This window comes from Gardnerella swidsinskii, from assembly GCF_023277705.1.
In the GTDB taxonomy this organism is placed as follows: Bacteria; Actinomycetota; Actinomycetes; order Actinomycetales; family Bifidobacteriaceae; genus Bifidobacterium; species Bifidobacterium swidsinskii.
In genome coordinates, this window is the sequence record NZ_CP083176.1 from 1,038,086 (window position 1) to 1,095,756 (window position 57,671).

The window sequence follows — 57,671 nt, forward strand, 5'->3', positions numbered from 1 at the left end:
GGCAGTCAAAAACCAAGTGCAGTGACTGTGAGCTAATACAGGAACAGTAAGAGTTAAGCGCATAGGCGGCAACTTAGGGGAGTGATTTACTCCAACAACAATGCGATCGCGATTATTAACCTGCGGTAATCCTGGGAAAAGTGAAGCCATATGCGCATCCGGCCCCATACCGAGAATTGCTAAATCAAACACTGGCTCTTTGCCAAGTATGCTCACAATTTCTTCCTCATAGTTGCGCGCTGCAGCATCTAAAATAGCGTCATTTTCAGCGTCGCTGGCTGCTGCAATTTCCTCCGCATTACGCTCATCTGCAGGCATTTCGTGAATATGAGATTCTGCCAAAGCTTTGTTAGAAGTAAGTAAGTTAAGAAACATTTCGCGAGCCTTGCGTGCATTGCGATCCTCGCTATCATAAGCTACGAAACGCTCATCTGCCCACCAAATATGCACTAAATTCCAATTAATTGCTGGTAAAAGTGGATTGCTAGCAAGCATTTGGAACATGCGTATTGAATCTGTACCACCAGTAAGAAGTAAATGGAATGGTTTATTGAGATTTTGCACATCATTCTGTGATTCCATAATAAGAGTCACCAAGCGTTGGGCTGCAACAGCTGCAAGCACATCGCGATTATCGTATCCGTAAATACTTGCGTTATGCGCAAAAGTAACTTCATTATTTGTCATAGTTGTTCCTTTTATGCCATTGAAAATGTTTCACGAATTGTTTCACGTAATGATTCACGCATTTTCTGCAGGATTATCTCGCACCAACTGCGCGTAAATTTCGTCAGGATCAATGCGTCGCAATTCTTCGCTTAAGCAATCATCCAGAGTGCGAATAGGAAGCGCAATAGGTTGTGCAGCCTGTCCAGGCAGACTAATCAAAGCTTGATCTCCGCCAGCAGGGCGAGTGAGTGACAATGTGCCATCCTCGCGTTCTAAAGTTACGGAAGTAATAGCTTGAGCTTCAGGATTTTCAACTATTTCTACAGGAACATGCAAGCTACTCTTAAGCCAAGCTGCCAGTAAGTGCAAAGATACGTAATGAGTAGGACCCACAATCTTCGCGCTAAGAATAGGCAAATGTGGAGGTTGATCGAGCATAGAAGCAAGTAACGCGCGCCAAGGAGTTAAACGCGTCCAAGACAAATCTGCATCTTGCGGAGACCAGTTTTTGCGCAAGTTTTGCACAGTTTTAAGAGTATCGTCTGCTCGCTGTGCGTCAGTAATTCTGCTACTTGCCATAGCTCCAAGCAAATCGTGAGCAGGATCTTCAGGAGCGTTTGTTGGCCACCATGCAACAATCGGCGCATCTGGCACGAGTAGTGGAATAACAAGCGTATCCGGATGACGAACTAAACCGTTGTGCGGATACAAAATAATAATTTCACCAGCTCCAGCATCTGCGCCAAAACGCACTTGAGCATCAAGATTTGGCACAACTTCACCGCGCTCAGCAGCGTGTTCGCTAGACCAATCTCGAACCATTGCAATAACTCGGCAAGGATGCTCGCGACTAGCTGCGTTTGCTGCATCAAGTGCATGCTCTAATTCTTTAAGAGTTGTATCAATAAGCAAAGTGAGCACTCGACCAGTAGCGGATTCGCCGCGCTCTTCGTGCAATTCGTCGATTTTTGCTGCAATTTTGCTTGTATTGGTATCAGGAAGGTTGATAATCATGGCAATCTCCAATGGCGATTATCTCGAGCAAGCATAGCATCAGCTTCTGCTGGACCCCACGTTCCAGCGCGATACGGTTGCGGTTGTGTGCCAAGCGAACTCCAGAATTCCTCAATAGGGTCAAGAATTTTCCAACTTAAATCTACTTCTTGCGTAGTTGGGAATAGCGGTGGTTCGCCAAGAAGTACGTCAAGAATTAATCGCTCGTAAGCTTCAGGGGAACTTTCAGTAAAAGAGCGTCCGTAACTAAAGTCCATAGAAACGTCTCGAACTTCCATAGCTGTGCCGCCAGGAACTTTTGCGCCGAAACGCATAGTAACGCCCTCATCCGGCTGAACTCGAATCACAATAGCGTTACTGCCAAGTTCGCGCACAGCAGTAGACTCAAACGGCAAATGCGGAGCGCGCTTAAAAATAACAGCAATTTCCGTAACGCGCTTGCCTAAACGTTTTCCGGTTCGCAAGTAGAACGGAACTCCAGCCCAACGGCGAGTATCAACGTCAAGTCGCACTGCAGCGTACGTTTCAGTAGTGCTTTGAGGATCAATGCCTTGTTCTTCCAAGTATCCAACAGCTTTGTAAGAGCCCTGCCATCCTGCTGCATACTGTCCTCGAGCAGTGTTGGCAGCCAAGTCTTGAGGTAGTCGGATTGCAGATAATACTTTTGTTTTTTCAGCAGTCAAATCGCTAGCGCGGAAGCTTACAGGCTCTTCCATAGCAGTAAGAGCCATAAGTTGAAGCAAATGGTTCTGAATCACGTCACGAGCAGCACCGATTCCGTCGTAGTATCCGGCTCTTCCGCCAATGCCAATATCTTCAGCCATCGTAATTTGCACGTGATCGACGTAATTTGCGTTCCAGATCGGCTCGTACATTGCGTTAGCAAAGCGGAAAGCCAGCAAGTTTTGCACAGTTTCCTTGCCTAAATAATGGTCAATTCGGAATACAGAATTAGGATCAAAAACTTCAGAAACGACGCGATCCAATTCTCGTGCGCTTGCTAAATCGTGGCCAAAAGGTTTTTCAATAATTACGCGTCGCCAAGCATGCTCAGAAGAGTGCGAAAGACCTGATGCTGCAAGCTGTTGGGCAACAACTGGGAAGCTGGAAGGCGGAATAGACATGTAAAAAGCGTGATTTCCGCGAGTACCTCTGTCTCGATCAAGTTCGTTCACTGTTTTGCTTAAACGCTCAAACGCGGACGCATCGTCAAAGGTGCCGCGTACGAAACGTATGCCTTTAGCGAGATTAATCCAAGTTGACTCACGAAATGGCGTTCTGCAATGCTGCTCAATATTTTCGCGCACAAAGTTTACGAAATGTTCATCCGTCCAATCGCGTCTCGCAAAACCAGTTAAACCAAATCCTGGAGGCAAAAGCCCGCGATTAGCTAAATCATATACTGCTGGCATAAGTTTTTTGCGTGCTAAATCGCCAGTAATGCCAAAAATTACTAGGCTGCACGGACCCGCAATGCGAGCTAAACGCAAATCACGCGGATCGCGCAGAGGATTCGTCCAAGTAGATACGCTTTCCCCAGCGTCTTGCGAATCACGTAGTGTCCTCAACTCAGTCATAGATACTATCGTAATATTTCGTAGCTATTTTCACCACGCAAAACGCAATTTATTATGCTTAATAACAGTATTAAAAAGTTTTAGCGCGTTATAACTCTAATTTTCAGCCGCCGCATACAGCTAAACGAATCATCTTCGCGTATTGTGGACCGCCGATTGGAGTTAAGTGAACTCCATCGTCAGTCAAATATTCCGAGTGACCATTACTCAAACCATGCCAGTCTATAATGCCAACATTATGATGAGTTGCTGCGAACTTGCGTAAGCTATCGTTCGTTGCATCCTGCCAAGGTTGCGGAACTCGTGTGGTAACGAAATAAACAGGTCTACCTTTTGCGACATCAACCATGTGTTGAAGCACGCTATCGTCATGAGGAGGACCGTTGGTTCCAAGAGCGAAAATCACCACATCTCCAGCGTGTTTTACCGAAATATCTTTCTCGTATTCATCAGCTCCGTGGAAAATTTGTCTACTCACTTTTCCATCTATATAAGCGTTAGGCATAACTTGCATCAAATATGGTTTAGCGCCTTCAGTAATAGAATCTCCAACCATAGTTAAGTTTACGGAACAAGTATTGCGTCGTTTGTCGATCCGCGTATGAGTAGTAACAAGATTTCGTGGAACTTTTTCCGCAATAGGGAAGAGAATGCGATACTTCGATGGTGTAGGTGGAAGAGACTGTTTTACTACATTCTTTTGCACACCTTTTGGAACTGCTTTTTCTTTTGTTTCTTGCTTAGAATTAGTTTTGTCAAAAGCAGTAGGTTTTTTATTTGACGATGAAGATTGCTCTACTTGTGCTGTCAATTCTGGGCGAAGCTGCATTGACCTATGCTTAGCTATATCTTGCCAATTTACTGGCAAGATAATTAACGACACAATAATTATGCAGCACAAAGTTAGTGAGACAGAGCGAATAAGCTTAAATAATTGTTGATCTTGTATTGGCTTTTCAAATAATTGATACAAGCATTCTGCAAGTGCAACTATTACTAGTGCTTGCAAGACTTGCTCTCCTGTAGATACAGCAGTTGTTCTATTTGCTGGGTTGAATAATTCAAGAACAGGGAAGTGAACTAAATAAATTGCAAAAGAGCGTCTGCCGATATAAGCGAGCGGAGCCCATGCAAATATTCTCGAGCAAATATTATCAGTTTGCGTGCAAGACCACAGTATTAGTGTGCAAGCGGCTGCTGTTATTGTGTATCCGCCAAAAACAAATACTGAAGATGTGCCTTCTGCATACACGAAGCAGTAGCACAACACAATTGTTGCCAATAGTCCAATGCAAGATCTCTGCCATGCATGAAGTGGATTATAAAAAACAGTTTTTGGCTTATTGAATGCGTTATTTGGAAGTTCTTGTATATCTGGAGCTACGCTATTATCTGATAAATCAATTTGTAATCCTTCGCGCAAGTCAGCAGGTATTCCATCTTCAGCAAATACTTTTTCGTTATTTGCGTAGGCTTTATCTGATTTTTTCGTTAGTGCTGAATTATCTACACTACTATCTGCATTACTATCTAACTTAACTGATGAAGCTAAGCTGACCGATATGTTCTTTTTGCCCATCAGCAAATGTAATGCATGAATAAGCCACGCGTGGAATGAATGTTTGGCAAACCAAGCACCGTACATTGCTAGCATTGCACCCATTAAGAATTCTGATGCTCTCGTATCTAGAGAATAGTAGACGCGAGCTGGAGTTGTGTAATTGTTAAATAAGTAGGCAAAAGTAAAAGTAAGAATAGAAGAAAGTATGGCTAAGCCTGCTGTGATATACATGCGTATTAGCTTGCTACGCACGAATTTAATAAGTGCAGCAAGGATAATAGGCCATATAACAAAAGCCTGCATTAAAAGTCCGAGATACCAAAGATGTTTGATAGGAGAAGGTAGTCCGGACTGTTCAAAATATGAAAGCTTACGAGCAACATACATTATATTGCTAAAGAATCCGGAGCCTGAAAGAGCATCCGCTTGTAACTTTGGTAGTAGACTTGGCGAAAAAAGCCACATAATTGGTGCTGTTATAGCGATAATTCCAAGTGTTGGCGGCCAAATTCTTTTTACGCGCTTTAGTAAATACTCCCAGTAATGCCTGATTCCTTGAGTATTTTTATTATTATCTTCGATATTTTTTGCATTTTTTGCGTTTTCATCTGCGTTTAAATAGCGCAGAACTGATCTCGTGCAAAAATATCCTGCCAATACCAAAAACAGTGTTACTCCAAGGAATCCTCCCATAAGAAGGCTTGGACGCATATGAAAGCATACAATACCAATAATTGCTAGAGCTCTTAAACCGTCTATTGCTTTATTTCGCTTCGAAACAGTATTTGTAGGTAAAGTAGATGATTGTTTATTTTCAGCTTTTGCGCTATTAATAGTTTTTTCTACGGTATTATTTGCGTTTGCTGAAAGATTAGTTGAGGTCGTTTTACTAGCATTTTTTTCTGCAGGAACCTTCTTTGTTTTGAAGGATTGACCTGCTTGTGAAGCAGTGGAAGTGTTCACGCATCTCTTTTTTGTCATCTTGCCTACGCTTCGGTAACCATACTGGTATGTATGCAACATATCGTGTGTAAAACGTAGCAATAGTAACTGTGTATTGAGACACTTTTATAGCTTAAAGCGTGTCTTGTTGCTATGCCTAGGATGTGTTAGAAATATGTGATTTTATGCTACTTCTGTAAGTGATACAAAACGTTTATTATTTAACGAAATTTGTTAACAAAATTTTGTTTTATATGCTCTATTGCTGTCGTTCGTCGGTGCGCGCTAAAGTGAGATAGAACAGTTATATGAATTGTTATTAAAGTTATCAAAGGAGCCAATATGGCAGAAACTTTTAACGTTGTGGTAGAGATTCCACGCGGTTCTAAGAACAAGTATGAAGTGGATCACGAAACTGGTCGCGTATTCTTGGATCGCACCCTTTTCACAGCTATGGGTTATCCAGATGATTACGGTTATATTGATGGCACTTTGGGCGAAGATGGCGATCCACTCGACGCTCTTGTTATGATTCCAAATTCTGTGTTCCCAGGATGCGTTGTTGAGTGCCGCGCTGTTGGCTTGTATCACATGGTTGACGAAGCCGGTGGAGACGACAAGGTTTTGTGTGTTCCAGCGGACGTTCGTTTCGACGACATCAAGGATATCGATGACGTGAACGAGTATCACAAGGCTGAAATCAAGCACTTCTTCGAGCAGTACAAGGCTTTGGAACCAGGTAAGGAAGTTCTTCCTGGTGACTTCTGGGCTGGCGTTGAGCAGGCTGAGAAGGAGATCGTTGCAGCTCGCAAGCGCTTGGAAGAAAGCGAAAAATAAGTTTCGCTTTTAATGAGTAAAACAATAAAAATTAAAAGTTAATAAATAAAACGTCGAAGACACATACTGTGTTTTCGACGTTTTTATGTAAGTGCGTGCTGCTTTCAGAAGTAAATTAAAACGTAACGTTGCATACGCTTTTAATAATTTTAAGCAGCTACTAGCATTCCAAGGCCTGCAATATACACGAGTATCCCTGAAAGCATTATTGGCAATATAGAAATAGCGATATCGTGTGAAACTATTCCAGTTTCGTATTCTTCATAATTGTTGCGAACCCATAAATATGAAAGTCCTGATAGCGCGATTAGCATAAATATGCACAGTACTATAACGAGTATTCCACCGTCTAAATTGCGAAGCGATGGCATAAAGCTAATAATTGACGGCAAAAATAGCCAACCCGGAAGTGCTGCACAAGCAATACTTGCAGTAAGCGTGTGCGAAAGATTTCGTACTAAATTTGTGCGATTCTCGCGCAGCATTTGCCTCAAGAATGTTACAAATGTTGCTGCTACAAGAATTAGAGCAAAAGATACAGCCCAGCGTTCGTAAGGGTGAATTGCAGCAATGAACTTACTCATTGACACAGTTTCGTTATCAATAATGACGCTTTTTGGTAGCCATCCCTTTAATACTCCGGTTGCAAACCATGTAGAAGCAATTCCTGCGCATAATGCAATAGCTCGGTCAATTACATTTCCGTGCAGTGGCCACAACGCTATAAATGTAAGCATTATGATAAGGCATAATATAAGTGTTATTTTTGCTGTTGCGATTGGCAATATTGCTGCAATTGCGAGAAGTACTACAACAAAAATTTGGCTTACAAACATCGCTAATGCGTTCATGCTAGGTATACGGGTATGTTTTTGAACATTTACGCAAGAATTATCATTTTTCTGCATCTTGTCATTGCAGATACGTGTTTCATTGCTCATACACACTCCCTAGTGCCGTAATTTTATATTTATAAAGCGTAATATGTCCGTAAAACATTAACAAATTACTTTGTTTATTTACTAATGTAGCCTATAACCTGCACTGCGCTTTATTGTGTTGATATTTTTTATCTTTGGAAAATGCAAGTGTTGCGCTTATCGCTATTTTTCGCAGTATGGTTTACAATTCCTGTAAAGGCTGAATTTGCTACTACATCAATTGTTTGTTGGAGGCATCATATGACTGATATCACATTGATGACTTCGTGTGCTTCTCCCTCTTCAGTTTTACCTTCACTTACTTTGTTATCTCATAAAGTGCGTTTACTTTCTTTGGATACGTCAAGTTTGGCAAAACTGCCCGCACAAACCATTCTTTTGCTTGATGCGCGTGAGGATTTAGCTCTCGCTAAATCAATGTGTTCTTCTCTGCGTGTTGCAAATATTACGGTTCCTGTCATATTAGTTATAACTGAGGGTGGTTTTACTGTAATAAATCCTTCGTGGAACATTTCTGATGTTGTGCTGACTAATGCTTCTCCTGCAGAAGTAGAAGGTCGTTTGCGTTTGGCTTCTTTGCAACACGGATCTTCTGATGATTTATTTGTGCATTCGCAAGGCTCTGAAATTGATGATTCTTTCAATTCAGACAATGGAACTATGCGTTCTGGAGATCTCGTTGTAGATATGCGTAGCTACACAGTGAGTTTGCATGGTCATCCTGTTGATTTAGCTTATAAAGAATTTGAATTGTTGAAATACTTTGTGCAGCATCCGCGCAGGGTGTTTACTCGCACTCATTTGTTGCAAGAAGTATGGGGCTACGACTACTACGGTGGCACTCGTACTGTAGATGTCCATATTCGTAGGCTCCGTGCAAAACTTGGTGTTGAATATGAACATTTGATTGGCACAGTGCGTAATGTTGGCTATCGCTTCGATCCTTCGGAATCAGATGAGAATAGCGAGATTTCCGAAAGCAGCATTGAAGATGATTCTGAAAATGATGCAGATAAGCAGTCTGCGCAATAATGATTTATCAAAGTTCTAATATGCGAGAATCAAAACAAGCGAAATTAGCTCGTATTTATGCAGAGTACGATTTATTGTGCAAAGAAATACCGGAACCTAAGTGTGCATTAAATTTCAAAAATCCATTTGAGCTACTAATTGCTACTGTATTAAGCGCGCAAACTACAGATAAGCGTGTGAATATCGTGACGCCTGAACTCTTTTCTATTTTCCCCAACGCGAGTTCTTTAGCTGCTGCTCCTGTATCTCAAGTTGAGTCAATTATTTACCCTCTCGGATTTTATAGAGTAAAAGCACAGAACATTATTTCATTATCTGCATGTTTGCTTAATAATTTTTCTGGTATAGTGCCATCAAATATGGAAGCTTTAATATCGTTGCCAGGTGTTGGTCGTAAAACTGCCAATGTCGTTCTTGGCAACGCATTTGGATTACCGGGGTTTCCTGTAGATACTCACGTAATACGTGTTACAGGTCGTCTTGGTTGGCGTAAGGTTCAGAATCGTCCAAATCCTGTTGCTATTGAGCGCGAAATAACTGCTTATTTTGCTCCTAAAGAGTGGACTAATCTCTCTCATAGACTTATTTTGCATGGCAGAAAAATTTGCACTGCTCGGAACCCAAAATGTGTTTCATGCCCTTTAAATACAACATGTCCGTCGGCAATTATTTAAAGCGTGTTGTTCCCAATTCAGATATTGATATAGACTGTAGGTTATGTCAAGAACAGGCAAATATGCGTGTCACGCTTCCAGGTCATATCATACTCGTACTAGTGCAGACTGGATACCATGGGTTGTGTTTGTGGTTGTGTCTGTAATAATGAGCGGCATTTTGTGGTGTGGATGGCAAATGTACCAGGGTCATTCGCCTTTTGCTGCAATAATGCATCCAGCTAGTAACTCAGTGCTAAAAGTTGGTCTACGTACTGCTCCTGAATCTCTTGATATTAGAAACGACGACAGTGACGCTTTACAGCAAGCTTTAATTGGTAATGTTTACGAAACTCTTGTTAAACGTGGCGATTATAATAGTTTGCAACCAGGTCTCGCGAAGTCATGGGATATTTCGAAAGACGGCTTAACATATCGTTTTAATTTGCGTCAAGGTGTGCATTTCTCTAACGGTAGTGAGATGACTTCAAATTCCGTATTACAATCTTTGAAACAAGGCATCACAAATAATTATCCTGGTTATAGTGCACTTACAAATATTAAAACTGTTAATAATCCGGATGATTACACTTTAGTAATTACACTTAATAATCCAGATGCTTTACTTCTACGTCGTCTTGCTGGACGTGTTGGCATTGTCTATGACACAAAATCGATGATCGACTATGCAAGTGCTGCTCTTGGCACAGGTCCTTTCACTGTAAGTGACTACAATAAAGGCAATTCTTTAGTATTACTTCGCAACGATAAATATTGGGGAACCCCTGCTTCTTGTGCAAGTATTACTTTGCAATATTTCAATAGCGATACTGCTCTAGCTGAGGCAATGGAAAAGGGCAATATTCAAATGGCAGTTCCGCTTGAAGGTAACGAAAATAAGCGTCTTGCTGCTGTTGCTAATACGCAAATGGTAGAGGGTCAGAGCACAAGAGTGCGATTTATTGCAATAAATACAACAGTTTCGTCGATTTTCTGCGATGAGCAGGCTCGTAAAGCTGCGAGATACGCTTTGAATGCGCAAACTGTACTTGCAGCTGATGGCAATGGTGGTGTTCCAGTAGGAGGACCTATTGACCCTCTTTCAACTGGTTATGAAGATTTAAATGGATTGTATCCTTATAATCCAGGCAAAGCTGCTCCTTTGTTCCATTACTTTAGCGCAAGCTATTTAGGAACTATTAATTTTCTTGTTCCACAGGGCGAAGGTGGAGTTGGGGGCGAGCTTTCAAAACAGATTAGTTCCGTGAGCGGTTTTAAGGTCAATCTTGAAGAAGTTGATCAACAAACTATGCGTAAGCGTATTAGTGAAGGTAAGTATGATCTTGCGCTTACTACGAGCAATCGTACTTTAGATGAAGGCATGTTTGCAGAAAGCGGTTCTCCGTTCGTTTTGCAAGACGCGCGTGCTCAACAAGCTTGGACCGATGCGGTTCATTCTAAGAATGCAAACGAATATGAGGCAAATGCTCGTGCATATGCGCGCGAAGTAAGCAATAATGCTGCAGCTCACTGGTTATATGCTCGAAAGAGCATTATGGCTGTAAAGTCTAATGTAAGCGGCTATACGAAAAATATGACGGATCAGCTTCTGCCATTGCAGAGCATAGTGGTGAAATAGAAAAGCGTAAGATTTGCGTTGTCGCGCTGAGTTTCTAATATTCAGTTCATGAGTGAACAGGATAATAACGCAGTAAAACACGCACATTTAACACCATTGCCTAACAAGGTTGGTGTTGATGGTCTTGAAGACAAGTGGCGTAGTAATTGGGACGAAGCTAAGACTTACGCATTCCATAATTCTCGCGACCGTAAGGCCGTATATTCTATCGATACTCCACCTCCAACCGTTAGTGGTCACTTGCACGTAGGTCACGTATTCTCTTACACGCATACGGATGTCATTGCGCGATATAAGCGCATGCAAGGCTTTGACGTGTTCTACCCAATGGGTTGGGACGATAACGGCTTGCCAACAGAGCGCCGAGTACAAAATTATTACGGCGTTAGAGTGGATACTTCGTTGAAGTATGACCCTGATTTTAAGCCGCCTTTTGAAGGTACTGAAGGTAAGAAGATTGAGGCAAAAGATCAGGTTCCTGTAAGCCGACAGAACTTTATTGAACTTTGCGAACGCTTAACTTCTCAGGACGAGAAGCTTTTTGAAGCTTTGTGGCGTAGGCTTGGTCTTTCTGTGGACTGGTCGCAAACTTACCACACTATTGGTGAGCAGCCTCGCCGAGTTGCACAAAAAGCATTCTTGCGCAATCTTGCTCGCGGAGAAGCGTATCAGAAAGATGCTCCAGGCTTGTGGGACGTTACATTCCAGACTGCTGTTGCTCAGGCTGAGCTTGAATCGCGCGAATATCCTGGTTTCTACCATAAGATTGCGTTCCGTTTTGAAGATGGTACGCCAATCTACATTGAAACTACGCGCCCAGAATTGCTTGCTGCGTGCACTTCTTTGATTGCAAATCCAGAAGATGAGCGTTATAAGAAGTACTTTGGTCAGGAAGTTTATTCTCCACTGTTTAAAGTGAAAGTTCCAATTTTGGCGCATTCTGCTGCTCAAATGGACAAGGGCGCTGGCATTGCAATGTGCTGCACTTTCGGTGATGTAACCGACGTTGAGTGGTGGCGTGACTTGAATCTTCCAACTCGACCAATTATTCAGCGCAACGGCCGCATCGTTATGACCACTCCTGATTGGATTACGGACGAGTCCGGCCGCGAAATGTTCGAGAAAATTGCTGGTAAAACCACGTTCTCTGCTCGTAAGGAAGTTGTTGAAGCTTTACAAGCAGCTGGAGATATGGAAGGCGAACCAAAGCCAACAAAGCGTATGACGAACTTCTACGAAAAGGGCGATAAGCCTTTGGAAATCGTCACTTCTCGCCAGTGGTACTTAAAGAACGGCGGTACGGACGAAAAGCTGAATGCTGAGCTTATTGAGCGCGGCAAGGAACTTAACTTCCACCCAGACTTTATGCGCGTGCGCTATGAGAATTGGGTTCACGGCTTGAATGGTGACTGGCTTATTTCTCGCCAGCGCTTCTTCGGCGTTCCATTCCCACTTTGGTACCCAGTAAATGAAAATGGGGAAGTGGATTACGAGCATCCTTTGACTCCTAGCGAAGACCGTTTGCCAATCGACCCAACTATCGATGTGCCAGAAGGATTCGACGAATCTCAGCGTAACCAGCCAAACGGCTTTACTGCTGAGCAAGACATTATGGACACTTGGGCAACATCTTCCTTAACTCCGCAAATTGTGACCCGTTGGGAAGAGCCAGGTGAGGAAAATCAAGCTTTGTTTAAGTCTACTTTCCCAATGGATTTGCGTCCACAAGGCCAGGATATTATTCGTACTTGGCTGTTTAGTACTGTTGATCGTGCGCATCTTGAAAACGGCTGCTTGCCTTGGAAGCATGCTGCGCTTTCTGGTTGGATTCTTGATCCTGACCATAAGAAGATGTCTAAATCTAAGGGCAATGTGGTTGTGCCAAATAAACCAATCGAAGAGTTTGGCGCGGATGCTGTGCGCTACTGGGCAACTTCTGCAAAACTTGGCTTGGATGCAACTTACGACGAAGGTCAAATGAAGATTGGTCGACGTTTAGCGATTAAGCTTTTGAATGCTACGAAGTTTGCGCTCGCAATTGGTCGCGAAGATGATGAGCATCAGGTTCTTGAGTCTGCTAGCGCGGATTGGGATTTTGCAGACGTTACGGAAGTTTTGGATCGCTCTGTTATGGCAAAGCTTGCATCCGTTATTCGTACTGCGACTGATGCGCTTGAATCTTACGAGCATTCTAAGGCTTTGGAAGCAATCGAAACATTCTTCTGGGAGTTCTGTGACGATTACATTGAGCTTGCAAAGAATCGTGCTTACGGTACTGCAGAATCCACTGGACGCACTCCAAGTGAAGCTGCTGTGAAGTCTGCTCGCACAACTCTTGGTCTTGCACTCGATGCTTTGGCTCGCTTGCTTGCTCCTTACTTGCCTTACGCTACTGAAGAAGTGTGGAGCTGGATGCATGACGGCGAAGGATCCGTGCATCGTGCTAGCTGGCCATGCGCTAAGGCGTATGAGTCTGCTGCAAACGGAGTTTCTGCAGACACTTTGGCTTACGCGGGTGAAGCTTTGGCTACTTTGCGCAAGATTAAGTCTGAAGCAAAAGTTTCTATGAAGACTCCTATTTTGCAAGTAACTTTGAACGTTGCAGAAAACGCTTACAAGGCTGTTGAGGAGACTTTGGATGACGTTGCTGAAGCTGGTCGCGTTACTGGAGAAGTAAAACTTAACGCTGTTAAGGCTGCAGTTGCTGGAGATTCTTCTGCTTCTGCTTCTGAATCTGAATCTGCTTCTGATTCTGCAGAATCTGATGCAGCTAACGTAAACGTTTCAGTTGCTCAAAGCGAACTCGGCGAAGCTCCTGCAAAAAAGAAGTAGTTGCAAGTAATCGAAAATAATGAATCGCAAAACAAAAGCGCTGGAAGTCAATCTTCGACTCCAGCGCTTTTTGTGTATTTAAGAACTAAGCATAATCACTTATTATAAATCCTGCTGCGATGGTCAATATCCACAACAAAAACGGTCAGTACATTATTTTCAATTGCACAAATTATTCTGTAATCCCTTACTCTATATCTCCAAAATCCCGAATAGTTGCCAGTTAGTGCCTTGCCTCTGATTCGAGGATTGTCGAGATTGCTAATTTCGCGAAGCTCCTTAACGATTTGCTTGGCAATCGTTTTGTCAATTTTCCCTAGCTGTTTTTCAGCTCTTTTAGATAAATTAATCTTCCAAATCAAGGCGCTTCACCACGTCGTCGAGTGGGGATGTTTCTAATTCTCCACGTTTGTATGCTTCAATATCTGCCATTAGACCATATTCATGTTCAAGTTCATCAATTTGAGCTTCTAGTGCTTGATTCATGTAAAATGAACGGGTGCGGTGAGTGGTTTTAGCGAGCTGATCATAACGATCTAAAACGTTAGAGGGTACTCTTAATCCTGTAATTGTTGCGACCATTTTTAATCTCCAATGTAAAACATGTAAAACATATATTACCTTACACTCAGAATAATGCAATCCAATGGGTTGTAATCGCGAAGCATCGCGCGGTAACGCTAGACTGTAAACCATGAATCCAGAAAGCTTAAGTGAATTAATTGAAAAAATTGCTAAAGATTTAGTAGCAAGCGGTAAAGCTGGCAATCTAACAGAAGATTTGATTCCTGCTGCCGAAAAACTTGCAGTTATGAGGCCAAAAGATCGCGCACACGGCGATTGGGCTACGAATGTTGCTATGCAACTCGCTAAAAAAGCTGGTATGAAGCCTCGCGATTTAGCTGAACTTTTTGCCGAGCGTTTGCAAGAAGCAGAAGGTATTGCGTCTGTAGAAGTTGCAGGTCCTGGCTTTATTAACATAACGCTTGATTCTGCTTCTGCGGCGGCGGTCGTAGACGAAGTCTTAAAGCAGGGTGCGGCTTTTGGCAAGAATACGCATTTGAGCGGCAAAACTTTGAATCTTGAGTTTGTATCCGCAAACCCAACTGGTCCAATCCACATTGGTGGAACTCGCTGGGCTGCAGTTGGTGATTCCATGGCTCGAGTTTTGGAAGCGAACGGCGCAAAAGTTGTGCGTGAATACTACTTCAACGATCATGGCGAGCAAATCAACCGTTTTGCAAAGTCTTTAGTTGCTGCAGCTCACGGCGAAGAAACGCCTGCAGATGGTTACAAAGGTGCGTATATTAACGAAATTGCGGACGCTGTTATAAAAGAAGCGCAAGCAGACGGCGTTGATGTTCTTTCCTTACCTCGAATTGATCTTGGAAAAGACGAGGAAGGATTGCCTCTTGGCGAAGGCGATTCCGAGCAGCGCGAAGAGTTCCGCAAGCGCGCAGTTCCAATGATGTTTGCGGAAATTCGTAAGTCTATGCGCGATTTTCGTGTTAGTTTCGACGTGTGGTTCCACGAAAACAGCCTGTACGAGGATGGCGAAGTTGAGCGCGCTATTGCAGACTTGCGTGAGCGTGGAGATATTTTCGAAAAAGACGGCGCAACTTGGTTTGAATCCACTAAGCATGGCGACGACAAGGATCGCGTAATTATTAAGTCCGACGGAAACTACGCTTACTTTGCTGCTGATATTGCGTACTATCGCAACAAGCGTCACCGCGAGCAGAATCCTGCAGACGTAGCAATCTACATGCTCGGCGCGGATCATCACGGATATATTGGCCGAATGATGGCAATGTGCGCGGCTTTTGGAGACAAGCCAGGCGAAAACATGCAGATTCTTATTGGTCAGCTTGTAAACGTTATGAAAGATGGTAAGCCTGTGCGCATGAGCAAGCGTGCTGGAAACGTTATTACGATTGACGATTTAGTTGATGCAATTGGCGTTGACGCTTCGCGCTACTCGCTTGCTCGCACCGACTACAACACAAGCGTTGATATTGATTTGGATTTGCTTGCTTCTCACAGCAACGATAATCCTGTGTACTACGTGCAATACGCTCACGCACGCAGCTGCAATGTGGCTCGCAATGCGGCTGACGCTGGAATTACGCAAGATGGCGCTGATTTAAGCTTGCTTAATACCGAGGCTGACGGCGAAGTGTTGGCTGCTTTGGCTCAATGGCCTGCTGCTTTGGCTCAAGCTGGCGATTTGCGCGCTCCTCACAGAGTTGCGCATTACCTTGAGGATTTGGCAGCAAGTTACCACAAGTGGTACAACCTTGAGCGTGTTGTACCAATGGAGTTAACTGACCCTGAAAATCGTTTGCCAGAAGCCGAGCGTGAAGCTCAGCGCATTGCAAAGTGCCCAGAGCCAGCTCGTGCTGCAGCTCGCTTAAAGCTTAACGCTGCTGTGCGCACAGTTATTGCAACTGGTCTTGATTTGCTTGGAGTTTCTGCTCCAGAAAAGATGTGATTTTGCTTATTTTATATAAGATTTAGAGCAAAGCTATAGAGCATTTTTGATTACATAGGACGTTGGTAGCTTGCCAGCGTCCTTTTTTATTTTTTATTAGAGACACGCACGAATTATAAGTTTCTATCGATTAAGTACATGCAATTTATTAATATACCCTCTAATATTATTTTTGCTTTAAATCCACAAAATTACAAAGTAAGAGATTTAGCTGAATAGTATGTAAATACAAATTTATCCTTATGGGAGGTGTAAGCATGAGCGTCACAACACAAAGTGTCAGCACAGATAGTGCCCCGAAAAAAAGGAACTTGACCATTATTGAGTCAGCGTACGTGGCGGTCATGTTGTTTGGTATGTTCTTTGGCGCAGGAAACCTGATTTTCCCTGTGTTCCTTGGAGCTAATGCAGGAACTAATTTCGTGCCTGCAACAATTGGCTTTATTGTTACTGGCGTTGGTTTGCCATTGCTTGGTGTTACGGCTCTTGCAATGAGTCGTGCAAACGGTCTTTTTGAACTTTCTAGTAAGCCGAGCAGAAAATACGGCATGTTCTTTACTTGTGTGCTGTATTTAACAATCGGACCATTCTTTGCAATTCCTCGTTGCGCAACAACTTCGTACACTGTTGGTTTGGAGCGCGTTATTCCACAAGACGGAAACGGTCAATTGTATTTGTTCTTGTTCTCTGTGGTTTTCTTCGCGTTAGCATTCTTCTTTGCTATGAAGCCTAGCGGAATACTTACATGGGTTGGTAAAGTTCTTACGCCGATATTCCTGGTTTTCTTAGGTATTCTGGTATTTACTGCACTGTTTTCTCCTGTAAGCGGCGCTTCTGCGGATGCTGCTCCTATAGGGAAGTATGTTAATGAATCATTCTTTACAGGATTCTTAGATGGCTACAATACAATGGATGCTTTAGCTAGCTTGGCTTTTGGCATTATAGTTGTTAGTACTATTCGATCCTTTGGCGTAAAAGACCCTAAAGATGTGGCAGTGAATACTGTGCGATCTGGATTCTTTAGCTGCTTGCTTATGGCGTTGATTTACGTCGCAATTGTTGTTGTCGGTGTGCGTAGCCGTGCACTGTTTAAGCCTGCTGAAAACGGTGGCGTAACTTTGGCGCAAGTTGCACGCTACCATCTTGGAAACGTTGGTTTGCTTGTTCTTGCTGCAACTGTTACTCTTGCATGCTTAAAGACGGCAGTTGGTTTAATTGTAAGCTGCTCGGAAACCTTCTCTAAGTTATTCCCTAAGGGTCCTAGCTATCGCGTTTGGTCTGTGTTGATTACGCTTGTTTCGTTTGGCCTTGCAAACTTTGGTTTGAGCACAATCATCGAATATGCAGTTCCAGTATTGATGTTCTTGTATCCACTGTCAATCGTATTGATTCTTTTGGCTTTGTGCGGTCGACTTTTTGGAAATTCCAAAGTCGTGTACGCTTGGACGCTTGGTTTTACTGGTGTTGCAGCGGTATATGATTTTTTGAATAGTTTGCCACAAGCTTTACGCAGTGCATTGCATATGAACGATATGTTGGTGGTTGTTCAAAACTGGCTACCGTTCTCAGAATTTGGCATGGCGTGGGTTTGCCCTGCTGTTGTTGGATTTGTTGTTGGTTATGTCCGCATGGTTTTATTTGAAAACAAGGACATGGAAGAGGTGGCTCGTCTAGCTGCTGGTCCAGATCTTGAAGGCAGTGTTGCTAGCGACGATTATTATTCTTCAAGCGATGCTGAGTTTAACGAGCCTGCTGACTTCGCTGTATCCGCTAAGTCTACTGTTGACGAACCTAATTTTAGTGAGCAATCCTAAAGTTTTGTAGCGTCGCGTAGACGTCATAATAATCGCCATATTTTGATGCGTATTTTACGTAACAAGATATGGCGATTTTATGCGACTTGCTAATTGAGGCTTGCGACTTGCGCCTAGAAGTTGCCGCCGTTCCAACCCCAGTCAGTAGTTGCAGTGTAACGAATATAAGTGCGATCCTGTGGAATCCCAAGCTCTCGCTCTAAAGCTGCCATAATCTGCTCAGTTAACTTTTCCCAAGCAGACCCTGGCACGCTGGAACCAAACACGTTCACCTCAACGTAAGCTGCAGGCTTAGTATTGTCTCCTGCAAAATAAATCGGCATATTGTCCTCGAATGGGCACATGAGCCAATGCTCGCTTTTTCCTGGAACTGCGCTAATTGCTTTGCCATAAGCAGCTTTTAATGCGTCGCGCTGGGCAGGTGTTGTGCTTACAGAAACATGAGTATGAATAACTGGCATAATCGCTCCTTTGCTAAATTTGGTAAGCTTTATTACGTAACAATTATATGTTATTTGTTAGCAGCCGCGTGTTTAATGGATATTATGAAAAAGCTTATTGAACAGGTTGTAAAGTTTGGAATTGTTGGCATTATTGCCCTTATTATTGACGTTGCGTTACTCAATTTATTAATGCTTGCGCACTTAAATAATGTGGTTGCGGGTACGATTTCTTTCGTAATCTCACTTATCTTCAACTATATTGCCAGTATGAAATACGTCTTTAAACATCGTGAAGATATGGCAAAGTGGATGGAGCTTCTGATTTTTGTTATTTCCGCAGTTATAGGTTTGCTTATAAACGATTTGATTATTTGGGCTAGTACGTTAGGAATGGTTGAAAGCTTACGCGGATCTGCAGTATACGTTTTGCGCACAAATATAGGAAAACTTGTAGCTACTGTTGTTGTTGCTGTGTGGAATTTTGTTATACGAAAGTGGCTGCTCGATGATACTAAATCTCAACAGCCTGGGTATGTTGCGCAAGAAGATACGAGTTTTGCTCACCGCTTGGGAATGTGGTCGCTTAATCATACAAAAAACCGCAAGTAATTGGTTTAATCTTTTAAACAGAAAGTAGAACGCAATGCCAGCTACGACAATTCATTTTGTGCGTCATGGAGAAGTTGATAATCCAAATCACGTGTTGTATGAGCGTCTTCCTGGATTTCATCTTTCGGCTCGCGGAGTGAGGATGGCGCAAGCTACAGCAAAATATATTGCCACTGTTCCGCAAATGCGCGGAATTACTGCAATTTATTCGTCTCCTCTTGAGCGGACTCGTGAAACAGCGCGTGAAATCGAAAATGCTTTGCGCAATATTGCAGATTCTGCCTATGTAAAAGCGCACTGTGATGAAGATTCTGCGCAATCTCAAGAAAGCGACATTATTTTAGATAAACGCTTAATTGAAGCTGGAAATAATTTCCGCGGAAAACGCATAGGCTACGGTGAAGGCGCGCTGTGGAAAAACGACAATTGGAAGCTTGTTGCGAATTTGTGGAAGCCAAGTTGGGGAGAAAGCTACCGCAGTATTGCTACTCGCGTTGGTGATTTTGTGCGCGAGCAGGTTCGTAAGCATCCTGGTGAGCAAATCGTTGCAGTTACTCATGAGTCGCCAATCTGGTCTTATAGACACCTACTGGAAACCGGTCACGCTGAACATAATATGCTTCTTCGTCACACGGCTTTAGCTTCGATTACTTCTATTACTTACGATTGTGAGACTTTGCGTGTGCTTTCAATTACGTATGTTGATCCTGCTGGGCGAGTGAAGTAAGTAACATATAATGCGAAGGAGCATTGAAATGGTTAATTCTGTTGATTCTGTCAAAGATTCTGAAGATATTAAAAATAATGAAAAAAGTATGCTAATGCTGAATGATGCAGCGCAATCTGCCGCAAAACTAACAGAATTATGGCCATTGACGGAAGCGCGACACTTAGATAACGACGCAAAATATGCGGAAAATCTTGAGGTGCGCTCAATGCGAGCAATAGCACGAATACTCACGAATCTTGACGTTACCGTTCCGGATGCTGAATTTGTGTATGAAGGCGCGGATGAAATTCCTGGACGTCCGCAAGAAATAGTAGACGCGCTACTTGCTGCCGCCGATGCTTACGACAATATGGATTCATGCTATGAGCCTAACTATGATGAACCAGAAGAAGAAATACTAGAAAATAGTAATAATATAAATTCTATTTTTAGTAAGATTGCATCTCATTCTGCCGAAGATTCTAATGCAATAAATGCAGCAGCCGATACGTTAAATGTTGAAGGTAATTGGAGTATTAACAATATCGACTTTGCAATTAATTATGCGAAACAAATGGTTTCTTGTTATGAAAATAAATCATTGGAAACGCAAAAAATTATTGTAGTTTTAAGCTTATTAACAAATCTAATTAAAAAAACTAACGAGATTTGCGAAACTTTACCAATCTTCTTATATATTAACGAAATATGTGAGTGTGCTGGTTTGCCGCGAATGATGTTCAAGGATGCTCAATGGCGTGAGATTGTTGATTGTGTGCGCAATTCTAGTGATAAGTGTAATTGTGATATAAGTGCGTTGGTCAATTTTATTTCGCCGCTGCTTATTTCAGAGTGGGAAAAGCATCGTGAAGACGTGCTGTGGGATCCTGAAGTTGCGAAGAAGCTCGCAAAAGAAGAGGATGATAGAAAGTCCCGCGAGGCTCTTGCTGCGAAGTTTGCGCACGTTGAGGGTAATAAAGAATCTACGCAGGCGCTTGATTAGTTTTTAGGTTGACTTATGTTTGATGCGAATGCTGCACGTCCGTAACGCGCGGCACAATGGAACCTATGACTGATATCGAGGAAACTCAAGAAGTTGCTAATAATGCAACAAAATCCGCAAAGCCTGAACTTCCAAAGAATGTTCGCGTGCGTTTTTGCCCTTCGCCAACCGGTACACCTCACGTAGGTATGGTTCGTACCGCGCTATTTAACTGGGCGGAGGCTCGCCATACTCACGGCAAATTGCTGTTCCGTATTGAAGATACCGATAATGAGCGCGATAGTGAGGAAAGCTACCAGCAGATTATTGAGGCTCTTCGTTGGCTCAATATTGATTGGGACGAGGGCATTGATGTTGGTGGAGGTAACGGACCGTATCGCCAGTCCCAGCGCATGGAAATTTATAAAGACGTAGCACAAAAGCTTTTTGAAGCAGGATACGCTTATGAATCCTTCTCTACTCCTGAAGAAATTAAGGAGCGTAATATTGCTGCTGGTCGTCCTGCTGAATTTGGTTACGATGGCTACGATCGCAATCTTACGGAAGAACAGAAGCAAGCTTTCCGCGACGAAGGTCGCAAACCTGCACTTCGCTTGAAGATGCCAAATGAAGACATTACTTTTAACGATTTAATTCGTGGCGAAATCACCTTTAAAGCTGGATCTGTTCCAGATTATGTGATTGTGCGCCCGAATGGCGATCCACTTTATACGCTTACAAACCCTGTTGACGATGCGTTAATGGATGTGAACGTTGTTTTGCGCGGTGAAGATATTCTTAGCTCCACGCCTCGTCAGATTGTGCTTTACCGTTACCTTATGGAGATGGGCATTGCTAAGGAAACTCCACTTTACGGCCATATGCCTTACGTTATGGGCGAAGGTAAGAAGAAGCTTTCCAAGAGAGACCCTGAGTCCAACTTGTTCTTGCATAGAGATAACGGATTTATTCCAGAAGGCTTACTGAACTACTTGGCTTTGCTTGGCTGGTCGATCGCTCCTGATCGTGACGTGTTCACTATGGACGAAATGATTGAAAAGTTCGATGTGCGAGACGTTAAGGCAAATCCTGCACACTTTGACTTAGACAAGGCGATTTCCATCAACGCTGAGCATATTCGTATGCTCGATCCGCAAGATTTCTTGAATCGTTCTGTGCCTTACTTGCATAAGGATGGCGTAGTTAGCGCAGATAATTGGGATGCGTTAACTGACCGCGAGCGTGAAGTACTCACAGCTGCAGCTCCTCTTGTACAGCCTCGCGTGCGTTTGCTTGGTGAAGTCGCTGGAATGGTTGGAAGCCTGTTAAGCGAAGATGGCTACATTGCTCCAGATGACGACGCTCGTAAACAGTTGAAGGAATCTGCAGGCGAGGTTCTTGACGCTGCGCTCGCTGCTTTGAAGGGTGTTGATGCCGCTGATTGGCACACTGATTCCTTGCATGAGCTTTTGAATAAGAAGCTTGTTGAGGAAGCTGGTTACAAGCCGCGCTTGGCATTTGGTCCTGTGCGAGTTGCACTTTCTGGCCGTCGCGTTTCTCCGCCACTGTTTGAGTCCATGGAAATCGTGGGCAAAGACGTGACTTTGGCGCGTTTAGCTGGATTGCGTGAGCATTTGTAAATCACCAATAATTTATAAGCTCAAATAAAATTTGAACAAGGTGGGAACGTGGCACTATTGCCACGTTTCCACCTTTTTATTTGTTTTATGTTTCGTTTAATATATTTTCGACACGCCGCGGTTGCGTATTGAGTTGTTATGTTGTAAAGTCGCTATTTGTTGCGTCAAGAGGCGTAGCTGATAAATGAAAGCCCCCGTCGTCTAGCGGTCTAGGACTACGCCCTCTCACGGCGCCAACACCGGTTCAAATCCGGTCGGGGGTACGAAGACGGAACGGTCCCAAGAGCCGCGAAGCCTGCCAATTGGGGTATGGTGTAATTGGCAACACAGGTGATTCTGGTTCATCCATTCTTGGTTCGAGTCCAGGTACCCCAGCGAATAGCTCTCGTAGAACGAGGGCTTTTTTGTTATCTATCTGTATTCCTGCGATTTGCCTCAGCGCGCGGCTGTTTCTTTACGCGGCTGTAAAGTTTTTGTCGGATTAAGGCGATGAAACGGCAGTTTCTTTACATGCGTGCTCAGTTTTTGCCGTTTACCGCGCTTGTACACGCTTATCCCGTTTACTACGCTTGCCGCACGCTTCTTATGCAGCCTTAAAATCAAAAACCCCGGTGCGTGACCGGGGTTAGAGAAAGAAGAGAAGAAGAGAGGTTTAAGTTATTAAAGTCAAATTCAACTACTTGCTTGTAGTTTATTTCCTTTTGATGTATATATAATAACCACCTTATGCTGAGTGCAGTAATGCGATTACCTGTGAATTGTCTGTGAATTTGTAACTATTTTACTGAAATTGCACGTTTTTATCGCTTTTGGGTTATTTCTTATCAGTATTTGCTTAATTTAGTATTTTTGAATGTAAATAATTTATGTAAACTTGCGAACAAAATTGAGTGAGTCGCGGCATATCTGCCGTATGCTTAAAGTATGACTGATTCTGCACAATCCGAAGCTAATGCATCTGCGGCACTTCCTTTATCTGTTTCGGCGCGTTTAGGACGTTTGCAGTTCCATCTTTCTGGTAAATTCCGAGTGCTTCAGTGTGCAGATGTTCAAGATGGGTTACGTATTTCACAAGACACCATTCGACTTATTGCTTCTGCTTGCGATGCTGTGCGACCAGATCTTGTAGTTTTTAGCGGAAACCAGATTGCAGGTTATGAAAAAGTATTTGCAAAAACTTTTCAGCGTAGACGCTGGCAGGAATCTTCCAATATTTCGTCTTCTGATAAGAAGCAATTGGTTGATAAAGTGCATGAATTCGTTGCTAAGTTAATGAAGCCACTAGAAGATCGCAGTATTCCATGGGTTGTTACTTATGGTAATCATGATTTCCAGTGCGGTCTAAATAATGAAGAGCTTGATAAGATATATCAAGATTTTCCATGTTGCATGAATCGTAGTGCTTCTAGTACATCTTCTGCAAGTGCTATGCAATCGACAAAATGTGTGTTGCCAAAGCAGATTATTTTTACATGCGAGCCTGGTACTTTTGCCTTGCCTGTTATGGATGAAAAGCATGAAAAGGTTGTTTTTTCAATAGTTTTAGTTGATTCTGGAGATTATGCTAAATCAGGCGGCTATGGTAGCCCTTCTAAAAAAACTATCGAGTTTATTTCTGGTCTTTCTTCTTATTTGCCTGAGCATATTTGCGTTTTTCAGCATTTTCCATTGCCGCAATATTATCGTGTTCTTCGCGAAGTTCCGCAAGAACTTGCTGCGCGCGAACATGCTATCGAGGGGTATCGTACTTTTGCTGGCCGCTATTATGCTCTTGACGAAAAACATGTTCTGCCAGATGGGTATTTAGGTGAAGGAATTAGCTGCCCTGACGTCGATAGTGGCGAATATGCTGCTTTGCTTGATGCCGGAGCTTTTGCGCTAATTGCCGGTCACGATCACCGCAATTCTTTCGCAGCTAAAGATCCCGAGAGTAATATGCTATTTGTTGCTACTCCTACATGTGGTTTTGGATCTTACGGTCCTGAACCTGCTAAAAGAGGCGTGCGCTTGCTCGAATTTGATATTCGTCATCCGTTTGAACCGCGTACGCAAATGCTTGAATTTGGGAATCTTGTTGGCAAACCTTCTTCCAAAAAAGCCTATACTTATGCTCTTACAGCTGAGTCTGAGCATGAATTGCCAGAAGTAGATTTATTGCGTAAACCATCATTGCTTACTAGATTGATTCGTCGATGGCGTCAACGATCTACGCGCTAATTTAATCAGTTTTAATAGATTGCATGAGCGCGTTGGCAAATATGCCGGTATTATAGTGAATAGTGTTTTAGCGCGAACGAAAGAGGTAAATGTGTCCGCACACAATACGGCTGAACAGAACAACAATAGTGGCATTGACGCTGCAGATGTGTTGCATGTAGAAGGTGGTAAGCCGCTTAATGGCACTATTAAAGTGCGTGGCGCAAAAAACTTTGTTAGCAAAGCTATGGTTGCAGCTTTGTTGGCACCAGGTAAGTCTGTTCTAAAAAACGTTCCTGAAATTCGCGATGTTCATGTAGTTTCTGATCTGTTGCGTTTGCATGGTGTTGACGTTGAGGTTAATGGGCCTGAAGGCATTGTGACAATTGATGCCACAAAAGTGCAGCTCGCAGATGTAGCTGACGTCGACACTCTTTCTGGTTCGTCTCGTATTCCAATTCTTTTTTCTGGTCCTCTTCTTCATCGTCTTGGAGAAGCGTTTATTCCTGCGCTTGGAGGATGCAATATTGGTGGTCGTCCAATTGATTTTCATCTTGAGACGTTGCGTAAACTTGGTGCAAATGTAGATAAAGATCATGAGGATGGTATACATATTACTGCACCTAATGGCTTACATGGCACTAAAATTCATTTGCCTTATCCTTCTGTCGGTGCAACCGAGCAGACTTTGCTTGCAGCGGTTCTTGCAGAAGGTCGTACAGAGCTTTCCGGAGCTGCAATTGAGCCAGAAATCATGGATTTGGTAGCTGTTTTGCAAAAGATGGGTGCGATTATTTCTGTAGACGTTGACCGTACTTTCCGTATTGAAGGAGTAAAAGAGCTTCAAGGATACACTCATACGTCATTAACTGATCGCATTGAAGCAGCTTCTTGGGCTTCTGCTGCTCTTGCAACACACGGAGATGTGTTTATTAAGGGCGCAACTCAGCCAGAAATGATGACTTTCTTAAACGTGTTCCGTAAAGTTGGCGGACAGTTTGATGTTACAGATAAAGGAATTCGTTTTTGGCATCCGGGTGGGGACTTGCATCCTGTTGCTATTGAAACCGATGTACATCCTGGTTTTATGACTGATTGGCAGCAGCCTCTTGTTGTTGCGCTTACTCAAGCGAAGGGCTTGAGTATTGTGCATGAAACTGTTTATGAAAATCGTTTTGGCTTCACGAAGCCACTTGTGCAAATGGGAGCTATGATTCAGCTTTATCGTGAATGCTTAGGTTCGCTTCCTTGCAGGTTCCAGCAGCGCAATTACAAGCATTCTGCAGTTATTTTCGGACCTACTCCGTTGACAGGTCAAGATATTGACGTACCTGATTTGCGCGGAGGCTTTAGTCATTTAATTGCAGCTCTTACTGCTCAAGGTCCGTCGAATGTGCGCGGAATTTCGCTAATTGATCGAGGATATGCAGATTTTAGAGGCAAACTTTTAGCTTTGGGCGCTAATATCGACTGATATATTCTTCTACTTCTTCTACAAAACGTGAGTTTTGTAGGTTTATAAGCTTTTATCCACAATGCTATAAAAAGCTTTTTTACGCATAAATTTATCGGTACAGTAGTCGCAACTGTAATTCAATTACTCAAAAAATTAACTGAAATATTTGATGAGTAGTTGTAGTTTTCAATATTGCGGAGGCGTAACGATGGTTTGTGTAGGCGGACGCTATCAGCTGCTTGGTGAGCTGGGGCGTGGTGGCACTTCAACAGTCTTTCTTGCTGTTGACACCGTTTTGCACAAGCAATGGGCTGTTAAAGAAACGCTTTTGCAAGGAGACGAAGAGTATCAACAGTATATTATTCAATCCTTACGCGCTGAAGCGAATGTTTTAAAGGAATGCGATCATCCAGCTATTCCGCGAATTGTTGATTTTTTTGAAGAAAATGGTAGAGCTTATGCTGTTCGCGATTATGTAAAGGGGCGTTCTTTAAAATCTATTGTAGAAGAATCTGGATTGCAAAATGTTGAAATTGTTCTTGATTTAGGTATGCAACTTTGCTCAATACTTTCTTATTTACATTCGCATTATCCGCCAATTATATACGGTGATCTTAAGCCTTCTCAGGTTATGATTTCAGAAGATGGCACAGTCCGTTTGATTGATTTTGGTGCTGCAACGCAATTATATGCAAACGGGGGAGTGCTTGATTTACGCACAATAGACCAGTGTGACGCTCGATTTGCTACTAATATTTTTACTGCTCCTGAAATTTTGAATGAAAACTCTGCAGCAACTACTTCAAGCGATGTGTATTCGATTGGAATGACATTGCGTTACGCATTATTACCAACTGAAGTGCCTAAAACAAACGTGCAATCTGCTGTACTATTGCCTCATGAGAATCGTGAAGTAGTAGAACAATTAGTGTCTGTGCTCGCAATAGCTACAGCTACTAAACCATCTCATAGATATAAAGATTGCGACGAAATGTTTTCTGCACTGGAAGCGTGTGAGCATACAGAAAAACATTCACAACAATGCGACACTTCTACGAATGTATTGCGACGCAAACAATGCAAAAATAGTTCTAAGCCTAGAAAAAAGCGCTATGCAATTACGGCATTAATTGTTGTAGTGCTAGTTTTTATAGTAATTTTATTCAACTGCTTAGGTTTATTTGTGGGGAATGCTTTTGTAAATCGAAATAAGCAATCTTTTAATGGTGAGCCAAGTAGTAAAAGAATTGAAGCAATACGCAAAAATAATAAAAGTTACGATTCTTACATGCAATTAGCTGAGCGTGAAAGCAATTCGGATATTGCGTGTCGATATATTTCTCATGCAATGCAAGTGCAAAATAGCATGCGCAATAAGAAATATATAAGCAAAATGTCATTTAAACCTCTCCAAATTTTATTGCAAATTCAACTTGCAGATCAGCAATGGAGTGTCAACGAAGAGCAATGTTTTGTTGGTTTGATTAATAAATACGAGCAAAACTTGCGTCCTGTAAATAAAGATTGGTCGAATATTTCTATAGAAATAGGCAAAGCGTATTGGTACTATTTTGCAGGATTTTCTGGAAAAGTTTCGCAAACAGAACGATTATCTCGTATGCGAGTAGCAAAAGTATGGTTCCAAGAGGCTCAAAAATATGAGAAGGATGCGAATGAAACGTCTTCGCAAACTGTAGAAACTAATTCTGATGACATATCGCATACTGTTTCAAATCAAAAAATGTTAAGCGCGTACATCGCTATTTCTGACGCTTATGCGCAACTTGTTGATGTTTCTAAAGATTGTGCAAGCGTAGAAAGATATAAAAATTATGTGAATCAATTACAGCAGTTAATGCAAATTGTTGAGAAAGATCACGGAGACGTCTTATTCGTGGATACTGGAGAACTAGTTTTGCAATCAATTCATTCGTGGTTGCCAATGTTCCTAGAAAGTGGATCCAGTAAACAAGAAATTCAGCAAATGTGCGAAAAGGCAGAATATCTTCTTAAACAAGCGCATGTGTCAAATGATGAAGCTGTAAGTAGAAAGAAAAACGCAATCGACAGTGTCAAAAAAGTTCAAGACGAAATTAATCTAGCTTTTTTGCAAAAGAAATAAAAGAAATAATAAAAAAGGGGGGAATAAATGTGTAAACAAAGAAATTTGGGGGATATGTGTTTTTTCAAGCGACTTAAATGCGGTTGCGCTCGCATTGGTGTCTATATTGGGATTATTGCATTTATTAGTGTTGCTATAGTTGCTGCATTATTGCCACTTAATTCTATTGCGTATGCGAAAAACAGCTATAACGCAGCCAAAGGATTGCATATAGCAAATGTTTCTGTTATGACAAAACAGAAAACTGTTCGCACTCAAGGCGAGTACATGTTTACTAAACGTTCTGCTTCGCTACTTATAACTTTTGATGGATTGGACGCTTCGGAAATCAGGAACGCGCATAAAGCTACTGTTAGCGTTGGAAGATATCAAATAGTGAGTGCCAAAGCTGATTTAGCTAAGATTGAGGCGGTGTCGTCGCTAGTTAATATTCGTTATAAGATCCGACCCCGAGTATTAGGAATAGTAAGAGTTGAATTGCAAAAAGAAGGAATATACGATTTGCAAGATATCTCTATAAGACTTGCTGCTGTAACAATGCATCCTAAACGCATATGGGGAGGAGTTGACTCTAATTCTCATGTTTCAAAGCAAACTAACTATATTTCTAATGAAAGTAAACTTTCTGGCAACAAATTGCGCTCTCGTAAGCCAATATTAAGTATTCCTGATTCAGTTTTGAATGCTTCAGATTTAACAAAAGATAATTCTTATAGCAAGCGTCCAAGATATATTGTTATTGACAAAACTGCTCCTCGCTTGAGTGTTAGTTATGACAACAACGCATCGTATGAAGGCAAATATTTTCGTAATAATCGAGCTTCAAGAATATTAATACAGGATGATTCGTTCGTTTTCTCGTATTTGCTTCACGATTCTTATCCTATTGCGAAAGTTTTTGCTGATGGTAAGCAGGTTATGGTACTTACAGCTAAAAGCTTTAAAAACGATGGTGTGCATACAAACGTGTGGTATGCTGATGTTTCTTTTTCGGGGGATGCTTCTTGGGATGTTCGCTATTGTGTTGAAGATTTATCGGGTAATGCGAGTTCTTCTATCAGTAATAAATTCATTATTGATACGCTTTCGCCAACTGTTTCTATTACTGGAGTGCAACAAGGCGGAGCGTATTCTCATGCTGTAGTTCCAACATTAGTTATAAAAGATCGTTGGCTAAAACCTGCAAGCGTAACGTATTCGCTGAGAAGAATGCGATATGCTAAGGAATTGCGTTCTTTTGTGTCTAGAAAAGCTGATTCGCAAAGCGTAAGTGTGCAATACGCAGGTTTTTATAATGGAATTCAAGACGATGACGTATATCAGCTTCAGTGGAGTGCTAAAGATTTAGTAGATCATGTTATTTCTGGTAAGTTGCAATTTTCTATAAATAGAAGCGGTTCCTCATTTAGTATAGATAGTTCCACTAAAGCAATGAATCGTAAACAATTGCAAAATGCTAAAGATATTCATATTGAAGAACTCAATCCTAGCGGACTGGCAAGTCCTGCAAAAATTAGTGTTATGCAAGACGGTGTAGAGAAGATTTTATCAAAACAGGATTTTTCTGTAAACAGTCGCACAGATCGTGGCTGGCAACGATTGACTTACACTATTTTTAAACGGAATTTTGCCGATAACGCTCATTATCGTGTGCGCATTATGTCAGTAGACAAGGCAGGCAATCATTCTTGTAGCGAAAGTGCAGTTAGCAAAAAGGAAGGAATGTTGCAATTTGCACCAGCTTCCGTGCAATTTACAGTAGATAATCTTGCTCCAATCACAACAGTGTTTGATATGCAAAATAATTCTACTTATCGCACTAATAAAGAAGGAAAAATTTTACGTATTAGTGCAAAAGATAACATAGCATTGCAATATGTAACAATCGATGTTGATGGTAAAACAAATCGTATTTGGAGCGGTAAAGATGTGAATAAATCAGTTTTATCTATAAAACTAAAACCAGACGGTTTTACTCACGACGTATTAGTAAAAGCTGCAGATTATGCGGGAAATATAACAACTTTGCAATATAAAAATGTAAAAATTGTTTCTATTGCAAATAAGCTTGTAAAAAAATCTGAAGCAGATAAAAAATCTAAAAATAGCGAGAGTAAAGATGCTGATAGTTCTGATGATGGTTTAGATGATGATTCCGACAATAGCTCCGATAACGATGATTGGATAGCTCGTTCGCAAGTGAAAAAATCGGAAAAATCTTTTGAAAATGCTGATTCCTTTAAGCGAAAATCGGTAAATTATATAGAAATTGTGGCTTATATTGGCACTGGAATTATAGCAATTCTTTGTGCTGCATTAGGAATTAGCATTATTTTTAAAAAGAAAATTAGCAATCAGTAAACTATTCTAATTAGTTTTGCTAGATTTGACAGGCATTGTGCGAGAAAAATAAAAAGCCCACTGCGGTGGAATGAATGCAGTGGGCTCAGTGGAGCTAATGGTAATCGAAACCACGACCTCTTCGATGCGAACGAAGCGCTCTACCAACTGAGCTATAGCCCCAATGTCTAAGACAAATCATCTTACGACAACTCTGCACACTGTACTACAAAGCTTGTATAAAAACAACATTTCTTGTAGTGCAGCGTGCTTGAGTGTCGTAAGTTAAAATACTAGTTTATTTGTTTTCTTTATTAAGTTTTGCTGCTTTCTTTGCTTTGTGCGCTTTGTATAAACCAATAAAAGTTGGAACAAGCGAGATAAGCAAAATTGCAACAATTACTAATTCAAAATTCTTCTGTACGAAATCAATCTTGCCGAAGAAATATCCAAGAAATGTGAAAAGCGACGACCAAACGAGACCGCCTAGTACAGAAAATGGTGTGAAGCGTATCCAGCGCATTCCAGAAATTCCGGAGATGAACGGCATAAAAGTGCGTATGAATGGGAAGAATCTACCCAAGAATACTGCCAGCGGACCCCATTTATCAATCATTTTTTCGGTTTTTGCAACTCGTTCTGGAGTGAGCGCTTTTACTTTCCCGGATTCTACAATCTTTCGTCCGAAGAAATGACCAATAAAGTAATTGCACTGATCGCCAATGATTGGGGCTAGCCACACTACGGCAAGTAATAGTGGAAGTGGAAGCGCGCTATGACCTGTTTGAGCGTCAGGAGCTGCAAAAAACCCTGCTGCGAAAAGAAGTGAATCTCCTGGAAGGAATGGGAAGAATACTACGCCTGTTTCAATAAAAACAATGAGAAAAATAAGGCCTAATGCTGGAGCTGTGCCCATTGCAATCCAACTTGCAATAGCTGAGCGTGGATCCTTGAGTAGGTTAACAATAAAATGAATAAATCCCATAATGTCCTGTCATAAATTTTGCGTATTTAGTGACGCTTGTTAATTAAAAATCAAGCGAAACAACTGTTATTTTGAGCCTAGCAGTCGCCATAAACGGTTGACACTTTTTGTGCACACGCTATCAGTTAATTGCGTTATAACATACAATAATAGTTAGTAATGTAATGTTGCATGGTTAAAACTTGAGAAATTGCTTGGCAATTAAAGATTGGCAGGAGAAGTAACGTATGAAGTTAAATGATGAGCATGATGGTGAATATCCACAAAGTTTTGCTCCGCTAAAGCCTAGGAAACGTTCTGCTCGTGTAATCAATGCTAATGAAGTTTTAAAAAAGAATGATGATTCGAAAAGCAAAATTCCTGACGAATATGTAAACATTGGTTTGCCGGAAACAGACTTATCGATTGCTGATTTTTCTCGTAAGCATTCTAATCCAAAGAATTGGTGGATTTATTTTGGCGTTCTGCTTGTCGCTATTGTTATTCCGTATTGGATTGGTCGCACTATGGCCGCTCGTCATACTTCATGGGTTATTTCGCATTGCTCTGGATTATCTTCGCAAGGTGTTGTTTTTATTTCGTGGGTAATCACAGTGTCTGCTTTTACAAGTCTTGCTATGGCGTTAATTGACACTCATCGTTGGATTTGGCGGATAATGTTTGCTGTTTTTCTGGCTTTAGAACAACTTATTGCCGGATTATGCATGCTAAACATGAGCTTCTGGTATTCGACGTATGTGGTCTATGGTCATGCTTCAGGTTTAGCGAATGCGGCAAATCTTGGCATTATTTCTGCAGGTATTGGAGTAGCTGTATTTGCTGTCATTTTTGTTGGTTTGCTTGTCATTGTTCCTAAAACCTCGGCTTTGAATGTTCTTACGCGTAGTTGGGCGTCGTTCATAATGTTTTATGCGATTGAGGTTTTAGCAATTCTAGTTGTGCTATTTGGTGGCTTTATGACCGCAATGTAATATTTGGATTTTGCGAAAATAAGTTGTTTGCAAGTGGTTGTATGATAGAGACTTGGCGTGTGACGCCCGCGGATTGAGAGCGCTACAGCAGAAGGTTGTGGCACCGCGCAGTGATATTAAGGAGGACGCCGTGGCATTAACGGCTGAAGATAAGAAGAATATTATCAACGAATACGCGACGCACGAGGGTGACACGGGTTCCCCAGAAGTGCAGGTCGCTTTGCTTAGCAAGCGCATTGCTGACCTTACTGAGCACTTGAAGGAGCACAAGCACGATCATCATTCTCGTCGTGGCTTGTTGCTCATGGTTGGTGATCGTCGTCGTCTTCTCGATTACTTGAAGCGTGTTGACATCAACCGTTATCGTTCTTTGATTGAACGACTTGGCTTGCGTCGATAGTCTTGTAGCCCGGGCTTAGCTCGGGCTTTTGTATTCTTTGTGCTGTACGCAGGTACGTGTACGCATAAAAATTGTTCACATATTCACAGATTTGGGGTAAGTGTTGTGAACAATATTTAAAATTTATAACTAAAAAGAATTAACGAATAATTCAAAAAATAATTAAAGATTGATGTATAACTGAATACGGATGATTGAAGTAACCGAAACAAAAAACACTACGAAATATTGACGTAACGCAAGTGTTGCAAAGAGTGCAAATATTCGCATATAAGTAATAATGCGAAGTCGTCAATGTTATTACGCATGTTGGTTGATTAGGTAAGTTAAGAAAAGGAGGAACCCGTGGAGGGTCCCGAAATTAAGGCTGTAGAAGCCGTTATTGATAATGGTTCATTTGGTAAGCGTACGCTACGCTTTGAAACTGGTCGACTTGCTCAGCAAGCAGATGGTGCTGTTGCCGCATATTTGGATGACGATTCCATGATTTTGTCGACGACGACTGCAGGATCTAGTCCGAAGGAAAATTACGACTTCTTCCCATTAACTGTTGATGTGGAAGAAAAAATGTATGCTGCTGGAAAGATTCCAGGTTCGTTCTTCCGTCGTGAAGGTCGTCCTTCTAACGAAGCAACGTTGGCATGCCGTATTATTGATCGCCCGTTGCGCCCGTTGTTCCCACACACTTTACGTAACGAAGTGCAAGTTGTTGAAACAATTCTGGCAATTAATCCAGATGATGCTTACGATGTTATTGCTTTGAATGCGGCGTCTGCATCTACTATGATTTCTGGTTTGCCATTTGAGGGCCCAGTTTCTGGCGTTCGTTTGGCTTTGATTGATGGCCAGTGGGTTGCTTTCCCACGTTGGAGTGAGCGCGAGCGTGCAGTATTTGAGATTGTTGTGGCTGGTCGTGTGATTGAAAACGGCGATGTTGCTATTGCAATGATTGAGGCTGGTGCTGGTAAGAATGCTTGGAATTTGATTTACAATGATGGCCAGACCAAGCCAGATGAGCAAGTTGTAGCCGGTGGTTTGGAAGCTGCAAAGCCATTTATTAAGGTTATTTGCGATGCTCAAAATGAGTTGAAGCGTATTGCAGCTAAGGAAACTAAGGAATTCCAACTCTTCCCAGAATATACTGACGAACTTTATGCTCGTATTGACGAGATTGCTCATGCTGATTTGAATGAAGCTCTTTCTATTGCTGAAAAGCTTCCTCGTCAAGATCGCATCGCTGAAATTAAGGAAGGCGTGCGTGCTGCAATCGCTGAAGAATTCACTGATATGGACGAAGCCGAAAAGGAAAAGGAACTCGGCAATGCGTTTAAAGAATTGCAGCGTCAAATTGTTCGTCGTCGTATTTTGACTGAAGATTATCGTATTGATGGTCGCGGTTTGCGCGATATTCGTACGCTTTCTGCAGAAGTTGATGTTGTGCCTCGCGTACACGGTTCTGCACTCTTCCAGCGTGGTGAAACCCAGATTTTGGGTGTGACTACTTTGAATATGCTTAAGATGGAGCAGCAAGTTGATGCACTTTCTGGCCCACAAACCAAGCGTTATATGCACAACTACGAAATGCCTCCATACTCCACTGGTGAAACTGGTCGCGTTGGTTCTCCAAAGCGTCGTGAAATTGGTCACGGTGCTTTAGCTGAGAAGGCTTTGGTTCCAGTTTTGCCAGGTCGCGAAGAGTTCCCATACGCTATTCGTCAGGTGTCTGAAGCTATTGGTTCTAACGGTTCTACTTCTATGGGTTCCGTTTGTGCTTCTACGCTTTCTTTGCTTGCTGCTGGCGTGCCTTTGAAGGCTCCAGTTGCTGGTATTGCTATGGGCTTAGTTTCTGGTGATGTTGATGGAAAGCATATCTTCAAGACTTTGACTGATATTCTCGGTGCAGAAGATGCATTTGGTGATATGGACTTCAAGGTTGCTGGTACTTCTGAATTCATCACTGCTTTGCAGCTCGATACGAAGCTTGATGGTATTCCAGCTGATATTTTGGCTGCCGCTTTGCAGCAGGCACATGAAGCTCGTGCAACGATTCTTGAAGTTATTAACGAATGCATTGATTGTCCAGCTGAGATGAGTCCATTCGCTCCACGCATTATTACAACCACAATTCCTGTAGACAAGATTGGTGAGGTAATTGGGCCTAAGGGCAAGATGATTAACCAAATTCAGGAAGAAACTGGTGCTGAAATCGCTATTGAAGATGACGGTACTGTTTACATTTCTTCTGAAGGCGGAGAAGCTGCTGAGAAGGCTAAGGGAATCATCGATTCTATTGCAAATCCTCGTGTGCCAAAAGCTGGTGAAACTTTCACAGGCAAGGTTGTTAAGACCACAAGCTTTGGAGCTTTTGTGAATTTGACTCCTGGAACTGACGGTTTGCTTCACATTTCACAGATTCGCAATTTAGCAAATGGTGAGCGCATTGACACTGTTGAAGATGTGCTGAAGGAAGGCGATAATGTTGAAGTTATCGTACAAAGCGTAGATGAGCGTGGCAAGATTTCTTTGGCTATTCCAGGTTTTGAAGATCAAGAATCTTCTGCTCCAGCAGTGCGTGAAAATCGTTCCCGCAGTTCTCGCGACGATCGCGATTCTCGTGACTCTCGTGGCGATTACCGTCGTTCTCGCCGTGACGATCGCGATAATCATGACCGTGCGGATCGTGCAGATCGCGATGAGCGTCCTCGTCGCCGCATGCGCGATGACCGTGACGATCGAGATCGCATGGATCGAAATGACCGATACATGGATCGCGATAACCGTTATGATGACCGCAACACTCGTCGAGACGACCGTCGTGCAGATCGTGCAGATCGCGATAACCGTTACAGCGATAACGATTTTGATGAGCGTCCTCGTCGCCGCGTGCGCGATGACCGTGACGATCGTTACGAAAATCGCGATGACCGTGACGATCGTGCAGATCGTGACGACCGTGAAGATCGCTCAAATCGTCGAGATTCAGAAAATCGTCGCGTATCTGATAGAAAGCCGCGTTATGCAGCTGATGACGATCACTATGACGAGTATCGTTCGGCTCGCGAAGAGCGCGCAGAGCGTCCTCGTCGCCGCGTGCGTCGCGATTTTGATCCATTTGAGGAAGATTAATTGCGCAAATAGTATTAAAGCAAAATTATTGCTAGATACTAAATAAAAATAAATATTCGTAGAAGTGCCTTCAAGCTGCGTTTGCGTTTGGAGGCATTTCTTTTAGATAGCTATTTAAATGTTTTATGCAATCTGTGCAATAAAATAAAATATAAAAAGTAGTAAAATATTGTGACCGCGTAAAGTAGCGTAATGCAATAATAAATACTCACGAAAAATATAAAACTTACAAAATAGGGGTGAAATATGGTTATGCATCGCGCATTAGGTTCGTTTGATACAACCGCTATTGGTTTTGGCGAAATGCCATTGACAATAGAAAACAATCTTGGTCACGATATGGGAATTGAAACAATTCACGCAGCTCTTGATGCAGGTTGTACGCATATTGACACAGCTTGGGCATATTACTGCTCTGGTGGTGAAGAACAAACTGGCGAAAAGCTTGTTCGTGAGGCTTTAGAAAGCTGGAAAGGCGACAAATCTTCTATTTTGGTTGCTACTAAAGTCGGTCACTTCCGTAACTTTACTGACGGGCGACCAACGTGGGGTAAGGATGGTAAGCCAGAGCATTTGATTGCGCATGCCAAAGAGTCTGCAATGGCTCTAGGCGTTGACACTATTGACTTGCTTTACTTCCACAGGCCAGATCCAGAAGTTCCATACAATGAGTCTATTGAAGCAATGCAAGAGTTGCTTGATGAAGGTGTGGCTCGAGAAATCGGTATTTCTAACGCTTCTGTGGAGCAAATCGATATTGCGCGCAACATTTTAGGAGAAAAGCTAGTAGCAGTACAAAATCAATATTCTCCAGTTCATTTAGAGAATGAAGATACGTTGCAATATTGCGAAAAGCTTGGAATTGCTTTTGTTTGCTGGAGTCCATTAGGTGGATTCCGTCATCCTTATGACGAGCATCTTTTCGATCCATTCCGCAAAGTTGCCGAAAATCATAGCGTAAGCTATCAGCAAGTAGTTTTGGCTTGGGAGCTTGCTAAAGGCGATCACATATTTGTCATTCCTGGAGCTCACAGACCAGCTACAATTTTAGATAGTTTGAAAGCTTCTGATTTGCAATTAAGCAATGAAGAATTGGCTTATTTAGGCTGAAAGAAAACAATAAAATGCAAGAAACAAGCGTAACTGGTATGCCATTGCCGCACGAAGATGAGGACGGTACGCCAATTCCTGTAACCATTCCAGTGCCGTTAGGGTCTCGCACTCATGCAGTTTTTACTACTAGATTGGGTGGAATTTCTGAAGGCTTATTTGCTTCACTTAATTTAGGCGGACGCGCAGGAGATAGTGAGGAGGCTGTAGCAAGCAATCGCGCAGCTTTGCAGAAAGCTTTGCAAGCAGATTTGTCGCTTGTTGCTCAAGTTCATAGCAGAGAAGTATTTGACGCAGATAGTGTAGTAGATTCATGGAATACTTCTTACGGCTTTGATGCAACAGGTTTTGCAGATTCGCAATTGAGAATTGAGGCGGATGCGCAAGTTTCAACTGCGTGCTCGCTTGCTTTAGGAATGTTTGCGGCAGATTGTTTGCCAGTTTTACTTGCGGACGACGAAGCTGGAGTAATCGCTGCAGCGCATTGTGGGCGAAAAGGATTGATGGCTGGCGTACTCGATGCTGTCATCGAAGCAATGTGCGAAAAGGGAGCTGAGCGTTCTCGTATAGAAGCAGTGCTCGGTCCGTGTATTTGTGGAGATTGCTACGAAGTTGGTGAGAGTATTGCGCGCGATTTTGAAAAACGTTATCCGCAAACTGTAACAAAAACGCGTTTCGGTGGAATTGGTATTGATATTGCTGAAGCTGCACGCATTGATTTAGCGCTCGCAGGAGTTGCGAATATTGTTGACGCTTTGCCAAGAGTTACTGCAGCTACGCAATATTTGCAGGAAGATGAGGAATTGCGCACGATTTGCGAAGTAGATGGGGAAGGCGAGTCTTTGCCGGAACGTTTGCAAAATTTGCAAAACCCAATGTGCACTTTGGAAAATCCGCTATGGTATTCTCATCGACGTGCTAGTTTAGCTGGAAAATCGCATGAAGGTAGACTTCTTGCTTTAGTAATTCGCGACAAATAATCGCATATGCTATATAAACATTACTGTATTTGAGCTAGGTAGTAAGTGCAGTTGTGTGAGCTTAGCAAAAACGTGCGCAACACACGAGTGTTTTTTGCTTGTAAGTGATAGCGTTGATTCTGATGGTGTAGCACAGCGTTTTGTGCAGCTGTGTGGGGGCTTGTGAAAGGAATATTATGGTGGCTGATTTATTTCCAACCGCGTTGCGTGGGTACGATAAAGACAAGGTAAATGAAGCATTTGCAAACTATGAGCGTACTATTTCTCGTCTGCGTGAACAAGTGCGTTCAAGCGATGAATCAATTTTGCAATTACAAGCGCAATTGCAAGAAGAAAAAAATAATGTAAAACGTGCAAAAAGCGGAAATACTTTTGCATCCTTAGGTGCAAATGCGCAACAATTGCTGGCATCTGCAGAGCAGACTAGTTCTCAATTGCTTGAGCGCGCTAAGCAAGATGCTGCATCAATTAAAAAGAATGCACAAGCACAAGCTGGAACTTTGCTGAACAATGCAAAACTGGATGCTGCACATTTAATGCAAGAAGCACAAACTAAAGCAGACACAATGCTTTCCAATGCCACGCAAAAGTCGACACAACTTATGCAAGCTGCACAAGAAGATTCTGCACGTTTGCGCGATACTACTGCTAAAGATGTGCAAGCTCAAAAAGACGCTGCAGAATTAGCTTTACAAAACACTCAAGAAGAACATACGAAGCGCATGGCTTCTGAGCGCGCTCAGCAAGAAAGCAGCATTTCGCAACTTAAGTCGGAAGCTGCGCAAAAAATTGCTGAGCAGCGTGCGGCTGCAAACGAAGAGATTGCACGTGCTAAAGCTGAAACAAACGATCAGATTGAATCTGCTCTTGCAGAAGCAAATAAAAAGCTTGCTGATATGCGCGAACACGCTTCGAAGATGATGGCTGACGCACAGCGCAAAGCTGGCGAAATTACGGATGCTGCTGCTGCTAAAGCTCAAGAAATTGCAGATGATGCTCAAGTTGAACGCACGCGTACGTTAAGCCAAGTTAGTGCAGAAGTTGAGCAGATTCGAGCAGATATTGCTGCTCAACAGGAGGAAGCTACAAAGAAAGTCAATGCCTTGCTTTCTGGTTTGAAAGAGAAAGAAAGAGCAGCTCAGGAAGAAGCAGATGCTTTGGTTGCTCGCGCAAAAACTGTTCATCAAGAAGCTGACGAATATGCAGCGCAAACGCATCAGGCTGCGGATAGTCAGGCTGCTGATATTGTGCGCAAAGCTATGCAGGAAGCAACTGCTCAGGTTGAAGAGCGTAGAGCTGCAGCGCAGCAAGAGCTTGATGGCATGACGACTCGATTAACCCAATTGCAGCATCGTGAGGCAACTATTACGCAGCGCGTTACGGAATTGCGTTCGCTGTTTGCGAATGCTTTCTCTGGATTTGATTTTGGGGATGCTCAACAAAACCAACAAGTTGCGCAAGCTTCTGACGATAATGAGGATTCGTCGGATGCTCAATCTTCTGCAGATGCGAAGCAGGCTCAGCGAGATGTTCAAGCTGCGTTGGCTGAATCTGAAGAAGCTAACGAGTCTCAAGAAGACCAAGACACAGATAATCAATAAAGAAAATATTGTAAAATTTGTAGATTGGCTTAAACATCGTACGCTAGAATGTGCTGGTATTTGAATAAATATTTGAAATAAATATTGATAATTAACAGGAAAGGTAGCATTGTGACTGAAATCACTGCTCTAACTGATGAAAAATTACAAGGTTTGCGTGAGGATTTTGACGCAAATCCTTTAAACCGTTTAGCTATGAATGGTGTGACTGCTGCTGGTATTGATAAAGTCGCGCGTAATTATGATCGTGCGCGCTTATTGCAGCGTCGTTTTTCTACCATTGTTGATAACGGAGATGCAACACATCAGGATCGTTCTGGCCGTTGCTGGCTGTTTAGTTCGTTGAACGTGGCTCGTTTCATTGCGAAGAAATCCCTTGGATTGAAGGAATTTGAGTTTTCTCAAAACTATGCGATGTACTACGACAAGCTTGAGCGAATTAACTACTTCTTGAAGGATGTTGCTGCTTTGGTGCGTGCAGGTGAGCCTTCAGATTCTCGTTTGATTCAGCATTTGTTGCATGACGTTATGGGCGATGGCGGCCAGTGGACCATGGCTATGAATGTTTACAAGAAGTATGGTGCTGTTCCTAAGGATTTGTTCCCAGAAACTGCTTCTTCTAAGAATACTGGTGCTATGAATACGCAGTTGCGTGCGCTTTTGCATACTGCTGTTGCTCATATGTATGCGAATGCCACTGAAATTGATGCGATTATTGCGGATGCTACTGCTGCAGGTCACAGGATTTTGACAATTCACTTGGGTGAGCCACCTAAGAGCTTCGATTGGGAGTGGACTGATAGCGACGGCAAGTTCCATCGCGATGGTGAGATTACGCCAGTTGAGTTTTGGAAGAAGTACGTGAATGCTGGTCTTGAGGATTATGTGTGCTTGGTTGACGATCCTCGAGCTGAACATCCTAAGGGCAAGAAGATTGCTATTGAGCATTTGGGTAATGTTGCTGGCGGAGACGCAACCGAATATTTGAACGTGCCAAACCAGTTTATGAAGGATTGCGTGCGTAAGATTTTGGTTGAGAAGGGCATTCCAGTGTGGTTTGGTGCCGATTGCCATCCTATGATGGATCGCGAGAATGGCGCTTGGGCTACTGATTTGTTCGAGTATGGTCGCGTTTATGGCGTTGATTTTGATTTGGATAAGGAAGCGCGTGTGCGTTTTGCTGATTCTGCGATGAATCACGCTATGGCTTTTGCTGGTGTGGATGTTGCTGATGATGGTACGACTACTCGCCGTTGGCGCGTAGAGAACTCTTGGGGCACTGATATTGCAGATAAGGGTTACTTTACGATGAGTGACGACTGGTTTACCGAGTATGTGTACGAAGTTGCAGTGCCGAAGAATCTGCTTCCGGAAGAATATCGCAAAGCCCTAGAAGAACCAGCAATCGTATTACCGGCGTGGGATCCAATGGGCGCTTTGGCTTAGCTTAAGCGCATTGGGCGCTTAAGCTACTCCAAAGCGCCGCGCTCACTATTGCGAAAAGCACAGTGTGCTTTTCGCGTGAGCTCGGCGGTGCTTGCATCTTTATTCAAGATGCAAGCACCGACCACATCAAATGTGGTTGTGCTTTCAACGCAAGCTCGGCGGTGTACGCATCTTTATTTCAAGATGCGTACACCGACCCCACCAAGTTAGGTTGATTCTCTCCTCGCACCCACCGATCGCACCAAGCACAGTTTTTATAGGATGGTGACAAATGGCTTCTACAGCTGAGCAGCGTACTTCTCGCGCGGTAAAGAAGGAAGTTGAGGAGGGGCGTAACCCTCTTAATTCCGCGAAGTTTCAGCGCTGGGAAGACCAGGTTGGTGTGGATCGCATAATAAACCGCCGCGTGCTTGAGCTGGAGCCTTTGCCAACTCCTGCTCAGGTGCTTGGTGAGTTGCCATTGTCGCCGTATGCGCAGGATATTGTTGCTGAGTCGCGCGATGAGATTCGTAGCTGTTTGAATGGCGAAGATGATCGCTTGTTGGTTATTGTTGGCCCGTGTTCTGTGCATGATCCTAAGGCTGCTCTTGATTATGCGAGTCGTTTAGCTAAGTTGCGTTCGGAGCTTGAAGATGAGCTTCTTATTGTTATGCGCGTGTATTTTGAAAAGCCGCGCACAGCTCTTGGCTGGAAGGGTTTGATTAACGACCCGGATATTGACGGAACGCATGATATTCATAAGGGTTTGTTGCTTGCGCGTAAGACTTTGCTCGGCGTGTTGGATGCTGGTTTGGCTGCTGCTACTGAATTTTTGGAGCCGACCAGCCCTCAGTTTATTGCGGATGCTGTGAGCTGGGGTGCGATTGGTGCGCGTAATACTGAGTCTCAGATTCATCGTCAGCTTGCTAGTGGTCTTTCTATGCCGGTTGGTTTTAAGAATGCTACGGATGGTTCTGTTTCTGCGGCTGTAAATGGCTGCTTAGCTGCGAGCCAGCATCATACGTTCTTTGGTATTGATCATCTTGGTCGCGCTTGTGCTGTGCAGACTCTTGGCAACCCTGATTGTCACGTGGTTTTGCGCGGATCTAGTAAGGGGCCGAATTATGATGCTGCGTCGGTTGCTTCTGCTGTGGCTTCAATTCGTTTGCGTTTGGGTACTGGTTGCATGGCTTCGCATGGTGTTGTTGTGGATTGCTCGCATGGTAATTCTGGCAAGGATGAGCGTCGCCAGATTGAGGTTGTGCGTGAGATTGCGGATCGTTTGGCTGCGGGTGAGCAGGGTATTAAGGGCGTGATGATGGAGAGCTTCTTACAGGGTGGTAATCAGGATCCTGCTCCTCTTAGCGAACTTGAATATGGGAAGTCTATTACGGATCGTTGTATTTCTTGGGAAGATACTGCCAATTTGCTAAGAATTTTAGATAAATCTGTAGCAACTCGCCGTAGAGCTTAGAGCTTAGAGATTGTAGTAAGATAATCTCAATTAATTTCTACTTGGCTTATGTTCCTTACTGTATTTGCCGCCTATTTTTGCATTATATTTTGCGTACAAGGGAGTGTGTTGAAATGTATAACGAAGACTTGAATAAAGCGAATAATGGGAATAATGCGAATAAAGGTTTTATGTGTAAAGCACTACCGGTGGTGCGTTATATATTGTTAGCTTTGATTGCAACTGGTGTTATTTTGTTGGCTTTTGCATGGTATCGTGGCACGCATAGTGCTGGTTATACGCTTGTTACGTTTTCTGCATTGTGGTTTAGCGTTTTTATGCCGTTTGTAACTGGAATTGCTTTGCTTGTTTTTGCTAACGGATGGCGTCGCATTGTTGGCACTTTAGTTTGTGTATTGCTTATAGCCGGATTTTTCGCTTTTCTTGCCCTGCAGAATCAAATTATTGCGTTTTTCAATGTTCCTGTTGTGAATCCTTGGTTTGATTTTACGTGCGGAGCATTGCTGAAAATTGCGACTTTGACTTTTGTTATTATGACTTTAGTATGCGTGTTTTTGGTTAAGAATAACGATAAATGCGTAAGTAGCGAAGTAAAAAAGGATGATTCTGCTAATGCCTAGTACTGAGAAAATTACGAAAGTCGCTGTTGTTGGTGCTTTAGAGGAAGAAGTTGCGCATATTGCCAGTGCGCTTGAAAACGTGACTCACGATCACTCTGCAAGTCTTGATGTATCTTGCGGCACTCTTGACTCGGCGAATGGCAGTAAAATCGAAGTCGCGGCTACTGTTGGCGGAATGGGTCTGGTTAATGCTGCTGCAACTGTGCAATATCTTATTGACGCATATAACCCTCAAGTCGTAATTTTTTCTGGTATTGCAGGAAATCTTAATAAAAATTTGCATACGAACGATGTTGTTCTTGGAAAAACTGTAAAATATCTCGATACCGATATGCGCTTAATCGGTCAATGGAAGCCATTTGCAAGCGAATTTAATTCGGATGATTATCTTCTTAAAGTAGCTAGTAAAGTGCTTACCGATATGAAAATCACGCATATCGCTGGCACTATTGCATCCGGCGGATATTTTGTTGATTCGCCAGAAAAAGTAGCGGAGGTAATTGCAGCTACTCAAGCGGATGCTGTGGAAATGGAAGGCGCAGCAGTCTTGCATGTGGCTGCTCGTAACGACGTTCCTGCACTTGTTGTGCGCGCAATGAGCGATAATGCGGATACAAAATACGAGGATTTTCACACTTTTGATATTTCCGAGTATGCGGACACTGCTGCAAAAATTACGGTAAATATTCTTCGCAATTTGTAGCATTTCGACACGCTGATGTGGTCGCCGACCTTCATTTTGCTTAAGTCGCGTTAAATATAGCACCAAATACCGCCATTTTTGGTACCCACTTTATTTTTGCCGGTGAGGTTTTACCCACCTGTTTACGATGGTTGCGTTAATAAAAAAAGATAGGGATTAATTAAGAAAATGCGCCCAATTCGCAATACGGCTATAGGAACGCGAAAATGTGGTGGGGCGCAAGGCAATTCTTCGCGAAAGGAAAGAAGAATATGCGTAACGATATGAATAAGTCAAATATGAATAAATTTAATACGACTAAAAGCGCACTTAAGTTCCGCAGTATTGCTGCGGCGGCGCTAACTTTCGGCTTGTGTGCAACCTGCGCTGCTTGCGGAGACAATGTTCCTGCTGATAATTCCAATGCGTCAGGTTCGCAAAACACTAAGATCTCCGGCAATTTCCAAGGCTCGGGTGCTTCTTCCCAGCAGGTTGCAATGGAAGCGTGGATTGCAGGATTCCAATCTAAAAATTCGGGTGCAAAAATTGCTTACAATCCTACTGGTTCTGGTGCTGGCGTTACCACTTTTATGACTGGTGCCACGGCTTGGGCTGGTTCAGACAAAGCGTTGAGTAACGACGAAGTTGAAAAGTCTAAGTCGGTTTGTGCTCATGGAACTACGGCTTTCGATGTGCCCGTGTATGTTTCACCAATTGCGATTATTTTCAACCTTAAAGGTGTTTCGGATGCTGGCAAGCATATTAATTTGGACGCTTCGACGATTGCTAAAATTTTCGACGGAAAAATTACGCGCTGGAATGATGACGATATCAAGAAGCAGAATCCTAAGCTAAAGCTTCCAGACACCCCGATTACTGTTGTTCACCGCTCCGATAAGTCCGGTACAACGCAGAATTTCTTAAGCTATGTGAAAGACGCTGCTCCGGACGATTGGAAATATGATCTTTCTGAAAACTGGCCGAATAGTGTCGGTCAAGGTGCAAAGGGCACTTCGGGCGTTGTATCTACTATTCGCATGGCAAATGGTGCGATTGGTTACGCTGATTTTTCACAGGTCGGTAAGCTCGGTACTGTTGCAGTGAAGGTGGGGGATACTTACAATGAGATTTCTCCGGAAGCTGCTTCGCAAACTTTAGCTGATTCTGAAATTGACGCAGACGCTTCTGCAAAATATCCTAATCGCGTTGTTATGAAAATTAATCACAATACGCAATCTAAGGGTGCTTATCCAATTGTGTTAGTTTCTTACGATATTGCTTGCCCGGTTTATAAAGATGCTGGAACTGCTCGATTTGTGAAGTCTTGGCTTAGCTACGTAACTAGCGCGGAAGGGCAGAATGCTGCTTCTTCTGCTGCTGGAACGGCTCCACTTCCACAAAATTTGGTAAGCAAAATTAACGCATCGATTAAGTCTGTTAAAACAGGAAAGTAAAAACTTTACAAACTGATATTATGAACGTATCGGTTATAAAGGAGAATGATTGAGTTCTACGAAAAATGCGAAAGCAGTTGCGAATAGTGCAAACGAAACTGCTCAAATTTCTGAGAGCAATAGCAAAAATTATGTTGGCACTCATCTTGCAGACCGTCTTTTTAAAGGCGTGGCTGCAGGCTGTGGCATGCTAATTTTGCTTGTTCTTACAGCAGTTGCAGTATTTCTGCTGTTTCGTGCTTTGCCGTTATTAAGTGGAAATCACAATCAAGTAAGTCATGTGTTTGCTGATTTTACTGGTGGTAAAGCGCATGATTTTATAAGCTATGTGGCTCCGCTTATTTTTGGCACAGTGCTTATGTCTGCGCTCGCGCTGCTGTTCGCATTTTTTGTGGCAATTGGTATTGCTCTGTTTATTTCGTATTATGCGCCTAAAAAAATTGTTCCGCTTTTGAGTGGAGTAATTGATTTGCTTGCTGCGATTCCGTCCGTAATCTATGGTTTGTGGGGCGGATTGGTTTTGGTTCCAGCTATGTATCCTTTCTGGGATTGGGTTTCTAAACTTTTTGGCTGGATTCCGCTATTTTCTGGTCCGGCGGCTAATCCTTCTCGTTCTGCTGCTACGGTTGCATTAGTTTTGGCTGTGATGATTTTGCCGATTATTACTTCTATGGCTCGCGATATTTTCCAGCAGGCTCCTCGCTTGCAGCAGGAAGGTGCGCTTGCGCTCGGCGCTACGAAGTGGGAGATGATTAAGTTAGCTGTTTTGCCGTTTGCAAAGTCTGGTATTGTGTCGGCTTCTATGCTTGGGCTGGGCCGTGCTTTGGGTGAAACGATGGCAGTTTTGATGATTTTGTCTCCTGGATTTACTTTTGGTATCAATATTTTCAAGGCTTCTCAAAATCAAACTATTGCCGCAAATATTGCAGCGCAGTATCCGGAAGCGAACGGACTTGGCGTAAGTGCGCTTATTGCAACCGGCTTAGTTTTGTTCGTTATTTCTTTTGCAGTCAACTTTATTGCTCGCAAAATTACCGGAAAGGCGGGCGCATAAATGGAGCATCAAATTAATAAATCTAACGAAGGTGCTGAAGTCTTCGCAGAAAATTGCGTAGAAAATCGCGCAGAAAATTCTGCAGCTCCGGTTATTGACTTCAACAAATTCCGCCCAACTCGCTCACACATAGCTGCGCGCAAACGTAAAGACATGCTTATGCGCGTGCTGATTTTCTTGTCTTTTGTTGTGGCACTTATTCCGCTTATTTCTTTGCTTTTAACAACCATTATCAATGGTATTAAGCGTTTAAATTTTGATTTTCTCACTCATAACATGACTTACGTTGTGGGCGGAAATGCTACTGGAACTGGCGGTTACGGCGGAATTTTGCACGCGATTATTGGAACTCTTGAAATAACGCTAGGAGCTATGGTTATTTCAATTCCGATTGGTTTAATGTGTGCTGTTTATTTGGTTGAGTATGCTCGCGGAAACAAAATTTCGCGCATAATTAATCTGCTTGTTGACGTTATGAGTGGTATTCCGTCTATTGTTGCTGGATTGTTTGCATTTTCTATGTTTGCTCTTCTTGCTGGTCCTGGCACAATCAATGGTTTTGAAGGATCTGTGGCTCTTTCACTTCTTATGATTCCAACAGTTGTGAAGTCTTCTCAAGAAATGCTAAAAATCGTGCCTAACGATTTGCGCGAGGCGTCTCTTGCTTTGGGAGTTACTCAGCAGCGCACAATTACAAAAATCGTTTTGCGCACTGCTCTTCCGGGAATTGTGTCTGGCTGTATTCTTGCGGTTGCGCGCGTTATTGGCGAAACTGCGCCACTTCTTATGGCTTCAGGCTTTATTGCTTCCACGAATCTCAATTTATTTGATGGGCAAATGACGACTTTGCCGGTGTACGTTTACCAAGAATATTCCAAACTTTCTGCGAATTGTCCAGCTAATGCGCCGGCTTCTTGTGTAACGTCAATTCCGATGGAGCGCTCGTGGGCTGCAGCTTTAACGCTTATTGTGTTGGTGTTGTTGCTAAATATTTTGGGGCGAGTTGTGGCTCGAGTGTTTTCTGTAAAGACGAAATAAAGCGAAGTAAATCTTAAATAAAGTGAGTTAAAGCAAAGCAAAATAAAACAAAGCAAAGCGAATTAAATTTTTAGAAAGTGAGCATAAAATGGGTCAGCGAATTGATGTGAAGCACTTAAATATTTACTATGGTGATTTTCTTGCTGTAGAAGATGTAAATATTAATATTGAGCCAAATAAAGTGACGGCTTTTATCGGACCTTCCGGATGCGGAAAATCAACAGTTTTGCGCACTTTAGACCGCATGCACGAAATCACTCCTGGCGCGCGAGTAGAAGGTCAAGTGCTTCTTGAAGGCCGCGATTTATACGGTAAAGACGTGGATCCTGTGGCTGTCCGCCGCGATGTTGGCATGGTTTTCCAGCGTCCAAATCCTTTCCCAACAATGTCTATTCGAGAAAACGTGCTCGCTGGAGTTCGTTTGAATAATCGCAAAATTGCTAAGAGTGATGCTGACGATTTAGTTGAGTGGGCTTTACGAGGCGCGAACTTGTGGAATGAAGTTAAGGATCGCTTAGATAAGCCGGGTATTGGTCTTTCTGGCGGTCAGCAGCAGCGACTTTGCATTGCTAGGGCTGTGGCTGTGCATCCGCAAGTTTTACTTATGGATGAGCCTTGCTCAGCTCTTGACCCTATTTCTACATTGGCTGTAGAAGATTTGATTAATGAGCTTAAGCGTGACTACACGATTGTGATCGTGACTCATAATATGCAACAGGCTGCGCGTGTTGCGGATTACACGGCATTCTTTAATTTGAAAGCTGTAGGTCAGCCGGGGCATTTGGAATACTTTGCAGACACAACTACTATGTTCAACAATCCGCGCAATGCTGAAGCTGAGCGTTATATTTCCGGTCGTTTTGGCTGAGTTGTTATATACTTCTTTGATTTCGGTGTATTTCCTTGGTCAGCACGTGCGCGTAAGGTCAGAGCTGTTCGGTTGTTCAAAGGTTTCGCAATTTTCATAATTTTATGTGAGATTTTGTGATGCCTTCGTTCATTCGACGAGTCGCAGTAACCTCTGCGTGAATGCCCAAATGTAATTGCGTACGCGATTGCTCAAGTGCTTTCGCCGCGCTTTTCTGGTCTTTTGCGCTTGTAAACCAAGGAACAGAGAGTATATGGAAAAGTTCTTCCATCTCAAAGAAAACGGCACGAATGTATCAACGGAGATCACTGCAGGTCTCACTACATTCTTCGCAATGTCGTATATTATCGTCGTAAATCCAATGATTTTAAGCCAAACTGGCATGCCTAAAGGTGGCGTTTTCCTCGCTACAATCATCGCAGCAATCATTGGTACCCTTGTTATGGGCTTGTTTGCTAACGTACCTTACGCACAGGCTGCTGGCATGGGTCTTAACGCATTCTTTACTTACACAGTTTGCTTCGGCCTGCATTTTACTTGGCAAGAGGCCATGTGCATGGTGTTCTTGTGCGGTTTAATTAACATTATTATTACCGTTACTAAAATTCGTAAAATGATTATTCGTGCCATCCCGACTTCGCTTCAACAAGCAATCGGCGGTGGCATTGGTTTATTTGTGGCCTATGTGGGCATGATGAGTGTTGGCTTGATTACTTTTACTTCCAAGGATCCTGCCGCCGCTGCAAAGAGTAAACCAACTGCTGCTATTCCAGGTCTTGCTGTTATGAATAACCCTGTGCTTTGGTTATTCCTTATTGGACTTCTTTTTGCTATTGTTCTTACAGTTCTTAAAGTTCGCGCAAGCTTGCTTATTACAATTATTGCAACTTCTTTAATTGGTATTCCTTTGGGATTGACTTCTTTGAACAATGCAGTGTCTGTTACTGATGCTTTTGCTCAGCTTCCAACTACTTTCGGTGCTATTTTTAGCGATAAGGGTTTTGCATCTTTGTTTGCTGATCCTGCTCGTTTGCCGCTTGTGTTGGTAACTATTTTCGCATTCTCAATGTCGGATACTTTTGACACTCTCGGCACCTTTATTGGTACTGGCCGTCGTACAGGTATCTTCTCTGAGGCTGACGAAAAGGCTCTTGAAAACGGCTCCGGATTTAGTTCCAAGATGGATCGCGCATTGTTTGCTGATTCTATTGCTACTTCTGTTGGCGCAATTTGCGGTACTTCTAACACCACTACTTATGTAGAATCTGCTGCTGGTATTGGTGCCGGTGGTCGCACTGGTTTGACTTCCGTAGTTGTATCTATTTGCTTCGCGCTTTCTATTGTTCTTGCGCCTTTTGCTTCTGCAGTTCCTGCTGCAGCAACTGCAGGCGTGCTTGTTGTTGTTGGTTGCATGATGGCAAGCTCCTTGAAGGAAATTGCTTGGGACGATATTTCCGAAGCAATTCCTGCATTCTTTGCTGCCGTATTTATGGCGTTCTCTTACTCCATTTCTTACGGCATCGCTGCAGGCTTCATCATGTACTGCTTAGTTATGACTTGCAAGAAGCGTGCTAAGGAAGTTCATCCAATGCTTTGGATTGTTTCCTTGCTGTTCTTGCTTGATTTCGTTGCTAATGCAGTGCTGTAAAATGTGCATTTAATGTAAGGCGCATTTTGCAAGTAGTGAACTTGTGAAACATAAAATATAAAAGTAAAAATTAAAAAATTCGAGGGTATGTAAATTACATGCCCTCTTTTTTATTTCTATAGTATTTCTCTTGACATTGTCCTAACGGCGTATTAGACTTACCCAACGTAAACCACAGACCGTTGGCGGAATTAAAAATTCCTGAAATTGATGTGTCAGGCCAGCACAGGTTGAGCGATGATTTATAGCGAATTTCGTTATGAGTCGAAAATTTAAGCACATTTTAGTGTTTCTTATGTTGCTCTGCCAGTGCGCAGGGCTTTTTTATTGCCCTGTTTATTACGCTTGATGCATTTCTTTCACCTACGGCCAATTTAGGAAGGAACGCCATGAAGAGGCCCGAAAAGGAAGCGGTAGTTGCCGAGCTTACGAAACTTTTCCGTAATGCAGACGCTATCTACCTCACCGAGTACCGCGGGCTTACCGTTCCGCAGATTTCTACTCTGCGCGAAAAGCTAGGCCGCGATACTTCCTACTCTGTGGCTAAGAACACGCTTGCTCGTATTGCTGCTAAGGAAGCGGGCATTGAAGGTCTCGACGAGCTTCTCGCCGGTCCAACTGCAGTCACCTTCGTTAAGGGTGATTTCATTGAGGCTGCTAAGACCTTGCGTGATTTTGCCAAAGAGAATAAAGCCCTCGTCATTAAGGGCGGTTTCGCAGATGGAACCGTTTACGATGCCGAAGGTGCAAAGCAGCTCGCCGACTTGAAGTCGCGCCCACAGTTGCTTTCCGAAATGGCCGGCGCGCTCAAGGGCACCATGTCCAAGGCCGCTTACCTGTTCAACGCATTGCCAACCAAGGCAGTTCGTACAATCGACGCTTTGCGCGAGAAGCAGGAAAAGGCCGCTTGATTCCCTTGCAGCTTGCTGCATGAGACCAACCAAATATAAAAATGTTATGGTCGTAAGGCATAAGGTATGCCCGGCCAAGTAAGAAAGGAAGCCAATTATGGCTAAGCTCACTAACGAAGAGCTTCTTGAAGCTTTCGGTGAAATGACCCTTGTTGAGCTCTCTGAGTTCGTCAAGGCATTCGAAGATAAGTTTGATGTCGAAGCTGCTGCTCCTGTAGCCGCTGTTGCCGCTGCTCCAGCTGCTGCTGGTGCTGCTGAGGAAGAGAAGGACGAGTTTGACGTCGTTCTCACCGCTGCTGGCGATAAGAAGATTGCAGTCATCAAGGCTGTGCGTGCTTTGACCAGCCTCGGCTTGGCTGAAGCTAAGGCTCTTGTGGATGGCGCTCCAAAGGCTGTTCTCGAGAAGGCTAAGAAGGAAGACGCTGAGAAGGCTAAGGCTGCCCTCGAAGAGGCTGGCGCTTCCGTTGAACTTAAGTAGTTCTAACTTTTTGTTGCTTTGCGCGTAACGCAGTTTTATGTGTGTGTGCATAGTGAAAATTAGGCGGTAGGATTATTCCTGCCGCCTTTTTTGTTGCACCTTTGCTGCTAGAGAAAAATATGTACAAATTGTAGTTTTTGTACATTCAATGTACAAAAAATCATACATTCAATGTACAAAAACTACGTTTTCCGGTCAAAAAATTATGCAGTGGGCGGATAATTTGTGGGCAATACCGTTAAGCGCACTATGGGATCGTGAAGCGTTTGAGTAACGATTTCGAAGCTTCATTTTGTTAAGTTGACGATTTTAGCTTAACTTTTCAAAACCCAATTTGAGTATGTTGGATAGCCTAGTATTTAGGCGCACTGCGCGCGATAATCCGACCAAAATTTTACGGTGTTGTAAAGGAACTGCCGTTTTTTGTCGGTTTTACGATCTTTTCTCTACGCGCGTGTAAAGTTTCTGCCGCGTGCGACACGCGAGAAGCAGGTTGTTGGCGTGTCGCACAAGAGTGGCTATATTGCAACGGTTTTGCGGCTGGTTGGGGGAGTATTCAAGAGTTTCCTGAGAGTTTTCTGGGAAAAATCTTTAAAAACCTTGAAATTGACATTTTTACGAAAAATAATGCGTAATACTGTATTTTTTACTTTTAAAAATAGTTTTACTGAAATATTTTCATAAAAATATGAATGTTTTTTATTAATGAGTTGTGTGTCTGCTCTTGACTTTTTCGAACGGGGGGGGGGTATGTTAATAGCAAACGTCGGTCAATCCTAGTTTGACAGGCGTGTGTGGCTCCGGTTGGGGTTACACAGCAAATTTTTCTTCGTGTACCTAGCATGAAGGAGAAGAAGAAAGGAAAATATTATGTTGAATAAGAAGGCTATCGCCGCATTCGCTGCTGGCGCAACTTTGCTTTCCGGTCTCGCTTTCGCGGCTCCAGCTTTCGCTGAGGGTACCGGTGATCAGACTACTCCAAAGGCTGATCAGACTACTCCAAAGACTAATCAGGGTAAGAAGGCTGATCAGGGTAAGAAGGCTGATCAGGGTAAGAAGGATGATCAGAGTAAGAAGGATGATAATTGGCTCTATGAGACTGAGGACTCTCAAGCTCTTGCTGATCGTTTGAATAAGGAGAAGGCTGATAAGGAAGCTAAGGCTAAGGCTGAGGATGAGAAAGATAAGTCTGAGCATACTCCATATGGCAATATGGACACGGATTACAAGAAGTGTGTGAAGCTTTACGGTGAAGATTCTCTCGAGTGCAAGGCTGTCGCTGACTACCTCAAGCGTCATGGTCAGAAGGTTGATGACAAGGCTAACGACAAGAAGTCTGACAAGAAGTCTGATAAGAAGGCTGCTCCATTGGCTAAGACCGGTGCTGCTGTAGCTTTGGCTGCTGTTGCTGCTTCTGTGCTTGCTGGTATGGGTGCTGCTCTTCGCAAGATCCGTCACTAAGCTGAAATCTGATTCAGTGATGAATCATTTGGGCTTTAGCTTATTGGTTGATCGTTGAGTCGGTTTTTCTGTGAATTACTTAGTCTAGTGTGCTGAAAGGTGCGCTAGACTAAGTGCTTTTGTAAAAAATTTTGTGCTCTGCACGCTGTGTAGATCTTTTAGTTTTATACAGCAATTAATTGGTTTGCGTTTGCTTGTTGATATGGTTTGCCAAATTTCCTTTTTTACTATTGATTCAGGCTTCGTTAACCGATTAATGCTGAGCACTTTGCGTTGTTGCTTTCCGCTAGGGACGGTTGGTAATATCGCAAGTTTCGAGGCTCGGAAGTTTCTTCCGAGCCTTTTGTTATTTCCATTTGCATAAAGATTTTAAAAATTATTGCAAATAAAATTCTTTGCAAAAGTTCTAGTAAAATTCCTTATAAATTTTCTTGTAAAATCTTCAAATATGAATATGTGATATTTTTATGCTTAAAATCAACAAATACTAGCGCAATATACACAAAGCATGACACAATAGTAAGTAGTGTGTTTTTTGAAGGGAGCAGATCACGTGAGTGAGCGACAAACCGTGCAGCGCTGGATGATTACAGTTGGTGGTGTCGAGCAGGCACGTGTGGGTGCAGGTCAGTCTGTAGAGATTGGTCGAAAGCCTATACGCCCGTTGCGTGAAGATGGTTTCGCGCGCGTCGACATAGTGGATAATAAACGTTCTATGTCAAAGAGGCATGCGCTGCTAATTGTAGACATGCGAGGCGTGGCAACAATACGAGATTTGCATTCAACTAACGGTACATATTTAGTCAGCGCAAATGGTGATTTGCTGCGTCTAGAGCCTGATGTTGATTTTCAGCTTCCAGATAACTTAATGCGCATGCAATTCGGTGATGTTCCTGTTGATTTTGTGCGTGTAGAAGAAGAATCTGCTGAAGTTGAAAAAGATAACGCAGTGCGTAATCTGTTCTCTTATGCTACAGATGAATCGCATGATGAGCCTGCAGCTTCAGATTTATCAGTAGATCAAATTCTTGATTTGCGCGCTGGTGAGCCAACAGGTGTTTTCCATGCTCAATCAGTTTCGCATCCTGGATTGTCTTGGAAACAAGGCATGCAGAATCATACTCAGCTCAATGATGATTCGCAAACAGATGTTGCTCCAATCAATCATGATGTAACTTTGCCTGTTATGCGAGAACAGCAGGAGGCTCCTGTAGAGCCGCGTAATTTATTTGCAGATGCGCAAGCGATTCAGCAAGAAAGTTCAACTAAAGAAGAACCTTCGCAACAAGATTCTGTGATTTCTTCGGTTTCTGCAGTTGATCAAGCTGATTCAGTTGCTCAGGTTTCTCCGGTTGCTCAAGCTTCTCCGGTTACGCCAGTTAATCCGGAAACAAATGTATTGCAAAACGAAAGTTCTCAAGAATTTCTAATATCTCCATTAAATTCAACTGAAACTTTTGCTGAAAATATTGCCAATACTTCAGCTTTTAATGGTGCAAATACAGGTTCTAATAATCTCGATATTAACAGTTTTGGCTCTACGAATCTCGGTACTACAAATCTCGACTCTAATAATCTCGATATTAACAATTCTGATGCGGAGTACACACCTGCATTTGAGCCAGGCTCCGTATTTGAAAAAGTATCAAAAGGCGAATTTGACTCTCAAGAAAATGTAGTGGAAGCCGGCGGATTTACGTCAAAAGAAGCTGAAGAAAGTAGTGATTTTTCAAAGCAATTTGAGATGGCGCAATATTCGCAGTTGCTTCCGTTTTTGGCTGCAAACACTGGGTTATATGATGACTTATACGCGTGGCTCGCAGCTCAAGGTAATTCTGAAGTAGATGCTGCACTAGCTAGAAACAGCGGTTATAGTGCATATCGCAAAGCTATTGAACAGTAAGCAAGTAGGGTGGGAATATGAGTGATACAAACAACGTGGAGCAGGATTCGTCAGAGCAAGTTTTTACTGATACAGTAGTTGAAAATACTACGTCAGAAGATGATTCTTTAGAAAAATCTGGCTCTAACAATACCAACAGCGCTCGTACTAACGCTTTACAACATATAGTTGGGTGGAAGCAGCAATATCAGGCTCAGCTATCTCCTTCTCCACTAGAAGATATAACGCAACTTGCTGCACAATTAGAGTTGACGCATGCTCATCCTTCCGGAATTGCGCAACTTTTTGCAAGCGGAAAAGTAACATTAAAATCTTTATTCCGAGACGCTGGAATGTTGCGGGCTGCTGGGCGAAGGCTAGATCGAGTTTTTGAAGATAGAGACGCAAAAGCACACGAAAGTGGCGTTTCCGAACTTTCTTTAATAGTTGGTGTTGCATCGTGGAATGGCAACCATGTGCCTGTTCTTACGTATCCTGTGAAAGTTGTTCGTGACACTAATCAAGATGAGACCTCCGCCACTATTTATTTCTCTGGAAGTGTTGGGCTGAACAATTCGCTTGTGTCGCGTTTAAGTGAGCGTGGTGTTCAACTTAGGGAAGATGTTTTATTCGACGGATCTCAATATGAAAGTGGAACGCCAGAAACTTCTGTAGTGTTTGATGCTATTTGTAAGCAAGCTCGCTCAGCTTTTACAGATTTTGATATTGAGCGCGATATTATACTTGGCTGCTTTACAGATGCTGGTTCGCGTTTTGTAGCAGAAAGTGAACAAATTATTAACGCTTTGCAATCTGGCAATGTTGGAAATGCGATGATTGACGCTATGGCTGGCGATGATCGAGCTATTCATAAGCTTCAGTCTGCAAATAAGCTAGAATATAGTCCTTTCGACGCAGATCCTCATAGCGAATGCGAAGTTGGTGAAGTAGATAACGTTGTGCGTTATGCAGCGGAGCTTGTTGCTTCTGGAAATTCTCTGTTCGTGGATATTGATTCGGGCTCAGATTCAGCTGCGATTGCTGCTGCGATTGCTTCTCGTTCTGTGATTGCAGGACATTCTGTGTTGTATGTGCCTAATGTTGTTGAGCAGCAGAGGCGTTTCCGTTACACGTTGAATACGCATGAAATTTCCTCATTAGCATTAGACGTTGCGGATGGTCATATTGCTAAGCATGTCGATGCGCAGTTGATTGCAGCAGTTGGTGCTAGACATAGTATTGCGACTTCACGATTTGAGCAGGTTGCAGATGAGTTGGTTGGAGTGCGTTCTCGCCTTACTCGTTATTTAGGCGATCTTCATGGTATCAACGAAACTTGGGGAGTATCTGCATATCAAACAATCCAGAATCTTGCAGCAATTGCAATGTTTCCAACCCATCCGTCTACGCATGTGCGTTTGGATGTTTCCGCAGCGCACGCCATGACCGGTCATATTGAAGAGTGGTCGAAAAAATTCCACCAAGCCGATGAGCTTGGAGAGTTTAGGATAAATCCTGAAGATACTCCTTGGTTTGGCGCGTCGATATTTGACGAAAATGAAGCTATATCTGTATATCAGCGTGTTGTAGACGTGCTTCTTAAGCTTCTTCCAGCAACTCGAGAACAAGTTAAAAGCACTGTGCAAAGCTGTGGTTTCCCTGTGCCAACAACAGCTCGTGAGTGGAGTCGTCAAGTTACAGTTCTCAAAAATTTGCGACGTGTACTTGACGTATTCCAGCCTGAAATTTTTGAGCGCGATTTAGATGCAATGATTGAAGCGAGTAAGCCGAAAGTTCAGCGTAAAGCCGAAGGCACAATTATGGGCTTCTGGGAACGTAGACATCATGTTCGAGAAGCGCGCAGCTTGCTAAGAGTTGGAGCTAAAGTCGATGATTTGCATGAGGCATTAAAGATTGTTGCGCAGCAAGCAGCTCAGTGGCGTACTTTCGTGCCTCACGGCGGATGGCCTGTTTTGCCGCCAAAATTGGATGATATTGTAAATACTCAAGAATTATTAGCAAGGCATTTAGTTGCTCTTGATGCAGTGTTAGCAACAACTCTTAAGGGCGCAGATCTTGAAAATATTGAATTTGCGCAGCTTGAAGCTCGTTTGCAAGATTTGCATGACGACAGAGCATCTCTAGATACTCTCCCTGGTCGTTGCAATTTGGAGCGTGAGTTCAGCAAAGCGGGCTTATCTGATTTAGTTAGCGATTTGCGTCGTCGCAACGTTACAGGTAATGCAATTGACGGTGAGTTGCAATTGGCTTGGTGGACTACTGTTTTTGAAGATATCGTTAATTCTTCTGCAATTATTTCTCACCAAGATGGCTCCGCAATGCAAGATGTCTCTGATCGATTCGTGCAAGTTGATACAGAACATGTGCGTTCAATCGGTCCAATGGTTCAGCAAGAAGCTATGAGGCATTTGTGCGATTTATTGTTCTCGCACACGCAAGAAGCTAATCAGTTACATACTATGCTTGCAGGAAACCGTTCTGGAATTACTTTTAATAAATTATTGCGCAATTATGCGGAACTTGTGTTGGCTGCGAAACCAATACTTGTAGCTATGCCATCTACTCTTACTATGATGACTCCGTTGAGACCTATTGCAGATACTGTAATAATTGATTCAGCATCTCATATATCAAATATTGAGTTGCTATCTATTTTGTCTCGTGCTCGTCAAGTAGTAGTTTTAGCGCATAAGCAAACAGTAAGTTCTGAAAGTTTGCGTTCGCTTATTTCATTACTACCATCTGTAACAGTAGTTTCTAGAGCAACAAGGCGCTCGCTTCGTTTAGCGCGATTCTTGGAAGAACATGGTTACGGAAAGTTGCGTCATGACGTTCCTGTTGAACGTTTGCAAGGTAAAGTTCGTTTGCATCAAATTGAAGCAACTGGAGTTCCAGTAATGTCTTCTGGGCTTATTGAAAGCAGCCAGCGTGAAATTGATGAAGTAGTTGAGCTTATTCGTCAGCGTGCGAATACGTTTACGGT

General features: G+C 42.9%; 44 protein-coding genes and 3 tRNA genes (2 of these 47 running past the window's edge). 37 read left to right on the forward strand and 10 right to left on the reverse strand.

Annotated elements, in window-relative coordinates; genetic code table 11:
- The 4 genes from pgl to K9E37_RS04075 form a co-directional block, all read right to left on the reverse strand.
- Nucleotides 1-687: the 5' portion of a 6-phosphogluconolactonase gene (pgl, locus tag K9E37_RS04060; protein ID WP_248893087.1), read on the reverse strand. Its footprint begins 138 nt before the window's first position; the window shows 687 of its 825 coding nt (coding positions 1-687); it begins with the start codon at nucleotides 685-687; its stop codon lies off the left edge, out of view.
- A 54-nt stretch (nucleotides 688-741) separates the two neighbouring features.
- Nucleotides 742-1,683 (reverse strand): glucose-6-phosphate dehydrogenase assembly protein OpcA, encoded by a 942-nt coding sequence (locus K9E37_RS04065; RefSeq protein ID WP_004109831.1) that lies wholly within the window; start codon nucleotides 1,681-1,683, stop codon nucleotides 742-744.
- The gene (gene zwf / locus K9E37_RS04070) at nucleotides 1,680-3,260 is read right to left on the reverse strand and encodes a glucose-6-phosphate dehydrogenase (RefSeq protein WP_012913784.1); all 1,581 of its coding nucleotides are present in this window, start codon (nucleotides 3,258-3,260) and stop codon (nucleotides 1,680-1,682) included. Before zwf ends, K9E37_RS04065 begins: the two co-directional genes overlap by 4 nt.
- A gap of 103 nt (nucleotides 3,261-3,363) precedes the next feature.
- Nucleotides 3,364-5,784 (reverse strand): acyltransferase family protein, encoded by a 2,421-nt coding sequence (locus K9E37_RS04075; protein ID WP_081378953.1) that lies wholly within the window; start codon nucleotides 5,782-5,784, stop codon nucleotides 3,364-3,366.
- 321 nt (nucleotides 5,785-6,105) lie between these two features.
- Between K9E37_RS04075 and K9E37_RS04080 the strand changes: the two genes are divergently transcribed.
- The gene (locus K9E37_RS04080) at nucleotides 6,106-6,600 is read left to right on the forward strand and encodes an inorganic diphosphatase (protein WP_004105658.1); all 495 of its coding nucleotides are present in this window, start codon (nucleotides 6,106-6,108) and stop codon (nucleotides 6,598-6,600) included.
- A gap of 149 nt (nucleotides 6,601-6,749) precedes the next feature.
- Here K9E37_RS04080 and K9E37_RS04085 read toward each other — a convergent pair whose 3' ends face one another.
- Nucleotides 6,750-7,541, reverse strand: a complete 792-nt coding sequence (locus tag K9E37_RS04085) for a hypothetical protein (protein ID WP_004109821.1) — start codon at nucleotides 7,539-7,541, stop codon at nucleotides 6,750-6,752.
- A gap of 240 nt (nucleotides 7,542-7,781) precedes the next feature.
- Here K9E37_RS04085 and K9E37_RS04090 point away from each other — a divergent pair, with 240 nt between their 5' ends.
- From K9E37_RS04090 to valS, 4 genes are all read left to right on the forward strand, one after another.
- Entirely contained in the window at nucleotides 7,782-8,573 is a 792-nt protein-coding gene (locus K9E37_RS04090; RefSeq protein WP_248893089.1) for a response regulator transcription factor, read from the forward strand.
- On the forward strand, nucleotides 8,573-9,247 hold the full coding sequence (nth, locus tag K9E37_RS04095) for an endonuclease III (RefSeq protein WP_004109815.1): 675 nt from the start codon (nucleotides 8,573-8,575) through the stop codon (nucleotides 9,245-9,247). The genes K9E37_RS04090 and nth overlap by 1 nt, the downstream gene beginning before the upstream one ends.
- 130 nt (nucleotides 9,248-9,377) lie before the next feature.
- Nucleotides 9,378-10,865 (forward strand): ABC transporter substrate-binding protein, encoded by a 1,488-nt coding sequence (locus K9E37_RS04100; RefSeq protein WP_338085952.1) that lies wholly within the window; start codon nucleotides 9,378-9,380, stop codon nucleotides 10,863-10,865.
- 48 nt (nucleotides 10,866-10,913) lie between these two features.
- Entirely contained in the window at nucleotides 10,914-13,697 is a 2,784-nt protein-coding gene (valS, locus tag K9E37_RS04105; protein ID WP_248893094.1) for a valine--tRNA ligase, read from the forward strand.
- A 95-nt stretch (nucleotides 13,698-13,792) separates the two neighbouring features.
- On the opposite strand, the gene K9E37_RS04110 is transcribed toward valS, so the two are convergent.
- Both K9E37_RS04110 and relB read right to left on the reverse strand, forming a co-directional pair.
- On the reverse strand, nucleotides 13,793-14,059 hold the full coding sequence (locus K9E37_RS04110; RefSeq protein ID WP_012913788.1) for a type II toxin-antitoxin system RelE family toxin: 267 nt from the start codon (nucleotides 14,057-14,059) through the stop codon (nucleotides 13,793-13,795).
- A complete protein-coding gene (gene relB / locus K9E37_RS04115) occupies nucleotides 14,043-14,279 on the reverse strand; it encodes a type II toxin-antitoxin system RelB family antitoxin (RefSeq protein WP_041160461.1) in 237 nt (78 codons plus the stop codon). The genes K9E37_RS04110 and relB overlap by 17 nt, the downstream gene beginning before the upstream one ends.
- Nucleotides 14,280-14,391: 112 nt before the next feature.
- Here relB and argS point away from each other — a divergent pair, with 112 nt between their 5' ends.
- Together argS and brnQ are read left to right on the forward strand one after the other, a co-directional pair.
- Nucleotides 14,392-16,188 (forward strand): arginine--tRNA ligase, encoded by a 1,797-nt coding sequence (gene argS / locus K9E37_RS04120; protein ID WP_248893096.1) that lies wholly within the window; start codon nucleotides 14,392-14,394, stop codon nucleotides 16,186-16,188.
- Nucleotides 16,189-16,445: 257 nt separating this feature from the next.
- Nucleotides 16,446-18,002, forward strand: a complete 1,557-nt coding sequence (gene brnQ / locus K9E37_RS04125) for a branched-chain amino acid transport system II carrier protein (RefSeq protein ID WP_100066718.1) — start codon at nucleotides 16,446-16,448, stop codon at nucleotides 18,000-18,002.
- A 113-nt stretch (nucleotides 18,003-18,115) separates the two neighbouring features.
- On the opposite strand, the gene K9E37_RS04130 is transcribed toward brnQ, so the two are convergent.
- Nucleotides 18,116-18,463 carry a phenylpyruvate tautomerase MIF-related protein gene (locus tag K9E37_RS04130; RefSeq protein ID WP_004574134.1) on the reverse strand — a complete coding sequence of 116 codons (348 nt, stop codon included), beginning with the start codon at nucleotides 18,461-18,463 and terminating at the stop codon, nucleotides 18,116-18,118.
- 84 nt (nucleotides 18,464-18,547) lie between these two features.
- Between K9E37_RS04130 and K9E37_RS04135 the strand changes: the two genes are divergently transcribed.
- The 10 genes from K9E37_RS04135 to K9E37_RS04180 all read left to right on the forward strand — a co-directional run bounded on the left by K9E37_RS04135 (nucleotide 18,548) and on the right by K9E37_RS04180 (nucleotide 30,520).
- Nucleotides 18,548-19,054 carry a GtrA family protein gene (locus K9E37_RS04135; protein WP_033888629.1) on the forward strand — a complete coding sequence of 169 codons (507 nt, stop codon included), beginning with the start codon at nucleotides 18,548-18,550 and terminating at the stop codon, nucleotides 19,052-19,054.
- A gap of 34 nt (nucleotides 19,055-19,088) precedes the next feature.
- A complete protein-coding gene (locus K9E37_RS04140) occupies nucleotides 19,089-19,781 on the forward strand; it encodes a histidine phosphatase family protein (RefSeq protein WP_004105630.1) in 693 nt (230 codons plus the stop codon).
- Between the two features lie 28 nt (nucleotides 19,782-19,809).
- Entirely contained in the window at nucleotides 19,810-20,766 is a 957-nt protein-coding gene (locus tag K9E37_RS04145) for a hypothetical protein (protein WP_004105628.1), read from the forward strand.
- Between the two features lie 56 nt (nucleotides 20,767-20,822).
- Nucleotides 20,823-22,385: a glutamate--tRNA ligase gene (gene gltX / locus K9E37_RS04150; RefSeq protein ID WP_004105625.1), complete on the forward strand. Its 1,563-nt coding sequence runs from the start codon at nucleotides 20,823-20,825 to the stop codon at nucleotides 22,383-22,385.
- 190 nt (nucleotides 22,386-22,575) lie between these two features.
- A tRNA-Glu gene (locus tag K9E37_RS04155) sits at nucleotides 22,576-22,648 on the forward strand.
- Nucleotides 22,649-22,688: 40 nt separating this feature from the next.
- Nucleotides 22,689-22,760, forward strand: a tRNA-Gln gene (locus K9E37_RS04160).
- Nucleotides 22,761-23,309: 549 nt separating this feature from the next.
- A complete protein-coding gene (locus K9E37_RS04165; RefSeq protein WP_004105623.1) occupies nucleotides 23,310-24,602 on the forward strand; it encodes a metallophosphoesterase in 1,293 nt (430 codons plus the stop codon).
- Between the two features lie 91 nt (nucleotides 24,603-24,693).
- Nucleotides 24,694-26,055, forward strand: coding sequence for a UDP-N-acetylglucosamine 1-carboxyvinyltransferase (murA, locus tag K9E37_RS04170; RefSeq protein WP_004109784.1), 1,362 nt, complete (start codon nucleotides 24,694-24,696; stop codon nucleotides 26,053-26,055).
- Between the two features lie 190 nt (nucleotides 26,056-26,245).
- Nucleotides 26,246-28,159 (forward strand): serine/threonine protein kinase, encoded by a 1,914-nt coding sequence (locus K9E37_RS04175; RefSeq protein ID WP_248893098.1) that lies wholly within the window; start codon nucleotides 26,246-26,248, stop codon nucleotides 28,157-28,159.
- 27 nt (nucleotides 28,160-28,186) lie between these two features.
- Nucleotides 28,187-30,520 carry a hypothetical protein gene (locus tag K9E37_RS04180; RefSeq protein ID WP_248893100.1) on the forward strand — a complete coding sequence of 778 codons (2,334 nt, stop codon included), beginning with the start codon at nucleotides 28,187-28,189 and terminating at the stop codon, nucleotides 30,518-30,520.
- Between the two features lie 89 nt (nucleotides 30,521-30,609).
- Here K9E37_RS04180 and K9E37_RS04185 read toward each other — a convergent pair.
- Together K9E37_RS04185 and K9E37_RS04190 are read right to left on the reverse strand one after the other, a co-directional pair.
- A tRNA-Ala gene (locus tag K9E37_RS04185) sits at nucleotides 30,610-30,682 on the reverse strand.
- 115 nt (nucleotides 30,683-30,797) lie between these two features.
- Complete coding sequence (locus K9E37_RS04190; RefSeq protein WP_004109778.1) at nucleotides 30,798-31,484, reverse strand: DedA family protein; 687 nt, start codon at nucleotides 31,482-31,484, stop codon at nucleotides 30,798-30,800.
- A gap of 227 nt (nucleotides 31,485-31,711) precedes the next feature.
- Between K9E37_RS04190 and K9E37_RS04195 the strand changes: the two genes are divergently transcribed.
- The 20 genes from K9E37_RS04195 to K9E37_RS04290 all read left to right on the forward strand — a co-directional run.
- Nucleotides 31,712-32,455, forward strand: a complete 744-nt coding sequence (locus K9E37_RS04195) for a hypothetical protein (protein ID WP_004109776.1) — start codon at nucleotides 31,712-31,714, stop codon at nucleotides 32,453-32,455.
- Between the two features lie 130 nt (nucleotides 32,456-32,585).
- A complete protein-coding gene (gene rpsO / locus K9E37_RS04200) occupies nucleotides 32,586-32,855 on the forward strand; it encodes a 30S ribosomal protein S15 (protein ID WP_004109774.1) in 270 nt (89 codons plus the stop codon).
- Nucleotides 32,856-33,200: 345 nt separating this feature from the next.
- Nucleotides 33,201-35,981: a polyribonucleotide nucleotidyltransferase gene (locus K9E37_RS04205; protein WP_004109771.1), complete on the forward strand. Its 2,781-nt coding sequence runs from the start codon at nucleotides 33,201-33,203 to the stop codon at nucleotides 35,979-35,981.
- A 246-nt stretch (nucleotides 35,982-36,227) separates the two neighbouring features.
- A complete protein-coding gene (locus tag K9E37_RS04210; protein WP_248893102.1) occupies nucleotides 36,228-37,091 on the forward strand; it encodes an aldo/keto reductase in 864 nt (287 codons plus the stop codon).
- A gap of 14 nt (nucleotides 37,092-37,105) precedes the next feature.
- The gene (locus tag K9E37_RS04215) at nucleotides 37,106-38,071 is read left to right on the forward strand and encodes a purine nucleoside phosphorylase YfiH/LACC1 family protein (protein WP_004109766.1); all 966 of its coding nucleotides are present in this window, start codon (nucleotides 37,106-37,108) and stop codon (nucleotides 38,069-38,071) included.
- Between the two features lie 176 nt (nucleotides 38,072-38,247).
- Nucleotides 38,248-39,672, forward strand: a complete 1,425-nt coding sequence (locus tag K9E37_RS04220) for a coiled-coil domain-containing protein (RefSeq protein ID WP_033888563.1) — start codon at nucleotides 38,248-38,250, stop codon at nucleotides 39,670-39,672.
- Nucleotides 39,673-39,783: 111 nt separating this feature from the next.
- Nucleotides 39,784-41,118 (forward strand): C1 family peptidase, encoded by a 1,335-nt coding sequence (locus K9E37_RS04225; protein ID WP_103013784.1) that lies wholly within the window; start codon nucleotides 39,784-39,786, stop codon nucleotides 41,116-41,118.
- 271 nt (nucleotides 41,119-41,389) lie between these two features.
- Nucleotides 41,390-42,571 (forward strand): 3-deoxy-7-phosphoheptulonate synthase, encoded by a 1,182-nt coding sequence (locus K9E37_RS04230; protein ID WP_064621722.1) that lies wholly within the window; start codon nucleotides 41,390-41,392, stop codon nucleotides 42,569-42,571.
- A 113-nt stretch (nucleotides 42,572-42,684) separates the two neighbouring features.
- Nucleotides 42,685-43,191, forward strand: a complete 507-nt coding sequence (locus K9E37_RS04235) for a hypothetical protein (protein WP_102703336.1) — start codon at nucleotides 42,685-42,687, stop codon at nucleotides 43,189-43,191.
- Nucleotides 43,184-43,894 (forward strand): 5'-methylthioadenosine/S-adenosylhomocysteine nucleosidase, encoded by a 711-nt coding sequence (gene mtnN, locus K9E37_RS04240; RefSeq protein ID WP_012913804.1) that lies wholly within the window; start codon nucleotides 43,184-43,186, stop codon nucleotides 43,892-43,894. Before K9E37_RS04235 ends, mtnN begins: the two co-directional genes overlap by 8 nt.
- Nucleotides 43,895-44,100: 206 nt before the next feature.
- Nucleotides 44,101-45,327, forward strand: a complete 1,227-nt coding sequence (pstS, locus tag K9E37_RS04245; RefSeq protein WP_248893104.1) for a phosphate ABC transporter substrate-binding protein PstS — start codon at nucleotides 44,101-44,103, stop codon at nucleotides 45,325-45,327.
- 106 nt (nucleotides 45,328-45,433) lie between these two features.
- A complete protein-coding gene (gene pstC / locus K9E37_RS04250) occupies nucleotides 45,434-46,381 on the forward strand; it encodes a phosphate ABC transporter permease subunit PstC (protein ID WP_100066732.1) in 948 nt (315 codons plus the stop codon).
- Nucleotides 46,382-47,419: a phosphate ABC transporter permease PstA gene (gene pstA / locus K9E37_RS04255; RefSeq protein WP_004109758.1), complete on the forward strand. Its 1,038-nt coding sequence runs from the start codon at nucleotides 46,382-46,384 to the stop codon at nucleotides 47,417-47,419.
- Nucleotides 47,420-47,507: 88 nt separating this feature from the next.
- Nucleotides 47,508-48,287, forward strand: coding sequence for a phosphate ABC transporter ATP-binding protein PstB (gene pstB / locus K9E37_RS04260; protein WP_004109757.1), 780 nt, complete (start codon nucleotides 47,508-47,510; stop codon nucleotides 48,285-48,287).
- 253 nt (nucleotides 48,288-48,540) lie between these two features.
- Nucleotides 48,541-49,935, forward strand: coding sequence for an NCS2 family permease (locus tag K9E37_RS04265; protein WP_012913808.1), 1,395 nt, complete (start codon nucleotides 48,541-48,543; stop codon nucleotides 49,933-49,935).
- Between the two features lie 389 nt (nucleotides 49,936-50,324).
- Nucleotides 50,325-50,846 (forward strand): 50S ribosomal protein L10, encoded by a 522-nt coding sequence (rplJ, locus tag K9E37_RS04270; RefSeq protein WP_004109752.1) that lies wholly within the window; start codon nucleotides 50,325-50,327, stop codon nucleotides 50,844-50,846.
- Between the two features lie 97 nt (nucleotides 50,847-50,943).
- Complete coding sequence (rplL, locus tag K9E37_RS04275; RefSeq protein WP_004105575.1) at nucleotides 50,944-51,324, forward strand: 50S ribosomal protein L7/L12; 381 nt, start codon at nucleotides 50,944-50,946, stop codon at nucleotides 51,322-51,324.
- An 870-nt stretch (nucleotides 51,325-52,194) separates the two neighbouring features.
- Nucleotides 52,195-52,785: a peptidase gene (locus K9E37_RS04280; RefSeq protein ID WP_248893106.1), complete on the forward strand. Its 591-nt coding sequence runs from the start codon at nucleotides 52,195-52,197 to the stop codon at nucleotides 52,783-52,785.
- A gap of 553 nt (nucleotides 52,786-53,338) precedes the next feature.
- Nucleotides 53,339-54,688: a variant leucine-rich repeat-containing protein gene (locus tag K9E37_RS04285; RefSeq protein ID WP_248893108.1), complete on the forward strand. Its 1,350-nt coding sequence runs from the start codon at nucleotides 53,339-53,341 to the stop codon at nucleotides 54,686-54,688.
- A 17-nt stretch (nucleotides 54,689-54,705) separates the two neighbouring features.
- A protein-coding gene (locus K9E37_RS04290; protein WP_116440338.1) for a helicase crosses the window boundary here: on the forward strand, nucleotides 54,706-57,671 show its 5' portion. 793 nt of this gene lie beyond the right edge of the window; only the first 2,966 of its 3,759 coding nucleotides appear in the window; its start codon is at nucleotides 54,706-54,708; the stop codon falls past the right edge of the window.

Excerpts from the sequence above, each read along its gene's own strand:
- K9E37_RS04065 (WP_004109831.1), bottom strand. The coding sequence starts at position 1,683 with ATGATTATCAACCTTCCTGATACCAATACAAGCAAAATTGCAGCAAAA.
- zwf (WP_012913784.1), bottom strand. The coding sequence starts at position 3,260 with ATGACTGAGTTGAGGACACTACGTGATTCGCAAGACGCTGGGGAAAGC.
- K9E37_RS04080 (WP_004105658.1), top strand. The coding sequence starts at position 6,106 with ATGGCAGAAACTTTTAACGTTGTGGTAGAGATTCCACGCGGTTCTAAG.
- K9E37_RS04085 (WP_004109821.1), bottom strand. The coding sequence starts at position 7,541 with ATGAGCAATGAAACACGTATCTGCAATGACAAGATGCAGAAAAATGAT.
- K9E37_RS04090 (WP_248893089.1), top strand. The coding sequence starts at position 7,782 with ATGACTGATATCACATTGATGACTTCGTGTGCTTCTCCCTCTTCAGTT.
- nth (WP_004109815.1), top strand. The coding sequence starts at position 8,573 with ATGATTTATCAAAGTTCTAATATGCGAGAATCAAAACAAGCGAAATTA.
- valS (WP_248893094.1), top strand. The coding sequence starts at position 10,914 with ATGAGTGAACAGGATAATAACGCAGTAAAACACGCACATTTAACACCA.
- relB (WP_041160461.1), bottom strand. The coding sequence starts at position 14,279 with ATGGTCGCAACAATTACAGGATTAAGAGTACCCTCTAACGTTTTAGAT.
- argS (WP_248893096.1), top strand. The coding sequence starts at position 14,392 with ATGAATCCAGAAAGCTTAAGTGAATTAATTGAAAAAATTGCTAAAGAT.
- brnQ (WP_100066718.1), top strand. The coding sequence starts at position 16,446 with ATGAGCGTCACAACACAAAGTGTCAGCACAGATAGTGCCCCGAAAAAA.
- K9E37_RS04130 (WP_004574134.1), bottom strand. The coding sequence starts at position 18,463 with ATGCCAGTTATTCATACTCATGTTTCTGTAAGCACAACACCTGCCCAG.
- K9E37_RS04135 (WP_033888629.1), top strand. The coding sequence starts at position 18,548 with ATGAAAAAGCTTATTGAACAGGTTGTAAAGTTTGGAATTGTTGGCATT.
- K9E37_RS04140 (WP_004105630.1), top strand. The coding sequence starts at position 19,089 with ATGCCAGCTACGACAATTCATTTTGTGCGTCATGGAGAAGTTGATAAT.
- K9E37_RS04145 (WP_004105628.1), top strand. The coding sequence starts at position 19,810 with ATGGTTAATTCTGTTGATTCTGTCAAAGATTCTGAAGATATTAAAAAT.
- gltX (WP_004105625.1), top strand. The coding sequence starts at position 20,823 with ATGGAACCTATGACTGATATCGAGGAAACTCAAGAAGTTGCTAATAAT.
- K9E37_RS04165 (WP_004105623.1), top strand. The coding sequence starts at position 23,310 with ATGACTGATTCTGCACAATCCGAAGCTAATGCATCTGCGGCACTTCCT.
- K9E37_RS04175 (WP_248893098.1), top strand. The coding sequence starts at position 26,246 with ATGGTTTGTGTAGGCGGACGCTATCAGCTGCTTGGTGAGCTGGGGCGT.
- K9E37_RS04180 (WP_248893100.1), top strand. The coding sequence starts at position 28,187 with ATGTGTAAACAAAGAAATTTGGGGGATATGTGTTTTTTCAAGCGACTT.
- K9E37_RS04190 (WP_004109778.1), bottom strand. The coding sequence starts at position 31,484 with ATGGGATTTATTCATTTTATTGTTAACCTACTCAAGGATCCACGCTCA.
- K9E37_RS04195 (WP_004109776.1), top strand. The coding sequence starts at position 31,712 with ATGAAGTTAAATGATGAGCATGATGGTGAATATCCACAAAGTTTTGCT.
- K9E37_RS04210 (WP_248893102.1), top strand. The coding sequence starts at position 36,228 with ATGGTTATGCATCGCGCATTAGGTTCGTTTGATACAACCGCTATTGGT.
- K9E37_RS04215 (WP_004109766.1), top strand. The coding sequence starts at position 37,106 with ATGCAAGAAACAAGCGTAACTGGTATGCCATTGCCGCACGAAGATGAG.
- K9E37_RS04220 (WP_033888563.1), top strand. The coding sequence starts at position 38,248 with ATGGTGGCTGATTTATTTCCAACCGCGTTGCGTGGGTACGATAAAGAC.
- K9E37_RS04230 (WP_064621722.1), top strand. The coding sequence starts at position 41,390 with ATGGCTTCTACAGCTGAGCAGCGTACTTCTCGCGCGGTAAAGAAGGAA.
- K9E37_RS04235 (WP_102703336.1), top strand. The coding sequence starts at position 42,685 with ATGTATAACGAAGACTTGAATAAAGCGAATAATGGGAATAATGCGAAT.
- mtnN (WP_012913804.1), top strand. The coding sequence starts at position 43,184 with ATGCCTAGTACTGAGAAAATTACGAAAGTCGCTGTTGTTGGTGCTTTA.
- pstS (WP_248893104.1), top strand. The coding sequence starts at position 44,101 with ATGTGGTGGGGCGCAAGGCAATTCTTCGCGAAAGGAAAGAAGAATATG.
- pstA (WP_004109758.1), top strand. The coding sequence starts at position 46,382 with ATGGAGCATCAAATTAATAAATCTAACGAAGGTGCTGAAGTCTTCGCA.
- pstB (WP_004109757.1), top strand. The coding sequence starts at position 47,508 with ATGGGTCAGCGAATTGATGTGAAGCACTTAAATATTTACTATGGTGAT.
- K9E37_RS04265 (WP_012913808.1), top strand. The coding sequence starts at position 48,541 with ATGGAAAAGTTCTTCCATCTCAAAGAAAACGGCACGAATGTATCAACG.
- rplJ (WP_004109752.1), top strand. The coding sequence starts at position 50,325 with ATGAAGAGGCCCGAAAAGGAAGCGGTAGTTGCCGAGCTTACGAAACTT.
- rplL (WP_004105575.1), top strand. The coding sequence starts at position 50,944 with ATGGCTAAGCTCACTAACGAAGAGCTTCTTGAAGCTTTCGGTGAAATG.
- K9E37_RS04280 (WP_248893106.1), top strand. The coding sequence starts at position 52,195 with ATGTTGAATAAGAAGGCTATCGCCGCATTCGCTGCTGGCGCAACTTTG.